The sequence below is a fragment of the Bradyrhizobium sp. 154 genome, from assembly GCF_023073875.1.
GTDB lineage: Bacteria > Pseudomonadota > Alphaproteobacteria > Rhizobiales > Xanthobacteraceae > Bradyrhizobium.
This window is the reverse complement of sequence record NZ_JADPKG010000020.1, coordinates 56,350-97,058: the sequence shown is the minus strand read 5'-3', so window position 1 is coordinate 97,058 and position 40,709 is coordinate 56,350. Positions and strand designations below refer to the sequence as shown.

The 40,709-nt window shown below is 64.2% G+C and carries 42 protein-coding genes and 2 tRNA genes (1 of these 44 running past the window's edge); 18 read left to right on the top strand and 26 right to left on the bottom strand.

What is annotated here, in order from left to right; translation table 11 throughout:
• Window positions 1-292: 292 nt before the first annotated feature.
• From IVA92_RS02025 to IVA92_RS02010, 4 genes are all read right to left on the bottom strand, one after another.
• Window positions 293-787 carry a hypothetical protein gene (locus IVA92_RS02025; protein ID WP_247280037.1) on the bottom strand — a complete coding sequence of 165 codons (495 nt, stop codon included), beginning with the start codon at window positions 785-787 and terminating at the stop codon, window positions 293-295.
• 163 nt (window positions 788-950) lie between these two features.
• A complete protein-coding gene (gene rlmN / locus IVA92_RS02020) occupies window positions 951-2,153 on the bottom strand; it encodes a 23S rRNA (adenine(2503)-C(2))-methyltransferase RlmN (protein ID WP_247280036.1) in 1,203 nt (400 codons plus the stop codon).
• A gap of 184 nt (window positions 2,154-2,337) precedes the next feature.
• Window positions 2,338-2,985, bottom strand: a complete 648-nt coding sequence (locus tag IVA92_RS02015; protein WP_247280035.1) for an invasion associated locus B family protein — start codon at window positions 2,983-2,985, stop codon at window positions 2,338-2,340.
• Between the two features lie 114 nt (window positions 2,986-3,099).
• Window positions 3,100-3,939, bottom strand: coding sequence for an SDR family oxidoreductase (locus tag IVA92_RS02010; RefSeq protein ID WP_247280034.1), 840 nt, complete (start codon window positions 3,937-3,939; stop codon window positions 3,100-3,102).
• Between the two features lie 261 nt (window positions 3,940-4,200).
• Between IVA92_RS02010 and IVA92_RS02005 the strand changes: the two genes are divergently transcribed.
• The 3 genes from IVA92_RS02005 to IVA92_RS01995 all read left to right on the top strand — a co-directional run bounded on the left by IVA92_RS02005 (window position 4,201) and on the right by IVA92_RS01995 (window position 7,500).
• On the top strand, window positions 4,201-5,175 hold the full coding sequence (locus IVA92_RS02005; RefSeq protein ID WP_091882886.1) for an NADPH:quinone oxidoreductase family protein: 975 nt from the start codon (window positions 4,201-4,203) through the stop codon (window positions 5,173-5,175).
• Window positions 5,176-5,468: 293 nt separating this feature from the next.
• The gene (locus tag IVA92_RS02000; RefSeq protein ID WP_247280033.1) at window positions 5,469-6,323 is read left to right on the top strand and encodes a hypothetical protein; all 855 of its coding nucleotides are present in this window, start codon (window positions 5,469-5,471) and stop codon (window positions 6,321-6,323) included.
• Window positions 6,324-6,342: 19 nt separating this feature from the next.
• Window positions 6,343-7,500, top strand: a complete 1,158-nt coding sequence (locus tag IVA92_RS01995) for a TAXI family TRAP transporter solute-binding subunit (protein ID WP_247280032.1) — start codon at window positions 6,343-6,345, stop codon at window positions 7,498-7,500.
• 8 nt (window positions 7,501-7,508) lie between these two features.
• Here the strand turns inward: IVA92_RS01995 and IVA92_RS01990 are convergent, their stop codons facing one another.
• On the bottom strand, window positions 7,509-7,886 hold the full coding sequence (locus IVA92_RS01990) for a YkvA family protein (RefSeq protein WP_247280031.1): 378 nt from the start codon (window positions 7,884-7,886) through the stop codon (window positions 7,509-7,511).
• 98 nt (window positions 7,887-7,984) lie between these two features.
• The gene (locus tag IVA92_RS01985) at window positions 7,985-8,275 is read right to left on the bottom strand and encodes a 4a-hydroxytetrahydrobiopterin dehydratase (protein ID WP_247280030.1); all 291 of its coding nucleotides are present in this window, start codon (window positions 8,273-8,275) and stop codon (window positions 7,985-7,987) included.
• A gap of 153 nt (window positions 8,276-8,428) precedes the next feature.
• On the opposite strand from IVA92_RS01985, the gene IVA92_RS01980 reads away from it, so the two are divergent.
• Both IVA92_RS01980 and IVA92_RS01975 read left to right on the top strand, forming a co-directional pair.
• Entirely contained in the window at window positions 8,429-9,874 is a 1,446-nt protein-coding gene (locus tag IVA92_RS01980; protein ID WP_247280029.1) for a TAXI family TRAP transporter solute-binding subunit, read from the top strand.
• A gap of 102 nt (window positions 9,875-9,976) precedes the next feature.
• The gene (locus IVA92_RS01975; protein WP_247280028.1) at window positions 9,977-11,518 is read left to right on the top strand and encodes an alkaline phosphatase D family protein; all 1,542 of its coding nucleotides are present in this window, start codon (window positions 9,977-9,979) and stop codon (window positions 11,516-11,518) included.
• A gap of 3 nt (window positions 11,519-11,521) precedes the next feature.
• Here IVA92_RS01975 and IVA92_RS01970 read toward each other — a convergent pair whose 3' ends face one another.
• Window positions 11,522-11,902, bottom strand: coding sequence for a response regulator (locus tag IVA92_RS01970; RefSeq protein ID WP_247280027.1), 381 nt, complete (start codon window positions 11,900-11,902; stop codon window positions 11,522-11,524).
• Window positions 11,903-12,096: 194 nt separating this feature from the next.
• Between IVA92_RS01970 and IVA92_RS01965 the strand changes: the two genes are divergently transcribed.
• The 6 genes from IVA92_RS01965 to IVA92_RS01940 all read left to right on the top strand — a co-directional run bounded on the left by IVA92_RS01965 (window position 12,097) and on the right by IVA92_RS01940 (window position 18,878).
• Window positions 12,097-12,861: a Crp/Fnr family transcriptional regulator gene (locus tag IVA92_RS01965; protein ID WP_247280026.1), complete on the top strand. Its 765-nt coding sequence runs from the start codon at window positions 12,097-12,099 to the stop codon at window positions 12,859-12,861.
• 100 nt (window positions 12,862-12,961) lie between these two features.
• Window positions 12,962-13,678, top strand: a complete 717-nt coding sequence (locus tag IVA92_RS01960; RefSeq protein WP_247280025.1) for a prolipoprotein diacylglyceryl transferase family protein — start codon at window positions 12,962-12,964, stop codon at window positions 13,676-13,678.
• On the top strand, window positions 13,659-15,089 hold the full coding sequence (locus IVA92_RS01955) for a radical SAM protein (RefSeq protein WP_247280024.1): 1,431 nt from the start codon (window positions 13,659-13,661) through the stop codon (window positions 15,087-15,089). Before IVA92_RS01960 ends, IVA92_RS01955 begins: the two co-directional genes overlap by 20 nt.
• Window positions 15,086-15,346: a hypothetical protein gene (locus IVA92_RS01950; protein ID WP_247280023.1), complete on the top strand. Its 261-nt coding sequence runs from the start codon at window positions 15,086-15,088 to the stop codon at window positions 15,344-15,346. The genes IVA92_RS01955 and IVA92_RS01950 overlap by 4 nt, the downstream gene beginning before the upstream one ends.
• A 255-nt stretch (window positions 15,347-15,601) precedes the next feature.
• Complete coding sequence (typA, locus tag IVA92_RS01945) at window positions 15,602-17,428, top strand: translational GTPase TypA (protein ID WP_247280022.1); 1,827 nt, start codon at window positions 15,602-15,604, stop codon at window positions 17,426-17,428.
• 202 nt (window positions 17,429-17,630) lie between these two features.
• Complete coding sequence (locus tag IVA92_RS01940; RefSeq protein ID WP_247280021.1) at window positions 17,631-18,878, top strand: NAD(P)/FAD-dependent oxidoreductase; 1,248 nt, start codon at window positions 17,631-17,633, stop codon at window positions 18,876-18,878.
• Window positions 18,879-18,987: 109 nt separating this feature from the next.
• Here IVA92_RS01940 and IVA92_RS01935 read toward each other — a convergent pair whose 3' ends face one another.
• Together IVA92_RS01935 and IVA92_RS01930 are read right to left on the bottom strand one after the other, a co-directional pair.
• Window positions 18,988-19,386, bottom strand: coding sequence for a DCC1-like thiol-disulfide oxidoreductase family protein (locus IVA92_RS01935; protein WP_247280020.1), 399 nt, complete (start codon window positions 19,384-19,386; stop codon window positions 18,988-18,990).
• Window positions 19,386-20,297 carry an alpha/beta fold hydrolase gene (locus IVA92_RS01930; RefSeq protein WP_247280019.1) on the bottom strand — a complete coding sequence of 304 codons (912 nt, stop codon included), beginning with the start codon at window positions 20,295-20,297 and terminating at the stop codon, window positions 19,386-19,388. Before IVA92_RS01930 ends, IVA92_RS01935 begins: the two co-directional genes overlap by 1 nt.
• A 3-nt stretch (window positions 20,298-20,300) precedes the next feature.
• Between IVA92_RS01930 and IVA92_RS01925 the strand changes: the two genes are divergently transcribed.
• From IVA92_RS01925 to ppa, 3 genes are all read left to right on the top strand, one after another.
• Window positions 20,301-20,615, top strand: a complete 315-nt coding sequence (locus IVA92_RS01925) for a hypothetical protein (RefSeq protein WP_247280018.1) — start codon at window positions 20,301-20,303, stop codon at window positions 20,613-20,615.
• A gap of 49 nt (window positions 20,616-20,664) precedes the next feature.
• Window positions 20,665-21,174 (top strand): GNAT family N-acetyltransferase, encoded by a 510-nt coding sequence (locus tag IVA92_RS01920; RefSeq protein ID WP_008136728.1) that lies wholly within the window; start codon window positions 20,665-20,667, stop codon window positions 21,172-21,174.
• Between the two features lie 177 nt (window positions 21,175-21,351).
• On the top strand, window positions 21,352-21,888 hold the full coding sequence (gene ppa / locus IVA92_RS01915; RefSeq protein ID WP_158668697.1) for an inorganic diphosphatase: 537 nt from the start codon (window positions 21,352-21,354) through the stop codon (window positions 21,886-21,888).
• A gap of 105 nt (window positions 21,889-21,993) precedes the next feature.
• Here ppa and folD read toward each other — a convergent pair whose 3' ends face one another.
• Genes folD through IVA92_RS01900 form a run of 3 tightly spaced genes read right to left on the bottom strand, consistent with a single transcriptional unit; the run spans window position 21,994 to window position 23,527 of the window.
• Window positions 21,994-22,878 carry a bifunctional methylenetetrahydrofolate dehydrogenase/methenyltetrahydrofolate cyclohydrolase FolD gene (gene folD, locus IVA92_RS01910; RefSeq protein ID WP_247280017.1) on the bottom strand — a complete coding sequence of 295 codons (885 nt, stop codon included), beginning with the start codon at window positions 22,876-22,878 and terminating at the stop codon, window positions 21,994-21,996.
• Window position 22,879: 1 nt separating this feature from the next.
• Entirely contained in the window at window positions 22,880-23,221 is a 342-nt protein-coding gene (locus IVA92_RS01905) for a DUF167 domain-containing protein (RefSeq protein ID WP_247280016.1), read from the bottom strand.
• A 15-nt stretch (window positions 23,222-23,236) separates the two neighbouring features.
• Window positions 23,237-23,527, bottom strand: a complete 291-nt coding sequence (locus IVA92_RS01900) for a YggT family protein (protein ID WP_008539240.1) — start codon at window positions 23,525-23,527, stop codon at window positions 23,237-23,239.
• 187 nt (window positions 23,528-23,714) lie between these two features.
• Between IVA92_RS01900 and IVA92_RS01895 the strand changes: the two genes are divergently transcribed.
• Window positions 23,715-23,790: transfer RNA gene (locus IVA92_RS01895), tRNA-Ala, on the top strand.
• 111 nt (window positions 23,791-23,901) lie between these two features.
• Here IVA92_RS01895 and IVA92_RS01890 read toward each other — a convergent pair.
• The 7 genes from IVA92_RS01890 to IVA92_RS01860 all read right to left on the bottom strand — a co-directional run bounded on the left by IVA92_RS01890 (window position 23,902) and on the right by IVA92_RS01860 (window position 31,678).
• On the bottom strand, window positions 23,902-24,714 hold the full coding sequence (locus tag IVA92_RS01890; RefSeq protein WP_247280015.1) for an enoyl-CoA hydratase: 813 nt from the start codon (window positions 24,712-24,714) through the stop codon (window positions 23,902-23,904).
• A gap of 94 nt (window positions 24,715-24,808) precedes the next feature.
• The gene (locus tag IVA92_RS01885; protein WP_247280014.1) at window positions 24,809-25,609 is read right to left on the bottom strand and encodes a glutamine amidotransferase; all 801 of its coding nucleotides are present in this window, start codon (window positions 25,607-25,609) and stop codon (window positions 24,809-24,811) included.
• A 125-nt stretch (window positions 25,610-25,734) separates the two neighbouring features.
• Complete coding sequence (locus tag IVA92_RS01880) at window positions 25,735-26,514, bottom strand: SDR family oxidoreductase (RefSeq protein WP_247280013.1); 780 nt, start codon at window positions 26,512-26,514, stop codon at window positions 25,735-25,737.
• A gap of 202 nt (window positions 26,515-26,716) precedes the next feature.
• The gene (locus tag IVA92_RS01875; RefSeq protein ID WP_247280012.1) at window positions 26,717-27,223 is read right to left on the bottom strand and encodes a TerB family tellurite resistance protein; all 507 of its coding nucleotides are present in this window, start codon (window positions 27,221-27,223) and stop codon (window positions 26,717-26,719) included.
• Window positions 27,224-27,442: 219 nt separating this feature from the next.
• Entirely contained in the window at window positions 27,443-28,852 is a 1,410-nt protein-coding gene (locus tag IVA92_RS01870) for an adenylate/guanylate cyclase domain-containing protein (RefSeq protein ID WP_247280011.1), read from the bottom strand.
• Between the two features lie 50 nt (window positions 28,853-28,902).
• Window positions 28,903-30,270 (bottom strand): cytochrome P450, encoded by a 1,368-nt coding sequence (locus IVA92_RS01865; protein WP_247280010.1) that lies wholly within the window; start codon window positions 30,268-30,270, stop codon window positions 28,903-28,905.
• A 34-nt stretch (window positions 30,271-30,304) separates the two neighbouring features.
• Window positions 30,305-31,678 (bottom strand): hydrolase, encoded by a 1,374-nt coding sequence (locus tag IVA92_RS01860; RefSeq protein WP_247280009.1) that lies wholly within the window; start codon window positions 31,676-31,678, stop codon window positions 30,305-30,307.
• A 134-nt stretch (window positions 31,679-31,812) separates the two neighbouring features.
• Between IVA92_RS01860 and IVA92_RS01855 the strand changes: the two genes are divergently transcribed.
• Window positions 31,813-33,501 carry an MFS transporter gene (locus tag IVA92_RS01855; RefSeq protein WP_247280008.1) on the top strand — a complete coding sequence of 563 codons (1,689 nt, stop codon included), beginning with the start codon at window positions 31,813-31,815 and terminating at the stop codon, window positions 33,499-33,501.
• A 55-nt stretch (window positions 33,502-33,556) separates the two neighbouring features.
• Here IVA92_RS01855 and IVA92_RS01850 read toward each other — a convergent pair whose 3' ends face one another.
• Window positions 33,557-33,772: a cysteine rich repeat-containing protein gene (locus IVA92_RS01850; RefSeq protein ID WP_247280007.1), complete on the bottom strand. Its 216-nt coding sequence runs from the start codon at window positions 33,770-33,772 to the stop codon at window positions 33,557-33,559.
• Between the two features lie 165 nt (window positions 33,773-33,937).
• Window positions 33,938-34,231, bottom strand: a complete 294-nt coding sequence (locus IVA92_RS01845; RefSeq protein ID WP_247280006.1) for a hypothetical protein — start codon at window positions 34,229-34,231, stop codon at window positions 33,938-33,940.
• A gap of 254 nt (window positions 34,232-34,485) precedes the next feature.
• On the opposite strand from IVA92_RS01845, the gene IVA92_RS01840 reads away from it, so the two are divergent.
• Window positions 34,486-35,529, top strand: coding sequence for a polysaccharide deacetylase family protein (locus IVA92_RS01840; protein ID WP_247280005.1), 1,044 nt, complete (start codon window positions 34,486-34,488; stop codon window positions 35,527-35,529).
• A gap of 70 nt (window positions 35,530-35,599) precedes the next feature.
• On the opposite strand, the gene IVA92_RS01835 is transcribed toward IVA92_RS01840, so the two are convergent.
• The 5 genes from IVA92_RS01835 to IVA92_RS01815 all read right to left on the bottom strand — a co-directional run bounded on the left by IVA92_RS01835 (window position 35,600) and on the right by IVA92_RS01815 (window position 40,304).
• Window positions 35,600-35,995, bottom strand: coding sequence for a hypothetical protein (locus tag IVA92_RS01835; RefSeq protein WP_247280004.1), 396 nt, complete (start codon window positions 35,993-35,995; stop codon window positions 35,600-35,602).
• Between the two features lie 248 nt (window positions 35,996-36,243).
• Window positions 36,244-36,319: transfer RNA gene (locus IVA92_RS01830), tRNA-Thr, on the bottom strand.
• A gap of 100 nt (window positions 36,320-36,419) precedes the next feature.
• Window positions 36,420-38,207 carry a heme biosynthesis HemY N-terminal domain-containing protein gene (locus IVA92_RS01825; RefSeq protein WP_247280003.1) on the bottom strand — a complete coding sequence of 596 codons (1,788 nt, stop codon included), beginning with the start codon at window positions 38,205-38,207 and terminating at the stop codon, window positions 36,420-36,422.
• A gap of 36 nt (window positions 38,208-38,243) precedes the next feature.
• Window positions 38,244-39,485 (bottom strand): hypothetical protein, encoded by a 1,242-nt coding sequence (locus tag IVA92_RS01820; protein ID WP_247280002.1) that lies wholly within the window; start codon window positions 39,483-39,485, stop codon window positions 38,244-38,246.
• A 72-nt stretch (window positions 39,486-39,557) separates the two neighbouring features.
• Entirely contained in the window at window positions 39,558-40,304 is a 747-nt protein-coding gene (locus IVA92_RS01815; RefSeq protein ID WP_247280001.1) for a uroporphyrinogen-III synthase, read from the bottom strand.
• 151 nt (window positions 40,305-40,455) lie between these two features.
• Between IVA92_RS01815 and tsaD the strand changes: the two genes are divergently transcribed.
• Window positions 40,456-40,709 carry the 5' portion of a tRNA (adenosine(37)-N6)-threonylcarbamoyltransferase complex transferase subunit TsaD gene (tsaD, locus tag IVA92_RS01810; RefSeq protein WP_247280000.1) on the top strand. 820 nt of this gene lie beyond the right edge of the window, so only the first 254 of its 1,074 coding nucleotides appear in the window; it begins with the start codon at window positions 40,456-40,458; its stop codon lies off the right edge, out of view.

The window sequence follows — 40,709 nt, the reverse complement described above, 5'->3', positions numbered from 1 at the left end:
TCTCCTTCCAAGCCATCGGCAAGCCCTCCTTGCCGAATAGTTGACCTGTTACCCATGTCGCCGGTCTAGTCTGTTACCCATGTAGCCGGTTTGGACCGGTCCCCATCCTCCCCTGGAGGGGGAGGATCGATCGCGCGAAGCGCGAGCGAGGTGGGGTGAAGCCGCACAAATGGTCTCTCGCCTGTCCGCAAGCTCGAATCCTCAACACCGCCGTCGCCGATAGTCTGTCACCCCACCCCGGATCGCATCGATGATGAGATCCGACCCTCGCCCTTCAGAGGAGGGTAAGAAGTCACCGCGCATCGGGCCTGGAATTCGACGGCAGCGGAGGTGGGGACCGGTGCGAAGGCGGCGGATCGCGCCAGGCGCCTGCATTGCGGCCAGCGATCAGCCAGTAGACCACGCCGGCGACGATGCCCGCGCCCGTCATGATCTCCAGGTGGCGCCGCACGATACCCTCGAATTGGAACGTATCGCCGTGGAAGGGGACGAGACCGAGATAGCAGGCGAGCCCGACAAGGCCGCCGCCGACGGCGTAAGCCAGCGCGCTGCGGATATAGAGCGCCTCGGTGATCGCGACGATCACCGCCGCCGGCACCAGCGCGAAGCCCGAGACGAAGATGAAGCCGAAGCCGAGCAGGATGTCGATCGTGCCCTGATCGACGGGACCTGCGCCGAGATCGGCGAATTCCGGAAACAGCAGCGCGACGACGACGATCATGCCGCCGACGAAACAGGCGACGAGAAAGCCGATGAAGATGACGACGAGGCGGCCGATCAGGGACATGACGTCAGCCTCACCGTCATTGCGAGGAGCAAGCCGGTCCCGCCTTCGGCGGGCCGGATGACAGGCTCCGCGACGAAGCAATCCAGACTGCCTCCGCGGAAAGATTCTGGATTGCTTCGCTGCGCTCGCAATGACGCGGATGCGAAGGCGCAGGGATTACCTGTCAATCCGTCATCGCCATCGCACGCAGCGCCTGGCGTTCACGCGCCGAGAGCTTCTCCGTCTCTGACTTGAGCTGGCCGCAGGCCGCGAGGATGTCGCGGCCGCGCGGGGTGCGAACCGGGGATGAATAGCCGGCATTGAAGATGTATTCGGAGAACTTCTCGATCTGATCCCAGTCCGAGCATTCATAGGCGGTGCCGGGCCAGGGATTGAACGGGATGAGGTTGATCTTGGCCGGAATGCCCTTTAGCAGCTTCACCAGAAGTTTTGCATCGTCGAGCGAATCGTTGACGCCCTTGAGCATCACATATTCGAAGGTGATGCGGCGCGCGTTCGAGGCGCCGGGATAGTCGCGGCAGGCCTGCAGCAGTTCCTTGATCGGATATTTGCGATTGAGCGGCACGAGCTCATTGCGCAATTCGTCGCGCACCGCATGCAGCGAGATCGCGAGCATCACGCCGATCTCCTCGCCCGCACGCACGATATTCGGCACCACGCCCGAGGTCGACAGCGTGATGCGGCGGCGGGAGATGCCGACGCCTTCATTGTCGCCGACGATCAGCAGCGCATCGCGCACCGCATCGAAATTGTAGAGCGGCTCGCCCATGCCCATCATCACGATGTTGGTGACGCGGCGCGTGCCGTCTTCGCGATCGGCCCAATCGTTGAGGCGATCGCGCGCCACCATCACCTGTCCCACGATCTCGCCGGCGGTGAGGTTGCGCACTAGGCGCTGGGTGCCGGTGTGGCAGAAGGAGCAGTTCAGGGTGCAGCCGACCTGCGAGGAGACGCAGAGCGTGCCGCGATCGGTCTCGGGGATGTAGACGCACTCGACTTCATGCGCCTTCTGGATGTTGTCACCGCTCGGCAGACGCAGCAGCCATTTGCGGGTGCCATCGTTGGAGATCTGCTCGGCCACGACCTCGGGCCGGTCGACGGTGAAATGCTGCGCGAGCTCGGCGCGAATGCCCTTGGAAACCGAGGTCATCTCGTCAAAGCTCTGGGCGCCGCGGAAATAGAGCCAGTGCCACAGCTGCTGCACCCGCATCTTGCGTTGCGCCGGTGCGACGCCGATCTCGCCGAGTCGATCGGCGAGTTCGGCACGCGACAGGCCGATCAGCGAGGGCCTCGCCGGCGGCACATAAGTTTCGAGCGGAGTCTTCTCCACCAGGATTGCGTTGTGCGGCTCGGTCGTCGGTTGCATTGAGTGGACCTGATGGGTTTTGTCGTTCCGGGATGGTCCGGAGGACCAGACCCGGAACCTCGAGATTCCGGGTTCGATGCTGCGCATCGCCCCGGAATGACGGGAAATCTGGAACAGCCCCTATATAGCAACCGGATCTGCCGATTGCGACCGCGGCTATGACTTAGCCTTACCGCCTGCAATCCTATCTTTTGCAGTCCTGGGCGATCTTATCGAGCGCCTGGGCGAGGCCCTTCAGCGAGAAGGTGTCGGTCGTCTCGGTGCCCTTGGCCGAGACCCCCTTGACCACGAGATCGGCGGATTTGCGCATGGCTTCGACCATCCGCTCCTCCTCGGCCGCGTTCTTGATCCAGAGACCATCGCCCTGCGTATACATTGCGAAAGCAGCGCCGCCGACCTCGGCCGTCGATTCCGAGCCCGGTTTCAGCGCATAGCCGATCATGACCGAGACTTCGTTGTTGACCTTCTCGGCCGGCCGGGTCGACACGAACGCATAAGCAGGATCGCGCGGCCGGTTCGGCGGGTTGGTCTTCGACGACGAGGGCTTGGCCAGCGCGAAACAGACCTTCTTGCCGTTCGGCGTGGCTGAATAGGCGCCCCAGGTGCCGAACTGGCCGATCAGGGTCGGCTCCGCGCCGCCCGCAACCGCCGCGGGCGCCGCCGCCGGTTTGCTCTCTGGCTTTGCAGCCGTCTTGGCAGTCGGATGGGCCGCCGGCGGCGCCGGCTTTGGTGCCGCCTTCGGCGCCGGTTGCGGCGTCTGCGCCCGCGCGAGATCGGCGATCCCGCACGTCATCATGCCGATCATCAAAACGAAAGATAGCACCCGCCACATGCTGGAGTGGTTCCCTCAATATTGTGACTGGAAGATGGCCCGGCCGTGTTTTGTCCCCCGGCAGGGATAGCCGGGAAAGTCCAATTTGGGAAGGCAGTTAGCGGGTTGTCAGCACTAGGCTCGGGATCGCGCGGCGCGCTGCTCGGCCCATTGCGCCTCGGTCCAGCCGAGCAGGTCCTCGGCCCCGGAACTGCGCAAATGCGCGCCCCCGTCGATCACCACCATCTCGCCATTGATATAGCCGGCGCGGTCCGAGACCAGGAAGCTGGCGAGGTCGGCAAGTTCGCCGTGCTCGCCGGTGCGGCCCAGCGGGTTGCGGGCGGTCCAGCCTTCGTCACGCCCCTCGGGGCGGAGCTGCCCCGACGCGCCCGCGGTCGGGAACGGTCCCGGCGCGATGGCAACGGTTCGGATGCCCTTCGGACCCCATTCCACGGCGAGACTTTTGGTCATCGCCAGCAGCGCCGACTTCGCCATCGCCGAAGGCACGGTGAAGGCGCGGCCGGTGATGGTCGAGGTCGAGAGGATCGAGAGCACGACGCCGCCATGCTTACCCTCGATCCACCGCTTGCCGGCGGCGAGCGTGCAATACATCGCGCCATGCAGGGTCGGCGCGAGGATCGCGTCCGCGGCGCGGAACGAGAGATGCTCGCTCTGCGCGATGAAGGTCGCGGCAGCATTGTTGACGAGGATATCGAGCGGGGCCTCGCGCCAGATCTGATCCATCATGTTGTCGACGGCCGCACCGGCGCGAACGTCGCAGGCGATCGTCGTGACCTTGCCACCGGTCTCTTTGCGCATCTCGCTCGCCGTTGCCTCGAGCCGGTCGAGCTTGCGGCCACAGATCACGAGCTCGGCGCCGAGTGCGAGGAAGCGACGGCCCACCGCAGCGCCGAGGCCCGAGCCGCCGCCGGTGACGAGGATGCGCTTGCCGTTAAGCAGGTTTGTTTCAAACATCGTTTGAATCCTTATCTCCGCGGATTTCGTTATTGCGAGGAGCGAAGCGGCGAAGCAATCCAGACTATTTCCGCAGGGCGGACTCTGGATTGCGTCGCGGAGCCTGTCATCGGGCCGCGCTTGGCGCGGACCCGTTGGCTCGCAATGACGTGATGATAGGCCGAACAGAACGATCAACAAAGAATCCGGATTGTCCGGCTGCTCTAAATCCGGCAAAACCGGGCCAATCATAATTCCACTCGAAACGCTCCAGGTGCCGCCATGAAAGCCATCCTCTGCTCGCAATATTGCCAGCCCGACGATCTCGTTCTGGCTGACGTGCCGGATCCGGTAGCAGGACCGGGCGAGGCCGTGATCGCGATCAAGGCGGCGGCGCTGAACTTCTTCGACATCCTGATGATTCAGGGCAAGTATCAGATCAAGCCGCCGTTCCCGTTCTCGCCGGCCGCTGAAGTCGCGGGTGTGATCGAGAGCATCGGCGCTGGCGTCACTGATCTGAAGGTCGGCGATCGCGTTGTCGCCTCCTGCGGCCACAACGGCGCGCGCGAGAAGATCGCGCTGCCGGCGGCATCGATCGTCAAGATCCCTGACAATCTCGACTATGATCGCGCGGCCGGCATCATCATCATCTACGGCACCGCGCTGCATGCGCTCGAGGATCGCGCCAGTCCGAAGCCGGGCGAGACGCTCGCGGTACTGGGCGCAGCCGGCGGCACGGGCCTTGCTGCCTGCGAGCTCGGCAAGCTGATGGGCCTGAAGGTGATCGCCTGCGCCTCGTCGGACGAGAAGCTCGAATTCGCCAGGGCGCACGGCGCCGAACTGACGCTCAACTACGCCAAGGAGGATCTGAAGGAAGGTTTGCGCAAGCTCACCGACGGCAAGGGCGTCGACATCATCTTCGATCCCGTGGGCGGTGCTTACGCCGAGCAGGCGCTGCGCTCGATCGCCTGGGAGGGTCGTTTCCTCGTGATCGGCTTCGCCGCCGGCGACATTCCGAAGATGCCGCTGAACCTCGCACTGCTGAAGGGCTGCGACATCCGCGGCGTGTTCTGGGGCGCCTGGACCCGGCTCAACCCGGCCAAGAATCGCGCCAATCTGGAGAAGCTCGTGAAGTGGACGGCGGAAGGCAAGATCTCCTCGCATGTCGACCGCACCTTCCCGCTGGCCCAGACCGCGGACGCGTTGAAGGTGCTCGCGGGACGTCAGGCGATGGGCAAGGTGATCTTGCATCCGTGATGGCGACTGCGCTGTCGCGATTACCCGCGCCATGACAGCTGAGTTCATGGCCTCCCATTCGCACACGGCCACCTGGTAAGGTCTCCTCAACCAGCGCGGGCAAAATTGAGGTGCATTCCACAACCTCGCCCGAATCAAACCCAAATATTTCCCGATTCGCCCCAACCGTCGTCGCTTTTTGGGCTGATTCAGGTTGCGATTTACCGGCTCCAGTTTGCTGGGCGCTCCTGGACAACAACAAAAAAACTGAAACCGGTATGCCCCGCGTCGTGTCAGTCTTGGGGAGCATCACCATGGAGACGACGGCGTTCCGTCCGTCCAGGGAATCGAGGGTATTCGATTCCGATCAAGCCGCATCACATCCGTCCACCGCATCGTACATCCGTGCGCGCGCCGCACGGATCGATCTGTCACCCGACGACCCAATTCCACTATTCCTGTCCGATCCGCGCGGTGCCCCGAACCCGGACGAATATACCTCGCTGGAGTTGCGTCCCCGGGTCAGAATTGTGCCGCGCGTTCTTGCGGTCGGTCTCGCAGCCGTTCTCGTGGCGTCCATCCTGGCAATTCTGGCCGCGCTGTTTCAGTCCGATCTTCGCGGCATCTTCGATGCCGGTGGCTCGGCAGTCGTCGCGCTGGAGCAGGCGGTCGCCTCCGCCAACCCGTCGGCCGTACCGCAGAGCCCGCGCAAGGATTCGGCGCGCGTGACCGAGCCGCGCCTGGCGAGCGCTGACGCGCAGGATCTTCCTGCACCGCCGAGCCGCGAGGAGATCGCGACCGCCTATCAGAGCGCGCTGCAAGCCCACACGCCTGTGCCTCAGCCCGCGCCGGTGGCGGCACCGCCTGCGCCCCCTCCGCCCGCCAGGACGCTCGACGCCGACACGCTGGCCGGGCTGATGACGCGCGCGAAGAGCCTGTTGGGAATCGGCGACATTGTTGCGGCCCGCCTGTTGCTCGAACGCGCCGCCAATGCACAGGATGCGGCAGCGGCGTTCCTGCTGGCGCAGACCTATGACCCGGCCGTGCTGGGCACTAGCGACGCGCGGCGCATCGCCGCTGACGCGACCGCCGCGCGCGACTGGTACCAAAAGGCCGCGGCACTCGGATCGGCGGAGGCGCGGCAGCGCCTCGCCCAGCTTCAGAACTAGACCGCTTCAAGGGAACATCATGCGTAACGCTTTGGGAATGGCGCTTGCCGCCATCATGACGATCTGTGCCTTCGCGGCGCGCGCCGATCAGACCGAATACGATCCCGCCAAGGTCTCTGACGGCCTGAAGGCCATCTTCCAGTTCGGCTCGACCTCGACCAAGCAGGCGCTGAACGCCAACACGGTCACGCTGATCACCGGCACGATCGGCGGCACCTATGTGCAATTCGGCGCCGACCTCGCTTCCGTGCTCGACGACGGCAACAAGATCCGCGTGCTGCCGATCGTCGGCCGCGGCTCGGTGCAAAGCGTCGCCGATATCCTGTTCCTGCAAGGTGTCGATCTCGGAATCGTGCGTGCCGACACGCTCGACTATCTCGAGCGCAAGGGTTTTGCCAAGGACATCAAGAAGCAGTTCACCTATGTCACCAAGCTCTACAATGAGGAGATGCAGGTGATCGCGCCAAGATCGGTCGCGACGCTCAAAGACCTCGAAGACAAGACGGTGAGCGTGGACCTACCGAACGGCGGCACCTTCGTCACGGCGCTCACCGTGTTCGAGCGGCTCGGGATCAAGGCGAAATTCGTCTATGTCGAGCAGCGCATCGCGATGGAGAAACTGAAGGCCGGCGAGATCGACGCCGTCATCGTGGTCGGCGGCAAGCCGTACAAGTCGGTCTCGACCTTCGGCAATGACGGCCGCTTCCATCTTGCGAAGGTCGACTATGCAAAGCCGCTGCAGAGCGACTATCTGCCAGCAACGCTGTCCGCCAAGGACTATCCGAACCTGATCAAGGAGGGCGAGAGCGTGGACACGATCGCGGTGCCTGCGGTGCTCGCGGCCTACAACTGGGCGCCCAACACCGAGCGCTATCGCAAGCTCGCGCTGTTCGTTGACGCGTTCTTCACCAAATTCCCCGCGCTCCAGAACCCGCCCTTCCATCCCAAGTGGAAGGAGGTCTCGCTCGCGGCGCCTTTGTCGGGCTGGAGCAGATTGCCGGTGGCGCAGCAATGGCTCGACCGGCACGGCGTCGAGCCGGTGACGCGCCAGCGCTTCGAAGCGTTCCTGAAGCAGAGCCCGGCGGCCGCGCAGGTGTCCGATGCGGACAAGGAGACGCTATTCAAGCAATTCCAGGCATGGGACGCGGAGAAGACGCGTGCGGGGGAAAAGAAGTAGTGGCGCCGTCACTCCTCCGCCTTATCCACCCCGCGCTTCAGCGCGGCACGGGCGGCCTCGCGGTGCTCGTTCGTGATGTGGCCGGCCACCATGCGGATCGCGGTGGCGAGCACGGCGGCGTCATCGGCGAAACCGAGGATCGGCATCACATCAGCGACGAAGTCGAATGGCAGGATGAAATAGGCGATCGCCCCCAGCAGCGAGGCCTGAACATGGCGCGGCGTCTGCCGGTCGAAGGCGCAGTAATAGGCCGCGAGCAGGTCTTCGGCGAACGGCAGTTGCGCGGCAACGCGCTTCAGCTTGCGCCAGAAGCGGCGGCGAACGCCCTCCCGGTCTTCCGCGAGCCGATCGGCGGGCTCAAAGCCGACGCTGTGTTCCGCAGCCATGCTCAAACTCCCCTTTCAGCCGGAGCGGCGGATCGCCGCGTCGCCTGCTGATCACAAGATGGGGATAATGCCAAGCGCTGCAAGACGTCAGCCAGGTGTCAGCCGGCGATGGCGTTCATCGCCTTGGCCAGCTCGATATCGAGCGCAGTAACGCCGCCCGCGTCATGGGTCGACAGCACCACCTCGACCGTCTTGTAGACGTTGCGCCATTCGGGGTGGTGATCCATCTTCTCGGCGACCAGCGCCGCGCGAGTCATGAAGCCGAAGGCCTGGTTGAAATCCTTGAAGACGAAGGTCTTCCCGATGGCGTCGCGGTCGGACACCTCGCCCCAGCCTGGTAGTCCGCCGAGCGCCTGCTTGCGCGCCTCCGCCGATAGCCGCTCTACCATGATCGCCTCCGTCGTTCAGGGGAACTTTACCCTAACACCGTGTCGATGCCCGGGTTCATACGGGATTTCGTCCATTCCCGCTAACCATGAAGGAGATGTAACCCCGCCGGACAAGAAATTTGCTACAATTGCGGGCGTAAATCGCCGGCGAAGATGAAACTGAGCCTCAAGCGCCTGTTTGGGAGATCGATGACCGGGGGACTGAACCTGGCCGAAACGCCCTCTCCGCCTTCGCCGCGATCCGCGGCGCGGAAGACCGCGCTCGTGTCTCTGGCGCTCGTGCTTGCGATCGTCGGTGCGCTCGCCGGCGGTTACTACTTCGCGATGCGGCCGGTGACGCTGAAGATCGCGGTTGGTCCCGCCAGCAGCGATGACGTCAAGGTCGTGCAGGCGCTGACCCAGGCTTTCACGCAGAACAAGAGCCAGGTGCGGCTGCGCCCGATCCAGACGGACGGCGCCACCGCCAGCGCCAATGCCCTCGCGGAAGGCAAGGTCGATCTTGCCATCGTGCGCGGCGACCTCGATGTGCCGAAGAACGCGCAGGCGGTCGCGACGCTGCGCAAGAATGTCGTGGTGCTGTGGGCCGTAGCGGGCAAGGGCAAGAAGAAGGGCGCCAAGATCACCAAGGTGGCACAACTCGCCGGGCATCGCATCGGTGTCGTCGGCCGCACCCAGGCCAACGTCAACCTGCTCAAGGTGATCCTTCAGCAATACGGCGTCGATCCCGCCAAGGTCGAGATCGTGCAATTCCCGGCCAACGAGGTTGCCGAGGCGATCAAGGCCCAGAAGGCCGACGTCTACCTCGCGGCCGGCCCGGTCAACAGCAAGATCACGGCGGACGCGATCTCTGCATCGGTCAAAGAGGGCGGCACGCCGACTTTCCTCGCCATCGATTCCGCCGACGCGATCGCGCAGAACCACCCGGTCTACGAATCCGCGGAGATTCCAGCCGGCGCCTATGGCGGTTCACCCGACCGTCCGGACGACGAGGTCAAAACCATCAGCTTTGCGCACCACATCGTGGCGCGCAAAGCTGTGTCCGAAACCACCATCGCGGCATTCACGCGGCAGCTGTTCGCCGTGCGCCAGCAACTGGTGACGGAATTCCCGCTGGCGGCGAAGATCGAGACGCCCGACACCGACAAGGATGCGGTGATCCCCGTGCATCCCGGCGCCGCCGCCTTCGTTGACGGCGAGGAAAAGACGTTTCTCGACAAATACAGCGACTACATCTGGTGGAGCCTGATGGCGCTCTCCGCCATGGGCTCGATCGGCGCCTGGTTTGCCGGCTATCTGAAGAAGGACGAGCGCGACAACAACAGCCATTTGCGCGAACGCCTGCTCGACATGATCACGGCGGCCCGCAAGAGCGAGACGACCGAAGAGCTTGACCAGATGCAGGCCGAAGCCGATGTGATTTTGCGCGACACGCTGCGCTGCTTCGATCACGGTGCGATCGAGGAGGCCGCGCTCACCGCCTTCAACATCGCACTCGACCAATTCCATGCCGCCGTCGCCGACCGTAAGGCGGTGCTGTTCAGCCTGCCGCAGACCCCGCCACGCACGGGCACGCAATTCAGAGCCGCCGGCAACGCGTAGCGCCTGCGCGTTATTGCTGCGTCACATTGTCTCAATATAGGGTCTGATTTCATCGTGGCGGCTGCCGCAAGGCACCCGTCCCTGGCGAAATCGGGACCGTCCATGAACATCACATTCTCACGCCGCCGTTTCCTCACTACCAGCGCCGGCGCGCTTGGCACGATCGCGATGCCTTATCTGTCGCGAGCGGCTGACCGGCCTGCGGTCACCCATGGCGTACAATCAGGCGACGTCACGGTCGACGGCGGCGTGGTATGGGCACGCACCGACCGGCCGGCTCAGATGCTGGTCGAGGTGGCGACGACGGAGTCGTTCAGGGACGCTCGCGCGCTGCCGCCGATCGCGGCGCTGCCCGAGAGCGACTTCACGGCCAAAATGCTGATCGAGAACCTGCCGAGCGGACAGGACATCTTCTATCGCGTGCGCTTCCGTGATCTCTCGCATAGCGCGGTCGAGGGCGAGCCGGTGACCGGCCGCTTCCGCACCGCGCCGGCCGACCGCCGCGATGTCAGCTTCGTCTGGGGTGGCGACGTCGCCGGCCAGGGCTGGGGCATCAACCCCGACGACGGCGGCATGTTCACCTTCGCCGCGATGCGCAAGCATCGTCCGGACTTCTTCCTGCACTCGGGCGATACGATCTACGCCGACAGCCTCGTCCAATCCGAGGTGAAGCTCGCCGACGGCAAGATCTGGAAGAACGTCACGATCCCCGAGAAGGCCAAGGTCGCGGAGACGCTCGACGAGTACCGCGCCGCGCACAAATACAATCTGACCGACGACAACCTCCGCGGCTTCAATGCCGACGTGCCGATCTTCGTGCAGTGGGATGACCACGAGGTCACCAACAACTGGTCGCTGTCGAAGGAGTTGCCGGCGTCATACAAAGTCCGCGACATCACGCTGCTCGCCGCGCGCGCCTCGCGCGCCTTCCACGAGATGTATCCGATGCGCGAGAGCATCACTGAGCCGGGCCGGATCTATCGCCAGATCTCCTACGGCCCGCATCTCGACGTGTTCGTGCTCGACGAGCGCAGCTATCGCGGCGCGAACGGCGCCAATCTGGAAACGGAATACGGACCGGCCAGCCACTTCCTCGGACCCGACCAGATCGCCTGGCTCAAGCGCGGCCTGTTGAATTCGCGCGCGACCTGGAAGGTGATCGCCTCAGACATGCCGCTCAGTCTCATCGTCGCGGACACGCCGAAAGGCGGATCGGAAGCGATTGCGCAAGGCGACGGCCCGGTACGCGGCCGCGAGTTCGAGATCGCGGACATCCTTCGCTTCATCAAGATGGCGCCGATCAGCAACACGGTGTGGCTGACCGCGGACGTACACTACGCCGCCGCGCATTATTACGATCCGAACAAGGCGCAATTCCAGGATTTCGAGCCGTTCTGGGAGTTCGTCTCGGGTCCGCTGCATGCGGGCACTTTCGGTCCGAACGCGCTCGACAACACCTTTGGGCCGGAGGTGCGCTTCGTCAAGGCACCCGGCAAGGACAGCCAGAACCTGCCGCCGTCTGCCGGGATGCAGTTCTTCGGCCACGTCAAGATCGACGGCGCCTCCGGCCAGATGACGGTGACCTTGCGCGACCGGGCCGACGTGGCGCTGTGGTCGACCACGCTCGACCCGAAATCTGCCTGAACCTCAGCGATCGCGCGTCCGCAGCGCAGCCTCCAGCGCCTCGCTCGAGCACGGCTTTTGCAGCCGCGGCCGCGCCGCAAATTCGGGCGGAATCCGCGTTTCGGCACCATAGCCGGTGACGAAGACGAATGGGACGTTCAGCGCCACCAGTCGCTCGGCGATCGCAAAGCTCTTCTCGCGGTTCAGCTCGACGTCGAGCAGGGCGAAATCGGGAGCACCTTTCGCGATCGCGTCCAGCGCCTGCGTCACCGACCCGGCGGTGCGCACGTGCCTCACGCCAAACCCGAGCAGACGGTCCTCGAAATCGATTGCAATGATCGGATCGTCCTCGACGACCAGGACGTCGGCAGGATATGGGAAGCCATCGGGAAGTGCGGGTGCCATGATCGCATCTTGGAGCGAGAGGTTTTTCTGATCAGGACAGCCGCGCCACAACGCCTGCGCCCAGCGCATCGGAGGGTTCCCGGAACGAAACCACCACATCACAGTTCTTCCGTCTGTCCACTTGTGCACACAGGAAACGGACGGAACCCGGTATTGTGGAAAGGTATTGTGGAAAAGAGCACGGGGGGTTCACGATGGATGCGCGTATCGGCAGTACAAGCGAGGTCGACAGCCGGCCGATCAACAATCTGTTGCGGCGCCTGAGCCCGGCGGATTACGCCCTGCTCGCGCCGCACGTCACCATCGAGGACTGCGCGGCCGGCGAACTGCTCTACAATCCCGGCGATGACGTGCAGGTCGTCCACTTCCCCTGCGGACCTTCGCTTGCGACCTTTCTCGTCCCTAACGAGGATGGCCGCGACGTCGAGACCATCCTGGTCGGTCGTGAAGGCGCGGTGGGCGGCATCGTCAGCGAGGGATTTCTGCCGGCCTATACCCGCATCTGCGTGAAGTTCGGCGGCCCATTTTCGCGCATTCACGTCGGCAAACTGGAAGCAGCCAAGACGCGTTCGCCGTCGCTGCGCAACATCTTCGCCCGCTATGCCGATTGCATGCTGGCGCAGATCTTCCAGTCGACCGCCTGCAACGCCATCCACTCGATCGAGCAGCGCACGGCCAAATGGATCTTGGCGGCGATGGAGCGAACCGGCGGCGAAAGCAGCGTGCCGCTGACGCATGAGCAGCTTGCGACATTGCTCGGAGTGGGACGCAGCTATGCGAGCCGCGTGCTCCAATCGTTCAAAGCCGAAGGCGTGCTCGACACGAGGCGCGGCTCAATTCTCGTCCGCAGCCGCGACGGCCTGCGCCTGCGCGCCTGCCTCTGCAACGATGCAGTGAAGCTGCACTTCGAGGAAGTGTTGCGAGGCGTCTATCCAACGGAGGAGCGGGAGGCCGGATAGCGGACCTAATCTCGCCTCTTCCTTCTCCCTTGTGAAGGCAGTGCACATGGGAGAGGACATGCGCGCTCCTCTGGCGTGATCGTGCTATACTCTCCGCCGCATGAGTGGGGCTTTCCTTCATACGGTCTTCGATATTGCAGCATGGCTGGCGGCGGCAGCTGCCGTCTACTGGCTGTCGCGACAGGGCTTGCGGTTTCCTGCGCAATCCTTCGAAATGTCCTACATCGCCGCCCTGGTGTTCGGCGCAGGCGTCGGCGCCTACCTGTTCGGGTCGGCCAATCTGTGGCTGTCGGGCCAGAGCGGCGTTGCGCGCTCGGTCGAGGGTGCGCTCGCCGGCGGCATCGTGGCGATCGAGCTCTACAAATGGTCCGCAGGCATCACGGTGCGAACCGGCGCCCGTTTTGCCCTGCCGCTGGCGCTCGGCATCGCAATCGGCCGGATCGGCTGCTACTTCGCGGGCCTCGACGATTTCACCTACGGCACGCCCACGGCGCTGCCCTTCGGCCATGATTTCGGCGACGGCCTCCTTCGCCACCCGGTGCAGCTCTATGAGAGCACCGCCATGGGCGTGTTCGCGCTTCTCTATGTGCTGGCAGTCTTGAACCGAAACCGGTTTGTGGTCACCAATGGTTTCTACCTGGTGCTCGTCTACTATGGAGCGCAGCGCTTCCTGTGGGAATTCCTCAAGCCCTATGGCACGCTGATCGGCCCCTTCACGCTGTTTCACCTGCTGTCGCTGTCCATCCTGCTCTACGCCGCATTCATGCTGACGACGGCGCCCAAAGCGAGATCCCTGCATGAACGCGCCGTTGCGTAGGTCGCGTCCCTATATCTTCTGGGGCCAGACCCAGTCCCTTTGCGAGACCTGCCTGAAGCTGGTGCCGACCAAGATCCAGATTCTCGGCAACGAGGTCTGGTACGAAAAACGCTGCAAGCAGCATGGCGTCCAATCAACGCTGGTGTCGACGGACGCGGCCTATTGGCGTCTGTGCAAGGATTTCATCAAGCCTGGTGATCGGCCGCTGCAATTCCAGCAGCGTACGGAATTCGGCTGCCCCTATGATTGCGGCCTGTGCGCCGACCACGAGCAGCATTCCTGCCTGGCGCTGATCGAGATCACCGAGCACTGCAATCTCACCTGCCCAGTGTGCTTTGCCGAATCCTCGCCGGCGCGGACGCGGTTCACACCGCTCGCAACGGTCGAGAGGATGCTGGATGCGCTGGTCGCGAGCGAGGGCGAGCCCGACCTGGTGCAGATTTCCGGCGGCGAGCCGACGCTGCATCCGGATTTCTTCGAGATCCTTGACGCCGTGCGCGCCCGCCCGATCCGCCACGTCATGATCAACACCAACGGCCTGCGCATCGCCCGCGAGAAGAATTTCGTGGCGCGGCTCGCCGAGAACAAGCGCGGGCTGGAGGTCTATCTCCAGTTCGATTCGCTGCAGCGCGAGCCGCTGATCAATCTGCGCGGCGCGGACCTTCGAAAAATCCGCCAGCAGGCGCTGGAGAATCTCGAGCATTATGGCGTATCGACCACGCTGGTCGCAACCATCAAGCGCGGCGTCAACGATGCGGAGATCGGCGACATCGTTCGCCACGCGCTCACCTGGAAATGCGTGCGCGGGGTCACGCTGCAGCCGGTGCAAGACGCCGGCCGTAACGAGAATTTCGACAAGAACACCGACCGCATCATGCTGTCGGAAATCCGCAAGCGCGTGATCGAGACCGACGTGTTCGGCGACAAGGACATGATCCCGCTGCCCTGCAATCCCGAAAGCATCTCGATCGGCTATGGCCTGCGCAACGGCGAGAAGGTGCTGCCGCTGACCTCGCTGATCCCGCAGGAGCAGCTCGTCGCGGTCATGCCCAACACGATCAGCCCGGAGAAATATCCGGTGCTGAAGGAGAAGTTTATTGACCTCTTCTCGCTGTCGTCGGGCCCGCTCAACACCCCCGAACGCGTCTGCGAACTGCTATGTTGCCTGCCGAGCTTTCAGGTGCCGGAAGGGCTCACTTACGAGAACGTGTTCCGCGTCACCATCGTGCAGTTTCTCGATCGCTTCAATTTCTGCGTCGGCAACGTCAAGCGCAGCTGCATCCATTTCGTGACGGAGCAAGGCTCGATCATTCCGTTTGACACCTACAATCTGTTCTACCGCAACGGAAAGATCGACGGCATTCGCGCGGCTCTCGCTGCACAGGCGACCGAAGGAGCCTTGCAAGCATGAGCATCAGCGACATACCGCCGCCGGGACTGCCTCCTGCCCCGGCGAACAAACGCGGCGGCTGCCTGACCGCCCTCATGGCGATCTTCGGGCTGGTCATGCTGCTGCCGGGTGTCTGCGCCCTGCTCTTTGGCGGAATGTCGGTGGTCGAGGACGGCCGGATCGCCTCCGACATCGCGCCACTGGTCTTCCTGGGACTGGTCGTGGGGATCGGCGGCGTTGCCCTGATCTGGGCGGCGATCAAGGGGCGGCGCGCTTAAGGCCGCTATTCGCCTAACCCCCGGAGATTCCCGGACAAAATTCAGTCAACCAACGGCCAAAGTACACATTGTTTTTTGGCTGTTTTTGCATATATTGCGCCGCAACGCGTAGGGCGCCCGGTCTGATATGGCCGGGCTTCCCTTTTGGGCGGCGAGCGCCCGTTTCCAGTCTTTCAGCGTTGTTTCGAGAAGAGGTCCCGGTCCGACCGGCGAGATCGCGCTTAACCCATTGTTCGAACGCAAAGAAGCTCACTCATGAACCTCCGCAACGTTGCCATTATCGCCCACGTCGACCACGGCAAGACGACCCTGGTCGACCGCCTCCTCCAGCAGTCCGGCACGTTCCGCGAGAACCAGAAGGTGACCGAACGCGCCATGGACTCCAACGATCTGGAGCGCGAGCGCGGCATCACCATTCTGGCCAAGGCGGCCTCGGTGCAGTGGAAAGACACCCGCGTCAACATCGTCGATACCCCCGGCCACGCCGATTTCGGCGGCGAGGTCGAGCGCATCCTGAACATGGTAGACGGCGCGCTGGTGCTGGTGGACGCCGCCGAAGGCCCGCTGCCGCAGACCAAGTTCGTGGTGTCCAAGGCACTCAAGGTCGGCCTGAAGCCGATCGTCGTCATCAACAAGGTCGACCGTCCCGACGCGCGCCCGACCGAGGTCATCAACGAGGTGTTCGACCTGTTCGCAGCACTCGATGCCAGCGAGGAGCAGCTCGACTTCCCGATCCTCTACGGGTCGGCCAAGCAGGGCTGGATGGCCGAAAGCCCGGAGGGTCCGAAGGACAAGGGCATGGAGCCGTTGTTCGACCTGATCCTGCGCCACGTCGCGCCGCCGAAGGTCGAGGAAGGTCCGTTCAAGATGATCGGCACCATCCTGGAAGCCAACCCCTATCTCGGCCGTATCATCACCGGCCGCATCTCCTCCGGCGTGCTCAAGCCGAACCAGCAGGTCAAGGTGCTCAATGCCGACGGCAAGCTGGTCGAGTCCGGGCGCATCACCAAGATCCTGGCGTTCCGCGGCCTCGAGCGCACGCCGCTCGATGAAGCCGAAGCCGGCGACATCGTTGCGATTGCGGGCCTGACCAAGGGCACCGTCGCCGACACGTTCTGCGATCCGACCGTGGAAGTGCCGCTGCCGGCCCAGCCGATCGACCCGCCGACCGTGTCGATGTCATTCATCGTCAATAACTCCCCGCTCGCCGGCACCGAAGGCGACAAGGTGACGAGCCGCATGATCCGCGACCGTCTCTTGCGCGAGGCCGAAGGCAACGTTGCGCTGCGCGTCGTCGAAGCCGCCGACAAGGACGCGATGGAAGTCTCGGGCCGCGGCGAATTGCAGCTCGCCATCCTGATCGAGACCATGCGCCGCGAGGGCTTTGAGCTCTCGGTGTCGCGCCCGCGCGTCGTGTTCCAGAAGGACGAAGCCACCGGTGCCACCATGGAGCCGATCGAGGAGGTCGTGATTGACGTCGACGAAGAGCATTCCGGCGTCGTCGTGCAGAAGATGAGCGAGCGCAAGGCCGAGCTGATCGAGATGAAGCCCTCCGGCGGCAACCGCCTGCGTCTGGTGTTCTACGCGCCGACCCGTGGCCTGATCGGCTACCAGGGCGAACTTCTGACCGACACCCGCGGCACCGCGATCATGAACCGCCTGTTCCACGGCTATGCCCCTTACAAGGGCGAGATCCAGGGCCGCCGCAACGGCGTCCTGATCTCTAACGACCAGGGCGAGGCGGTCGCCTACGCCATGTTCAAGCTGGAAGACCGCGGGCCGATGATGATCGAGCCGGGCTGGAAGGTCTATCGCGGCATGATCGTCGGCGAGCATACCCGCGACAACGATCTCGAGATCAACGTGCTCAAGGGCAAGCAGCTCACCAACATCCGCACGACCTCCAAGGACGAAGCGGTGCGCCTGACCCCGCCGATCCGCATGACCCTGGAAAAGGCGCTCGCTTATATCGAGGACGACGAGCTCGTCGAGGTCACCCCGAAGTCGATCCGCCTGCGTAAGAAGCATCTCGACCCGAACGAGCGCAAGCGTGCGGAAAAGGCCAAGGAAGCGGTGGCGTAAAGCCCACTCTCGCGTGCCCCGGACGCAGCGCAGCGCACCAGCGATGCGGTGCAGAGCCGGGGCCCAGCACTCTCGTTTCGTTTACCCGTCGACTTGGGTCCCGGTTCTGCGCAGCAGCGCAGGCGCTGCAGCGCGTCCGGGACACGAGAGCTGCATACCTGGCCGGCTTCAGGACAATTGGCGAACGTGCTAGAGCCTGCCCATGACCTCCCTTCCCTCCTCCGCCGACGTCGCGATCATCGGCGCGGGTGCCGCCGGCCTTGGCGCCGCGCATGCGCTGCATGGCTCCGCCCTCTCCGTGATCGTGCTGGAGGCGCGTAACCGGCTCGGCGGCCGCGCCTGGACCGTGCAGGCCTCGCCTGACGTGACCTTCGACGTCGGCTGCGGCTGGCTGCACTCGGCCGACAAGAATTCCTTCGTTGCGATTGCCCGCCAGCTCGGCTTCGAGATCAACACGGATCTGCCGCCTTGGGGCGATCGCGCTTATGGCGACGCCTTTCCGGAAGCCGAGCGCATCGCCTTCGCAGACGCGATCGACGAATTCTACGAACGCGCCTGGGAGGCCGCGGAAAGCGGCGAGGACGCGCCGGCCTCCTGCTATCTCGAGCCTGGCAACCGCTGGAATCCGATGATCGACGCGGTCTCGACTTATGTGAACGGGTGCGAACTCGATCAAGTCTCGATCCTCGACATGGAGCGCTACGAGGACACGTATTTCAATTGGCGCGTGCGAGCCGGATATGGAACGCTGATCGCGGCCTATGGCGCGCCGTGTCCGGTCGCGCTCAGCTGCAACGTCACGCTGGTCGATCACTCCGGTCAGCGCATCCGGCTCCAGACCTCGCAGGGCACGATGACCGTGAACAAGGTGATCGTCACCGTCCCGACCAATCTGATTGCCGATGAGGCGATCCGCTTTTCCCCGCCGCTTCCCGCCAAGCTCCATGCCGCACGGGGCCTGCCGCTCGGTGTCAACGACAAGGTGACACTGGCGCTCGCGGATGCTGAAGCCTTTCCGACCGAGGGAAACCTGCGCGGCGCCACCATGCGCACCGCGATGGGCACCTATCACATCCGCCCATTCGGGCAGCCCTGCATCGATGGCTTCTTCGGCGGCAGCTTTGCGCGTCAATTGGAAGATGCCGGCGAGGGCGCCTTCGCCGCCCATAGCATCGACGAGATTGCAGGCTTTCTCGGCAACGACATCCGCCGCAAGCTAAAATCCCTGCGCGAGTCGCGCTGGGCGCACGATCCTTTCGCCCGCGGCTCCTATTCGCACGCGCTGCCGGGTCACGCCGGCGATCGCGCCGTGCTGGCCGCGCCGGTTGATGGCCGGCTGTTCTTCGCGGGCGAGGCAACCTCGCCAAATTTCTTCTCGACAGCGCATGGCGCGCGCGACAGCGGCGAGCGAGCGGCCAGGGAAGTGTTGGCGGCCCTTGGCAGGCCATGACCGCAAGCTCCGTCGTTGCGAGCGCGGCGAAGCATCCAGGGTCTTTCTGCGGAGAGATTCTGGATCGCTTCGTGACTTCGCTCCTCGCAATGACGAGGATACTAGTCGATCACCCGCGCCCGTAATCGGCATCGGGCACAAAACAGGCATCGTCCTTGCCGAAGATGCGATAGCGGCTGCGTGCGACGAGGCTGTACACGGGATCCCGCAGCGGCCTCGGCACGGCGAACAGCCGGCGCACCCATTCCCAGCCGGGGAGCTGAGACCGCACCGTCAGCGCGGCATCGGACTTCATGAACACCTCGCCGCCGTGGATCACTGCATTGGTATCGGGATCGTGCGGATCGATCCCGAACGTGCGCGCGAGCCGCGCCCCATAATCCGACTGGACCGGCGTGAAGCGAAACCGCTTCGCCGTATCGCGGGCGGCGACGAAGCGGACCCAGCGCGAGCAGAAAATGCACACGCCATCGAACAGGATCACATCGTCGTCGGGCCATTCAGGCATCAGCGATTGTCCCATGGCTTCTTGGCCGCCACCGGCCTGCCCTGGTTCAGCGCGCGCGCGAGCTCGCCGGTTGCGGCTTTGACGCCGGCCTCGGTTTCGATCATCCAATGACCCTCGCTGCCGACGGCCGGCAGGATACGAAAGTCGAGCTTGTCGCCACCGCCGCCAAACGCCTCAGCCAGTCTTTGAGAAAATGCCGGAGCGAAGTAACTGTCGTTGGCGGCAACGAGCCACGTGACGGGGATGCGCGCGGTCTTGCCGAATTCGGCGGCGGCCGCAAGGAGCGTATGCGGCGCGCAGATCCTGTTCGGCTCATCATTGGCATGGCCGCCGCGCCCTGGCGCGAATGCAATGATGACGGAAACCGCCTTCGGCTCGGCGCTGGCGAGTGCCAGCGCGCCCCAGCCGCCGGCGGAATGGCCGATCACCGTTGCAGCGTCCTTGCGAATGAATTCCTGCTTTCGCAAATAGTCCAGCGCGAGCCGGATTTCGTCGGCCGTTGCGCGGGCCGATCGCGCGTAGTCCGCTTCGTCGCAGCCGCCCTGGTCTTCGACATAGTGGCCGCCGGTCGCGCCGTGACCGAGCCGTTCCGGCACCAGCACGGCAAAGCCGTGCGCGACGAGATACGCCGTGAGCGCGCGATATTCCGGTCGCGGCATTTGCGCGCGACGCAAGCCATTCTGCGTCGAGGCGTGGGCCATGACCGCGAGCCGGAACGGGCCGGCGCCGACAGGGCGAAACAGCAGCGCATGCGCGGCAATGCTGGTATCCGGCGACGGCACGCGCCACTGTTGCCGGCGAAACGGTTCGCCCTCCTCTCCGGAGGGGCCAAACGTGGTCTGAGCGCACAGAGGTGACGCAGTCAGCACGGCCAGCAAACACAGAAGCGCAGGGGTGATGAGGAGCCGCATGAATTGCCAGAGGAGGCGGACACCGACAGCGATGTCACACGAAAGCGCGATGAGATGAAGACGAATGATCATCGCGCTTTAGACTATTGTTTGAGCATAATCTTTTCGGAAAACCGCTCCACACTTTTCCGGATCATGCTCCAGGAGGAACGAATCACTCCGGCCAGACTTTTTGCGCAGCCATCGCATTCATTAGGCGCCGCAGGCGAGTTTTGCACCGGCGCATGGCAGGCCGATCCCGTTCTGAACGGCGGCTTGTCCTCTTTCGGTACAACATGGTTAAAAACTGATGCAGAAAGTCCACAGGTTAACCGATAATTAACGATAGGTCTTGCCGCCGGCGCGGCGACTTGGTTTGATCGCGTCCATGAGCACAACCCTGATCGAAGTCCGGCCGGCCAAAGCCGCAGATGCAACTGCGGTGGCGTCGACCCATGACGAAGCCTGGCGCTCGGCCTATCAGGGCATCATTCCCGGCGCCGAGTTGGAGAAGCTGATCAACCGCCGCGGTCCGCAATGGTGGGACAGTGCGATCCGCAAGGGCAGCCGCGTCAGCGTGCTGGTGTTCGGCGACAAGATCGCAGGCTACGCCAATTATGGCCGCAACCGTGCCCGCAGCTTGCATTTCGACGGCGAGATCTACGAACTCTATCTGCGTCCTGAATTCCAGGGCCTCGGCTTCGGCCGCCGCCTGTTCGCCGCCGCCCGCCGCGACCTGATGCAGAGCGGCCTGAAAAGCATGGTGGTGTGGGCGCTGTCGGACAACGATCCGGCCACCGAGTTCTACCGTGCCCTAGGCGGCCGCATGGTGGCACGCTCCTCGGAGCGGTTCGGGCCGAAGTCGCTCGACAAGGTTGCCTTCGCCTGGACCAATTGAGCTGCTGAAACCTGAATCGGCAGCGTTTCCATCCGTCGATACCGTTGCCACTTGGGCCGGTGATCGCCGGATTCATTATTTCACAAAAACGCGATGGATCAGCGGGCCAAGCCCGCGTATGACAGCGCCAAAATCGCTGCCGGGCGCGATGTCACCTCGGCAACAACGGAGCCTTGAATGCGTATCGATGCGGTCTCGATCGGGAAAAACGTACCACATGACGTCAATGTCATCATCGAGGTCCCCGTGGGCGGCGAACCGATCAAATACGAGATGGACAAGGAGGCCGGCACGCTCGTGGTCGACCGCTTCCTCTACACGCCGATGCGTTACCCCGGGAACTACGGCTTCATCCCGCACACCTTGTCGGATGATGGCGATCCCTGTGACGTCCTGATCATCAACACCCGCGCCATCATTCCCGGCGCCGTCATGAGCGTGCGGCCGGTCGGCGTGCTGTTCATGGAAGACGAAGCCGGCGGCGACGAAAAGATCTTGGCGGTGCCGTCGTCGAAGCTGACGCAGCGCTACGATAAGGTGAAGAGCTACTCTGACCTGCCTGACATCACGCTCCAGCAGATCCAGCACTTCTTCGAGCACTACAAGGATCTTGAGAAGGGCAAGTGGGTGAAAATCCTGCGCTGGGGCGGCCCCGAGGACGCGCACAAGCTGATTCTCGAAGGCATTGAGCGCGAGAAGAAAAAGAAGAAGTAACGAAATAACCGTCGTTCCGGGGCGCGCGAAGAGCGAACCCGGAATCCAGAAGTGTGTGGCCCGAAATTCCGGGTTCGCTCTTCGAGCCGCCCCGGAGACGACAACCTACACCGCCGGCTTCGGCAGCCCTGTGATCGCGCAGGCGGCACGGAGCGTATTCACCAGCAGACAGGCGACCGTCATCTGGCCGACGCCGCCCGGCACCGGCGTAATCGCGCCGGCAACCCCAAGCGCTTCCTGATAGGCAACGTCGCCGACGAGGCGGGTCTTGCCGTCTTGTTTGGGGATGCGGTTGATGCCGACGTCGATCACGGTCGCGCCCGGCTTTAGCCAGTCGCCGCGCACCATCTCCGGCTTGCCGACAGCGGCATAGACGAGGTCGGCGCGCTTCACGAGGGCAGGCAGATCGCGCGAGCGCGAATGCGCGATCGTGACCGTGGCGTTCTCGTTCAGCAGCAACTGCACCAGCGGACGGCCGACCAGGTTGGAGCGGCCGATGACGATAGCGTTCATGCCTTCGAGCGAAGCGTGCACGCTTTTGGTCAGGATGATGCAGCCCAGCGGCGTGCAGGGCGACAGCGCCTCAAAACCGCCGGCGAGCCGGCCGGCATTGCTCGGATTCAGGCCATCGACATCCTTGGCGGGATCGATGGCGTTGATCACGGCCTCGGTGTTCAGCCCCTTCGGCAGCGGCAGTTGCACCAGAATGCCGTGCACGGCCGGATCGCGGTTGAGCTTTGCGACGAGCGCCAAGAGGTCTGCTTGCGAAACGTCGGCCGGCAGCTTGTGCTCGAACGAGGCCATGCCGGCGCCTTGCGTCTGGGTGTGCTTGGAGCGGACATAGACCTCGCTGGCAGGGTCGTTGCCGACCAGCACCACCGCAAGGCCCGGCACCAGATTGTGCTCGCGCTTGACGCGGGCGACCTCCTCGGCGACGCGGCCGCGAAGTTCCGCGGCAATGACTTTTCCATCGATGATTTTAGCGGTCATGTCAGTTCCCATGGTCTATCGATTTGACGAAAGCGAGCTGACGCAAGGCTTCGCCGAGCCCTGCCGAATCGCCCTCGATCGCGATCTGCTTCAGCCGCGAGCTCGCCCCGGATAAAAGCCTGACGTTGGCCTTGGGCACACCAAGCGATTTCGCCAGCAGGACCAAGACCGACTTGTTGGCCTCGCCACCATCGGCAATGGCGCGTACCCGCACCTTGAGCACGCTGCGGCCGTCGGAGAGCTGCTCGATCCCGTCGATGTCGTCGCGGCCGCCGCGCGGCGTCACCCGCACCGCGATGCTGATTCCTGTGCCGGAGGGACGCCAGGGTTCTTTGGCAACCAAGGCGCTCCAGCCTGCCTAGATCACGTTCGGGTAGATGTAATACAGGATCACCCGCTCGATAAACATGATCAGCAGGATCAGGATGATCGGCGAGATGTCGAGGCCGCCGAGACTGGGCAGGAAATTGCGAATAGGTGCCAGCAAGGGCTCGGTGATGCGGTACAGGAACTCCGCCACCGCCGAGACGAACTGGTTGCGGGTGTTCACCACGTTGAAGGCGATCAGCCAGGACAGGATCGCGGACGCGATCAGCAGCCAGACGTAGAGATCGAGCACGATGATGACGATGTCGAGAACGGCACGCATGGTTTTTGAAAACTCTGGCTCCGGTCGGGATTGACGCCGTTGGCTTGATATCGGTTCCCCCCGACCCAAACAAGGGAAGTCGGCGCCCGGATGGCTAAAACCGGGTTATAGCCGTCCTTGACTTGACCTTGGCGGGGACTTAAATGGCGCCCGGTTGTCGGCCGCATTCACCAGAGCGGCCAGCAAAGGGGCCATAGCTCAGCTGGGAGAGCGCGTCGTTCGCAATGACGAGGTCGGCGGTTCGATCCCGCCTGGCTCCACCACGCTTCGCCCTTCGGGCTCCGCGTGGCGCAGCCACGTCGGGGCCGCAAGGGCGAAGCGTGGTGTCCGGCGAAGCCCAAAGGGCGAAGATGGACTGCTCGAAGCTCCTGCCCCTATTTCCCCGTAAACCGCGGTGGCCGCTTCTCGATGAAGCTTGCGACTCCTTCCCGGAAATCGCTGCCGTTCAGCGCCACCATCATCTCTCGGTTGGCTTCGATCGTCGCCTCGGCCAGCGTGTGGAACGGCACCTCGTATAGCTGCCGCTTGATCACCGCCATCGCGCTCGGTGAGACGAAATCGGCGAGGTCTCGGGCATAGGCATAGGTCTCCTCGCGCAGTTTCTCCGGCGAGCAGATCCGGTTCACCAGCCCGATCCGCAGCGCTTCCGCGCTCGGCACGCGCCGGGCCGAAAGCAACAGGTCCAGCGCGTTGGCATGACCGACGATGCGCGGCAGCATCCAGCTGATGCCGTGCTCGGCGATCAGACCGCGCCGCGCGAAGGCGGTCGTGAACACCGTGTTGTCGGCGGCAAAGCGCAGATCGCAATAGAGCGCGTGGACGAGGCCAATGCCCGCGGTCGCGCCGTTGAGCATGGCAATGATCGGCTTCTTGATCGATGGGTAATAGCCGTAGCGCGTCTGCCAATCCGGCCGGCGGTTCATGTCAAAGGGCGGCAGGTTCGAGGCGCGTCTGACGTCATCGGGGTCGAGCCCTTTCAGCGCATCCATGTCGGCGCCGGCGCAGAAGGCGCGGCCCGCACCAGTGAGCACGATGACGCGGACCTTGTCGTCGATGCTTGACGCTTCCATCGCGTGACGCACGTCGCGCTCCATGATCGGCGTCCAAGCGTTCATGCGATCCGGGCGATTGAGCGTGATGGTTGCGATCTTGTCGCTCACTTCATAGAGAATGTGCTCGTAGGCCATGGCGCTCTCCCTTTGCCGGCGCGTTCGTGTGCGCTCGTTGACAGAGAGCCTAGCATATTCAGGGGAGAGGCAAGGGCTTCGGGCGAAGGCGCGATCACTCGGCGGCTTGCGCAAGCGCCGGCCGGCGCGCCAGCCAGCCATCGATGAAGTGATCGAGCCAGGCGCGTTCCGCGGCGTCGTAGACGGCACGATCTGCAAAATGATGATGCCGCTGCCGCGCACCCGGCGCGCTGAAGCCATCATAGCCGCGCGTGGTCCAGCGACACATCATCGCGTAGGTCACGTCTGGATGAAACTGCACACCGAAGGCATTGCCCGTACGGAACGCCTGCACCGGAAAATCATCGCCCTCGGCGAGCAGCTCGGCGCTGACCGGAAGATCAAATCCTTCGCGATGCCAGTGGTAGACTTGCCCCGGCCAGTGCGGGCAGAGCGCATGTCCCGCGGCAGTGGGCCTGATCGGGTAGTACCCGATCTGGGCCAGCGCCTCCGCATGAGGCGCGACGTGGGCCCCGAGCTGCATCGCCAGCATCTGTGCACCTAAGCAGACGCCGAGGAACGGCCGCTGCTCGCGGAGCGGAATTTCGATCCAGTCGATCTCGCGGCGGATGTAGTCATCGGGATCGTTGACGCTCATGGGGCCGCCGAAGATCACGACGCCGGCATGCTGATCGAGCGTCTCGGGCAGGGCATCGCCGAAGCGCGGTCGCCGGATGTCGAGACGATGGCCGAGCGCGCGCAGGGCATTGCCGATTCGGCCGGGGGTCGAGGATTCCTGATGCAGGACGATCAGAACCGGGAGCCGGGCTTCGGAGACGAAGGCGGCCGCGCCAGGCGTCCTCGTTCGGAGGGGCACCAATTCTGCGCGACGAAACCTGTCCGTCCGGAACGACATGGCCTCTGCGAGTGCTATCGGTTCAGACCGCCAGCATAGCTAAGCGATGGTTAACATCGTGTGAGTTCGCGCACACACCGAGATCAAAGCAAGCTCCGGGCCACTACGGACGCCTCAGGCCTTCTCTAGGATCTGCGCCTCTGGAATCGGCTGGTCGCGGCCAAGATGAAGCCGCGCGGGAAGAAACGCAGCGCCAACGGCACAATCTTGATGCCCAGACCAGGCAGCACTGCCCGTTTGTTGGCCATCAGACCGCGATACGCATCGCGGGCCACCTCGGCGGCAGAGACGTTGAGAACCGCCGTATCATGTTGGGATCCGACTCCGGCGCGAGCCTGGAATTCGGTTGGCACCGGGCCCGGGCAAAGCACGGTGACGCGGACGCCGCGCGGTGCAAGCTCCGCCCGCAGCGCTTCGGTGAAGGAGATGACATAGGCCTTTGAGGCGTAGTAGACGGCCATGCCGGGGCCAGGCAGAAAGCCGGCGACAGATCCGACATTGAGAAGACCGCCCCTGTTCTTGATGAGCTGATCGGCAAAGCGCAGCGACAGATCCGTCAGGGCCCGGACATTGACATCGACGATGCCGAGCTGCTCGACGCGATCGCGCTCGATCGCATCACCGAACACGCCGAAACCGGCATTGTTGACGAGATGATCGAGTTCGACACCTTCGGCGGCAAGCGCTGCCGCGATCTTGTCGCCGGCATCCGCTTCCTCGAGATCGCAGGCGATCACGATCGGTTTCTTGCCGCCCTTGGCGGCCAGCTCCGCGGCAAGCGCTTCCAACCGGCCCGCCCGTCGCCCGGTCAATGCGAGGCGATGCCCGTTGGCGGCAAACACGCGCGCCAGCTCCATGCCGATACCCGCCGAGGCACCGGTAATCAGCGTCACCCGCTCAGTCACGATCGAAGTCTCTTGAATTCAAGTTTTTGGCCCCGCAATGGTGGAACGAGAGCATAGGCCACGCGCGACATGCAAGCTGCGCTGCCAGCATGGCCGCTTGAGCAGAACGACAAGCCGCCTTGAAAAACCTTTGATTTGCAGGCGAATTCGGCGCAGGCGGCGGATAAATTAAAGTTTCGTCATGTCTCCGCGCAGGCCGCCATCAGTCGAGGCCAGAGCCGTCAGCCGCGACCGCGCTGTCCTTGACCTGACCACCGGCTCGGTCCGCGACCGCGTGCTTCAGGTCGATCCGGTCGCGCTGCGAAATCCCGAGCAGATCAGAGGCGCGCCAGACGACGTTGTCCTCGAACTCGCTGACCTGGCCGTCTGCATAGACCAGTTCCCACATCATCCGCACAATGCGCTTGCGACCCTCTTCGTCGAGCGAGCGCATGATCACGCTGGTGAAATGATAGAGATCGACCGCCTCGCCCTCGACCTCGGTGGCGTCGGCGATCAGCCGGTCCGCAGTGCCGCGATCCAGCCCAAAGTGGCTTTCGATCAGGCTATGCAGTTTACGTTGCTCGGCTGCGCTCGGCTGACCGTCCAGCGAGACCACGTGAATCAGCAGCGCCGTGGCCGCCAGCCGATAGTCGCTGTCGCCGAATGCGCGAGTCTGGTCGTGGGGAGCAACAATGTCGGCGATGAATTGGCGCAGGCCGTCGAGCATAAAGTCCTACCGAGATCGATGAAGCCGCGAGAGGCGGATGCTACCAGCATTATATGAGGCGCAAATTCAACCGGCGCAATGTGCGTCAGTTCCGCGCGCCGCATTACGTTTCGGCAATCTGCCGGTTGGCGTTATGTCCGGTCCGATCGACGCTGGAGGATGTAGCGCGCATCCGCCGCCACGCCGTCAATGCGACGGAGCGCATGTCGGACGCATCCCTTACGGTATCTCGTACACCACCATCTTGTCGGCAATGCCGCGCAGAGCCGCCTGCTTCTGGATTGGCTTGATCTCGCGCTGCTGAAGGATTTCGGCAACCGCCGGCACATCGAGGACTGGGCCGGTGATGTGGATCTCTTGCGCGGTCGACAGGCTCTGCACGCGCGCGGCGATGTTGACGGTCTGACCGAAATAATCCTGGCGCTCGTTGAGCATCACCGCGAGGCAAGGCCCCTCATGAATACCGATCTTGAGAATGAGATCGTTGGCGCCGCGCTCCTTGTTCAATTCATCCATGGCTGCGCGCATGCGCAGCCCCGCGGTAATTGCGTGCTCAGGTCTGACGAAGGTCGCCATGACAGCGTCGCCGATTGTCTTCACAACCGCCCCCTTCTCGGCGGCAATGATCTCCAGCAGCGCACGAAAATGCGCGCGCACGAGGTCAAAAGCACTGAGATCACCGACTCGCTCGTACAGCGCCGTCGACCCCTTCAGGTCAGTGAACAGGAAGGTCAGCGACGTGATCTTCAATCGCTGGTCGACATTGAGGTTGTCGGCCTTGAAGACGTCGCGGAACGTCTGATTGGACAGCATCCGCTTGGCCGTCAGAATGGGCTTGCGCTTGCCGATCATCTCATGCAACGCGTCGGCGGCAATCCACACCGAGGGCAACACGCGATTGCCTGATTGATTCTCGAGCGTGAGGCGCAACGGTCCAGGGCGCATCACAGTGGTCCCCGTAGGCGCCTCTAATTTGTTGAACATAATCGAAAGCTGCTGACGTTCGCTCGTCGGCTCACCCTGAACATCCAGGAAATGGGCGGAATGCGTGACCGGCTCGAAGACGATGACGAACTGGTTGGGAAGCTTCAGCGAGAGGATCGCCTTTTCGCCGGCAGGCAATTCGAGCGCTTCCAGCGTCACTTCGTTGATCAGGCGCGAGAACGATTCATCGTTGATGTCGACGCCGGAGCTCCAGAACATCTGCCGCACATATTCCCAGATCGGCAACGTGTCGGGATCGTGAGCACCGATCCGGCGGACACGCGGACTGACGGTAAAAGCCACCTCGACCATCTCATCGACTGACGCCTCGTACCCAGCTGCACAGAGCGCGCAGTTGTAGTCTTCATGCTTCAGGGATTTCAACGTCGTATGCGCACCCAGAACTCCTCCGCAGCCGGGACACAGCACGTTCCAGCTCATGTCGAACAGGCCTAGCCGCGATGCGTGCAGAAATCCGGAAATGACCTTCTCCTGATCGAGCCCGGCACGATCAGCAAAATCCAGCACGTTGATGCGGTTGAGGTCTCGGTCCTGACCATTGGCGATCAGTTGCGCAATCGCGTCGACCACCTTGGCGTCGGCGGTCTGCTTCAGAACGGAAAACTGGGCCTGGATGTCGCTCATGGCGGGGCTCTGTCTAAGGTGGATCACGCCATCGGCCAGACGAGCATCCGTTACCGACGCGTGATGCGGAACATGGGTGAGTGGTCCGGCTGCGTCGTGACGACGCCATGCGGAATCACGGGAACGGTATCGGCAAGCTCGACGCGGAACGCGCCGATCAGCCGGGCCAGCGCCAGCACCGATTCGGCTTGCGCAAACGGCGCGCCGATGCAGACGCGGGGGCCGGCGCCGAACGGCAGATATGCGAAGCGATCAGGCGGCTCTTTCGCCATGAAGCGCTTTGGAATGAACGCGTTCGGCTGATCCCACAGTTTCTCGTGCCGGTGCAAAAGCCACGGCGCGATCATGATGATGTCGCCCTTGCCGATCTCGATGCCGGCCGCGTTGTCCTTCTCGCGCGCGGCACGCGCGACCAGGAAGGCGGGCGGATAGAGCCGCATGGTCTCCTCGATCACGGCACGGGTGAATTTCTGCCGCTCGATGTCGGCCATGCTGTCGAGATGTTCGCCGCAGGTCTCGGAGGCGACCTCCTCCTGCGTGTCAGGGTCGAGCGACAGCAGATAGAGCGCCCAGAACAGCGCCGTCGCCGTAGTCTCGTGACCCGCCAGGATCATGGTTGCGACCTCGTCGACGAGCTGTTCGTCGGAAAAGCCCTTGCCCGTTTCAGGATCGCGGGCCTCGTCCATGAGGTCGAACAGGTCACGCGGCGGCGCGCCGTCCTTCTTGCCCGCCGCGCGCCGTTCGGCGACCAGCATGGCAACGAATTCGGTCCAGCGCTTGCGAAAGCGCGCCCGTGCAAGATCCATCGGACTCGGCCAGGACACCGGCAGCACCATGTCGAGGAAATAGGGCCGTCCCAGCCGCGCGGCATATTCCATGATGAAATTGCGCAAGGTCGCGCCATGGCGGTCCATGCCGAACGAGAACATCGTGCGCCCGGCGATCTCGAGCGTCATGCGCTGCATGACCTCGCGCAGATCGACGGGCTCGCCGGTTCGCGCGTCGAGCTTCGCAATCGCTTCGTCGAGCACCGCGGTCATGTGCGGGACGAGATTTGCGGTAGCGCGCGGCGTGAAGGCCGGGGCCAGCGTGCGGCGCTGAAAGGTCCAGGAATGACCTTCCGCAATCAGGAGGCCGTCACCGAGCACCGGGCGCAGCATGCGGATGCCCGCCGGCGTGCGCGTATAGTTCTCGTAATTGCTGAGCAGGACGTGCCGGATCGCGTCCGGCTGGTTCAGGATGAAACTGTTGCGGAAAAAAAAGCGGCCCGGGATGACGTCTTCCTCATAGGCGCGCTGCCCCCAGGTCGCGATCATGTTCTGGCGGATCACCGCGAGCTTGCCAAAGAACGACATGTCGTCCGGCGCACGCGGCGGGGTCGGAGGGATGATGGGCCGATGCACGCTGGCGATGTTCATGGCTCTCTCCGGCGGAAGTGACGCAAGCAAACAGCTAATAAGTCAGCTCGGCAATCGCAATCCTGCTCTCAGAGGCGGGCCAGGCGCGTGCCACAATCCGTTCTTCGCCAAACTGGGCCACGATGTTACGCCCGACCTCGCTGGCCGGAAGCCGCAGGGTTGCTGCCGCATCCGTGGGCACGCCCGGTTTGACGTCGGCCGGCTCCTTGCCGTCGAGCAGCACCACGTCCCGCGGCAGGCCGAAATAGCCGCGCGGCCGAGACATGATCACGACAGCTCCTGCGTCCTTGTCAGCCGGCCCGAGCGGGCGCGCAGGCCGCAGGTGCACGACGTCCGACGAGCGCGGGAATGGCGAGCGGTAGATGTGCGTCGTCGGCGTGTCGGGAGATACCAGGACGAATTCGAGCGACCAGGTAGGATCGATCTGCACCGGTCCCCAGCGGCCATCGGCACCGGTCTTTGAGCTGTGCAGCGCAACGCCCTTGCGCTCTCCCGTTTCGGGATCGACGCGGAAGACGTCGACGGTTGCGCCGGCCGCCGGACGGTTGGTCGGCACGCCGCCCGGCGTGCCCGTGATCAAACCGCTCAACTTCACGCTTGGCTCCGGCACAATCGCGATGCGCATCGGCTCGCGCCCGGCGACGAACTTGTAGATCTCGCGAAATGCGCGCGGATGAAACGCCACCTCGCGATGATCGAGCGCACCGAGTACGAGGTTGGTGGCCCCCTTCAGCTCCGGCCCCTCCGCGGTAATACCGGTCGGGACGCCGGGCTTTCCGATGAAACGGCCGTCGGCTTGTGCATATTTGTCCAGGCCGTCACTGCGCAAGGTGAGAAAAGCTGTGCCCGCCGTCACCTCGCTCTCGCCGTCGTTCAAGCCGCGCAGGAATGCACCGCGGCCATTGAACTCGTTGTTGGGCTGGTCGTCGGTCGCGAACACGCCGTGATTGGGCGTGCCGCACAACACGGCGTGGCTGACATCGCCGGCACCGCCATTTTTGATGACGTTACGGATCGCATAGCCACCTCGGGAGCTGCCGACCAGCGCCAAGCGCGACGCGCCGGTACGGCGCTTCAGGTCAGCGATGGCGGCGGTGAGCTCGCGGCGCTGGTCTTCTGTCGATGACCGGTTCGCCTGCTCGACCTTGTCGTCGCTGCGCGCAAGCGGATCGGTGAAATTGATCGCCGCCATGCGATCGCGTGCGACGCCGTTCGATTCCATCCGCCACAAGGTCGTCATCCAGAGCGCGTCGTAGTCGCCGTTGCCGTGGACGAACAGGATCGGCGGCAGCTCAGTGCTTGGCGTGGCGGCCGGTGCGGTTTGGGCCATCGCGCCTGCCGGCAAGCTCGCAACTGCGAAAGGCAAGCTGCTGACCCCTTGCAGGATCGTCCGTCGCGACAGCTTCATCTGTTCCTCCCCGGCAAACGCCTCTTTGCACCGCTTATACTGGCCTAATCACTGGACAGCGAAGGACTTTCGCAGGCATCACTGAATTTGCCGGAATCGCCAGGACCATTTCTGCCAGACCGTTTGGAAGGGATATGACCGAGCAGAGGAACCGCCAGAAAATTGTCGCCGACGGCATCACCGCGCCGCTGCGGTACACCGTATTCCGGCGCATCTGGCTTGCCAGCCTGCTCTCCAATCTCGGCCTCCTGATCCAAGGCGTTGGTGCCGCCTGGGCGATGACGCAGATGGCGGCCTCGGCCGATAAGGTGGCGCTGGTGCAAACCGCGCTGATGTTGCCGATCATGCTGATCTCGATGCCGGCGGGCGCCATCGCAGACATGTATGATCGACGCATCGTCACCCTGGTCTCGCTGTCGATCGCGCTGGTCGGCGCGAGCGCGCTCACCGTGCTGGCCGGCCTTAATCTGATCACTCCCGAATTGCTGCTCGCTTTTTGCTTCGTCGTCGGCAGCGGCAATGCGCTGTTCGGCCCCGCCTGGCAGTCCTCGGTGAGCGAACAGGTGCCGCCCGACGCACTGCCCTCGGCCGTCGCGCTCAACGGCATCAGCTACAACATCGCGCGCAGCTTCGGTCCCGCGGTTGGCGGCGTGATCGTCGCTGCGCTCGGCGCGGTGGCGGCGTTCGCTTGCAACGCGATTCTCTATCTGCCGCTGCTGGTGGTCCTGCTGCTCTGGCGCCGCAACACCGAACCCTCGCGCCTGCCACGAGAGAAGCTCAACCGCGCGATGGTCTCGGGCTTCCGGTACATCACCAATTCGCCGCCGATCAAGATCGTGCTGTTGCGCACGCTGGTGATGGGCCTGATCGGCGGGGCCGTGATGGCGCTGATGCCGCTGGTCGCGCGCGACCTCTTGCATGGCGGCGCGCAGACCTACGGCATCATGCTCGGCGCCTTCGGCATGGGGGCCGTGATCGGCGCGCTCAACATCCATGAATTGCGCAAGCGCATGAGCGGCGAAGCCGCGATCCGCGCCTGCACCATCTCGATGGCGTTTGCGATGGCCGCGGTCGGCTTGAGCACGGAGCCGGTGCTGACGGCAACTGCGCTGGTGCTGGCCGGCGCGGTCTGGATGGCCGCGATCGCGCTGTTCAATATCGGCGTGCAGCTCTCGGCGCCGCGCTGGGTCGCGGGCCGCTCGCTCGCGGCGTTCCAGGCCTCGATCTCGGGTGGCATCGCGATCGGCGCCTGGGGCTGGGGCCATCTCACCGACTATGCCGGGGTCGAGGTCGCACTCCTGGTCGCGGCCGGCCTGATGCTGATCTCGCCGCTGCTCGGCGTCTGGCTAGCGATGCCGCGCGTCGGCGCGCGCAATGAGGATGCCGAGGTGTTGGCCGATCCTGAGGTGAAGCTGTCGCTGACCGGCCGCAGCGGGCCTCTGGTGGTTGAGATCGAATACCGCGTAAGCCAAGAGAATGCCCGCGCCTTCCACAATGTGATGCAGGACGTACAGCTCTCCCGGCAGCGGAACGGCGCCTATGGCTGGTCGATCGCACGCGACATCGCCGATCCGGAATTGTGGACCGAGCGCTATCATTGTCCGACGTGGCTTGACTATTTACGCCAGCGCAACCGTTCGACTCAGTCCGAACGCGCTCTGCATCAGGAAGCCATGGCCTTCCACATCGGCCCCGAGCCGGTGCGGATCCGGCGCATGCTGGAGCGTCCGTTCGGCTCGGTGCGCTGGAAGGAGGACACGCCGGACCGCGCCAATAGCGAAGTGCTGCCGGTGGTCGCGACCGCGGCGGGGAGCAGCACGTAAGCCTCACGTTCGTCATTCCGCAGCGCGCCGTCAGGCGCGAGGCCGGAATGACAGGTTACTGCCCGTGATCCGTCAGCACCTTGTCGCAGCCTTTGCTCAGCCGGGTGCGGTTCTGCTTCAGGCAGGCGAGCACAGCGCCGTCGCCATTGTTCATCACGGCGCGGCAGAAGCGACTGACATCACGCGCGCAGGCATCGTGGCCGGGCTGCTGCTGCGCGGACGCGGCCGATGCGCACAGGAGCAAAGAAATAACGAAAAGAAATCTAGCCATCGCGTAATGCCTTCTACCGCAAAGAATGTGCGGGCGAAGCTAGTGCGATGGTCCTAAGGCCGCAACGGCTTTGTTGACTGGCTGCAACGTGCCACCGCATGGCGCCGGCTTGACCCCGGGGTACATCGCGAGGGGAGCTATCCGACGCAACGATCGCCGTGTTGCTTACTGCTTGTCCTGCGCGTCAGCGACCTTGCGCGACGCGCCCTTGGCGAGGTCCTTGTCCATCACCGCGCGGCAGCCGGCGGTTAAGTCAGAACGATGCTTGATCATGCACGCCGTGATCTTCGGGATGTTGGGAATGTCCGCGGAGCAGAGTCGGAAGGCATCGCCGGTGCACATCTGCTGCGCTTCGGCCGAGAAGGCGAAGCCCGAGGTCGTCGAGACGGTCGACACGATGGCGGCAAAGCCCAGGGCCAGACTGGTGTCGCGGATCTTGCTGGAAAACGACTTGGTCATTTGAAGCTCCCCATTGGCACCGTCGGAACGGCGCCGGTTGTTGATGGGAACTACGATGCTCCGGCCAAACCGTTTCCACTGTGATGATGGTCACGGGAGGCACAGCCTCTGTGACCTCAGTCACTTTGGCGCACTTCGCTGAAATTCCTACGCGACCGGCGTCGCGTTGGTGTCACGTTAACTGTTCCTTCGCATTAATGGCTCGTCGCGCGGGAAATTCCGCCGGTTTGGTTGCGTAATTGGAAAGAATAGCGATGCGTAATGCGTTGGGCCTGATGCTGGCCAGTGTAGTTGCGGCGGTCGTGATCGCCGCCGGCGGTTGGTTTTATTATTCCGCGCGCGCCGATCAGGGCGCCCCCAAGACAGTTGCCGCCCGTGCCGCCGATCCATTGCCGGCACCGGCGAAGCTCGCCGCCAAGGATGACGTCGAGACCACCGCGGCGATCGCGGCCAAGCCGGCGGCAGCTGCCGCGGCGCCCGCCCCGGCCATGCCGGTGCAGCAGAAACAGGCCTGCGCCAATCCGAACGCGCTGGGCGTTGCCCGCGTGGTCGAGATCGACACCACAGGCGGTCCCGGCTTCGGCTTCGAGCACTTCAAGCAGTTCGACTTTCTCACCGAGAAGGAGGTCGTGCTGACCTTCGACGATGGTCCGTGGCCGGTCAATACGCCCGCCGTACTCAAGGCGCTCGCGGATGAATGCACCAAGGGCCTGTTTTTCTCGGTCGGCAAGCACGCAACCTATCATCCGGAGATCCTGCGCCAGGTGCTGGCCCAGGGCCACACGGTCGGCACGCACACCTGGTCGCATGTCAACCTCAACAGCAAGAAGATGACGGAGCAGCAGGTCAAGGACGAGGTCGAGAAGGGCTTCAGCGCCGTGAGATTCGCGCTCGGCACCAATCCGGCGCCGTTCTTCCGCTTCCCGCAGCTTCAGCACAATCCCGCGATGGTGACCTATTTCGGCACCCGCAACGTCGCGATGTTCTCGACCGACATCGACTCCTTCGACTTCAGGAAGGGCGCCACGCCGGAGAAGATCGTCGAGACCGTGATGACCAGGCTGGACAAGCTCGGCAAGGGCATCATCCTGATGCACGATTTCCAGAAGCACACCGGCGAAGCCATGCCGGCGCTGCTCGCGCGGCTCAAGGCCGGCGGCTACAAGATCGTGCAAATGAAGGCCAAGACGACCATTCAGACGCTGCCGGAATATGACGAGGCATTGCTGAAGGACTTGAAGGTGCCGACCTCGAGCGCCCGTCCGATCGCAAGTGTGGTGCAGACGGTTTCGCAGTAAGCGCGATCACCGCTTCAATATGCGCATGGCCGGGCCCTTCCCCCGGCCATTTGCTTTGGGCAAGCGGCTGTTACCAGTAGATGCCGTGGCGGTGCAGCTCGCCGATGATGCGACGTTCGGTCCAGCTGCGCTTGTGCTTCGGCTTGTCCGCCGTTGCCGTGGTCTTGCTGGCGGGCTTGATCGTCGTGACCTGCGCGGAGCTCGTCGTGGGCGTCGTCACGGCCGGAGCGGTCGGCGCAGCCGGCGCAGAAAGCGACACTGCCGGCGGACGATCGGAATATTTCGGAGCCTCATTGGCTGGCACGACGTCGCTCACCTGCGTCGGAGCGGCCGTCGCCGAAGTGGTCGTGATTTGCGGCGCGGAGGTCTGCTCGCCTGCCGCGGCCAGTGACAGGCTGCGGGATCCGCCTGCCTGGGCAGACGCAGAGGCCAGGAGCATGGCGGCAACCAGAATGATCTTGCGCATGTGAAATCTCCCCGTGTTGGCGTAACCGGGACGTTACGGGAAGCCCGCCTGAGGTTACGTGATCACGATCACTCAGGCTGCGCCCTTCGCGCGCGCAGTGAACGTGCGGGCCGAGCTATAATGGCCGTGCCAAGAAATGCGTGGAGTGAGTGACCCTGCAACCCTCGACAGCCCGTTCGGCACGAGGTTGTCACCCATGTCTCAGGTACGACCTGTTACCTATGTCTCCGGGCTGGACAGCTAAGTGGTGGTGCCGCAAGAGGGATTCGAACCCCCGACCCCGTCATTACGAATGACGTGCTCTACCGACTGAGCTATTGCGGCGAACCCTGCCGGAGCCAGGACAATGCCGGCCCCGATACGCGCGCCCCTGATATCGGGCATGGCCCGAATTGGCAAGGACAAGCGGCGTTCGAAATGGGCCTCACGCGCCCCAGCGAGACCAGAATCCGCGCCACCCGCCGGCCTGGGCCTTTGGCGTGCCGATTTGTTCCGTAAATTCGTCGCTCGGTCCCTCGTCGTCGACCCCGGGATCATCCGGCGCGCGGACGATCGGGATCACGGCAGGGATGGGGGCCGGTCCGGGTTTGCTAATGTCGGCGCGGCTCCGGAATACCGGCGTTGCCGCCGGCGGCGATGATTCGGCAGGCGCGGGAGCCGGATCAACCGGCTCGGAAGCCACGATCGTTGGTTCTTCCTTGGCAGCCTCCTTGGGAGCTTCCATGGGAGCTTCCTCGGAACCTTCCTTGGAACCTTCCTTGGCCTGAGGAGGGGAATTGTCCTGGGCAGCCGGCGCTGGCGCCGTCTCCACCGGTTCCACCGGCGCTTTGCTGGCCGCCGTCACTCGCTTCGGCGGCGGTGCCGCCAGCATGGCCTCCTCGAAGGCCGAGGATTCGATCGTGGTGCCCTTGTCGGAAGGCAGGCTCGCGACCGGCGTCTGCCACTGGAAGGCGTCGAGACGGCCGGTGACCGGAGAGACCGGACGCCAGCGGTCGCTGACATAGCCGTCCGCAGTCCAGGCCGGATCGAGGCGGGCCCGCACCGCACGCAAGGTCCAGGCGCGCGCACGGCCGCCATCGCCGTGCTCGGTACGCTCGATCTCGGCCATCAGCAGCGCAACGCGCTGGGTCGGATCGTCGAGGTACGGTGCGAGCACCTCGCGCGCGCGGGCGAACTCGGAGGCATCGATCGCAGCGCGCGCGATCGCGAGCTGGCCCTCGACATGGCCGGGCTTGTCGGCAGGCGTCTTGGCCGCGAGCGTCTCGACCCGCTGCAAGCGCTGCCGGGCGGAATCGCCGAGCTTCACATGGGCATAGGCATCCGCAAGATCGGGATGCGGATTGGCGAGCCAGGCGGCCTCGAGCAGCTTCATGGCGCGGCGCACCTGATGCGCTTCGCTCTCGAATTTTGCGGCGAGCACCGCGGCCGGCACCAGGGTCGGCGCGAGCTTGATCGCCTCCATCACGCTCTCGCGCGCGACGTCGCGGTCCATGGTTTCCAATTCCAGCGCGCGCGCGGTGAGCAGGACGCCGCGCTGCCGGCGATAGGTCCCCTTGTCGATCAGACCCGCGGACAGATTCGAATCGAGGATCGCGAGCGCGCCGCCCCAGTCGCCGCGCGCGCAGCGGAAGCCAAGCACGGCATGGGAGGCCCAGGTCGAGGATGGCGACAGCTTGATCGCTTCCTCCGCGATCGTCACGGCGCCGAGCGCATCGTCGGCGCGCTGCGCCTCGATGAAGAGGCCGCGCAGGCCGAGCAGCCGCGTGTCCTCACGCTCGGTCATGGCGCGGAAGACGCGCTGCGCTTCGTCGCGATTGCCTTCGAGCTGCGCCGACTGCGCGTGCAAGAGCAGCGCGAGCGGATCATTCGGCGCATGCCGTCGGGCCGCTGCCGCATGTCGACGGGCAAGCGCGGTGTCGCCATGACCGATCGCGAGCAGGCCGTGAGTGATCGCGTGGCGACCGCGGGCATGGCGCTTCTCATGACGACGGCGGCGCAGACGCCCCGGCATGCGCCAGATCATGGTCAAGACGCTCCAGACCAGCACGATCGCGGCTGCGAAGATGCCAAGCCCGAGCACGAACCCGGGAAAGGTCGTCGTGGCACGGAGACCGCCCCAGGTCAGGACCAGATCGCCGGGCTGATCGGCAACCCAGGCTCCGCCGGCCGCCGCCAATGCGATCAGAATGAGAAAGAGGACGATGCGAAGCATGGCGATCCCTATAAGCGCCGATCGTTGCGCGAATCTTTATTGAGCAGGCTTGGCTGGATCAGATTTGGCGAGATCCGCCATGGCATCGTCGGCGAATTTGCGGGAGGCGGCGAGCGCGGCGTCGCGAGCATCGGCCTTGTCGAGCCAGGCTTGCGCGGCGGTGCGATCAGTTTCCGGAAGCGACTTCAGCTCGCGACGTGCCTCCGCCACATCGTTGCGCAGCGCCGCCGAGGTGATGCGCGCCACGATGGCACCGCGGTCATTGCCGATCCCGTCGGTGCGTTCGATGCGGACGAGCTTCGACGCGCCCGCCTGGAGACGCTCGACGATACCGGTGCCGCCGGTCTGGGTTTCCGCCGGCGGCGACAGTTTCGGCACGATATTGAGAAGCTCGCGGCTCAGCGCGACCGGCGTCGGGATGCCGGACGATGCAAAGGCGTCGAGCGGCTTCAGCATATCCGGCTTTGCCGTCAGCGACCGCGCCGCGGCCAGTTGCTGTTGATAGGGATCGCCATGGCGAACGGCTACGTCGAGCAGGGCCGCCGCCACCACATGGCGCAGCGGCTTGTCGTCCATCGTTTTGGCCTCGGCGATCTTCTCGCCTTGCTGCGCGAGCTCGGCTCGTTCGGTCCTGCTGGCGCGCTCGAGCTGCGCAATGCGGTCGTTGAGCGTGGCAAGATCGGGCGCGGCAGCATCTGGAGCGGATTTCACGTCGTTCAGTGCGCTCGCAGTCTTGTCGGATTGTTCGCGCAGATTGGCGATGTCGCTGCGCAGACTGCTGACGGACTTCTCCAGCGCGTCGATCCGCGCCGCCATCGCTGGATCGGCGACGGGCTTGCCGGCCTTGGCTTCGACTGCGCTCACCCGCCCGCTGAGCGCATCGACCGTCGCGCTCGTGACTTGCGGTGCGGCAGGCGGCGCCTGCACCGCGGGCCAGCCCAGCATCCAACCGACCGCAATCACGACTGCGGCTGCGACAGCGCCGGAGAGCGGGGCAACGACCCAGGGCGAAATCGGCTGCGATACAGGCGCGGATGCCACAGCGGCCGGCGCCTCGTCACGTTCCGGCTCAGCGTCGGCAAGTTCGGACTTGGCCGGCTCGGATTGTGCCGGCTCGGTCTCGGCGTGCTCCGGCGTCGGCTGAGCCTCGGGCTCGCCCGCCGCCTGCTGCGGCTGGGTCGAGACTTCGCTCGCCTCGAGGTCGATGGTGGGAGGGGCGCGCTTGGCACGACCGCTGTCGGGGGCCAATCCTGCGTCTTCAGGCTTGTCGTCGACCATCGTGACGGTTCCTCACATCCATACCTTGCACAGATCCTTCGGATCCGATTGCGTCGGATTCGGCTCGACCTCTTACGCCAAACGGGTGCGCAAAGCACGCTCCAAGGTGTCGAATAAGGCATTTTCGTCCGGCGTCGCCGCAACCAGAACCTGCGACGCGCCGGCCTCTCGCAGCACGCCGGCAACCGTCTCGGACAGGCAGCATTGCGGTATAGCCAGCGCCGAGATTTCGACACCTTCGTCCCGCGCCGCCTCCAGGAACGCCCGCGCGCTGCGCCGGGAATAGTGCAGCACCGCCTCGATCCCATGGCTGGCAAAGCCCTCGCAAACTTCTCGCGGCAGCAACTTGACCGGAGCCATGCGATAAGTGGTCTGCGTGACCACATTGAATCCTTCGGCGCTGAGCTCGGCGCCGAGATCACGCGACAGATCCGCACCCGCCAGATAAAGCAGCGTGCTCCTTTTCTTCAGCACCTTGTCACGTGCACTCTGCACCACCTTGTCACGCAAGGCCGCGGCGTCGCCACCGGCGACGATCACCTCGGCAAAGCCGGCGTCGCGCGCCGCAATAGCCGTGTGCTCGCCGACCGCAAACAGCGGCAAGTGCAACAGACCAAGACCCGGCAATTGCGGCGCGACGGCACGGATCGCATTGGCCGATGTAACGATGATGCCGTCATAGCTCGTCTCACTCTCGTCATGAAAGGCGACCGGCTCGAACTTGAGCACCGGCGCAAGCAGCACCACATGCCCTCGCGCGCGCAAACTCGCCGCCGACGCCTCATTGTCGGGATGTGGTCGTGTGACGAGAATGGACATCGCTTGGTGTTCCCGAACCATTTGACGGTGGCCATTTGCGAGGGCGGCCGCGCGTGACGATTGCGCAAGCCGTGCCCGGAATGCTACCGGACGTACCAGAACTCTGCTTTACGGATGAGCGCAAGGGCGCAAGTTGGATAACAATTCGCCAATGCTGGTATTGGGCATCGAAACCACGTGCGACGAAACCGCCGCGGCCGTGGTCGAGCGCGCGCCTGACGGTGGCGGGACGATCCTGTCCAACATCGTACGGTCGCAGGTCGAGGAGCACGCCCGCTTCGGCGGCGTGGTACCGGAGATCGCTGCCCGCGCCCATGTCGATCTGCTCGATGACATCATCGACCGCGCCATGAGTGAGGCCGGCGTCGGCTTCGCCCAGCTGGGCGGTGTCGCGGCGGCCGCGGG

Coding starts and splice junctions, on each gene's coding strand:
- IVA92_RS01840 (WP_247280005.1), top strand. CDS start 34,486: ATGCGTAATGCGTTGGGCCTGATGCTGGCCAGTGTAGTTGCGGCGGTC.
- IVA92_RS01850 (WP_247280007.1), bottom strand. CDS start 33,772: ATGGCTAGATTTCTTTTCGTTATTTCTTTGCTCCTGTGCGCATCGGCC.
- ppa (WP_158668697.1), top strand. CDS start 21,352: ATGCGTATCGATGCGGTCTCGATCGGGAAAAACGTACCACATGACGTC.
- IVA92_RS01835 (WP_247280004.1), bottom strand. CDS start 35,995: ATGCGCAAGATCATTCTGGTTGCCGCCATGCTCCTGGCCTCTGCGTCT.
- IVA92_RS01950 (WP_247280023.1), top strand. CDS start 15,086: ATGAGCATCAGCGACATACCGCCGCCGGGACTGCCTCCTGCCCCGGCG.
- IVA92_RS01885 (WP_247280014.1), bottom strand. CDS start 25,609: ATGTCGTTCCGGACGGACAGGTTTCGTCGCGCAGAATTGGTGCCCCTC.
- IVA92_RS02010 (WP_247280034.1), bottom strand. CDS start 3,939: ATGTTTGAAACAAACCTGCTTAACGGCAAGCGCATCCTCGTCACCGGC.
- IVA92_RS01995 (WP_247280032.1), top strand. CDS start 6,343: ATGCGTAACGCTTTGGGAATGGCGCTTGCCGCCATCATGACGATCTGT.
- IVA92_RS01890 (WP_247280015.1), bottom strand. CDS start 24,714: ATGGCCTACGAGCACATTCTCTATGAAGTGAGCGACAAGATCGCAACC.
- IVA92_RS01935 (WP_247280020.1), bottom strand. CDS start 19,386: ATGCCTGAATGGCCCGACGACGATGTGATCCTGTTCGATGGCGTGTGC.
- IVA92_RS01865 (WP_247280010.1), bottom strand. CDS start 30,270: ATGAACATCGCCAGCGTGCATCGGCCCATCATCCCTCCGACCCCGCCG.
- IVA92_RS01975 (WP_247280028.1), top strand. CDS start 9,977: ATGAACATCACATTCTCACGCCGCCGTTTCCTCACTACCAGCGCCGGC.
- rlmN (WP_247280036.1), bottom strand. CDS start 2,153: ATGCAACCGACGACCGAGCCGCACAACGCAATCCTGGTGGAGAAGACT.
- IVA92_RS01875 (WP_247280012.1), bottom strand. CDS start 27,223: ATGCTCGACGGCCTGCGCCAATTCATCGCCGACATTGTTGCTCCCCAC.
- IVA92_RS01900 (WP_008539240.1), bottom strand. CDS start 23,527: ATGCGTGCCGTTCTCGACATCGTCATCATCGTGCTCGATCTCTACGTC.
- IVA92_RS01860 (WP_247280009.1), bottom strand. CDS start 31,678: ATGAAGCTGTCGCGACGGACGATCCTGCAAGGGGTCAGCAGCTTGCCT.
- IVA92_RS01825 (WP_247280003.1), bottom strand. CDS start 38,207: ATGCTTCGCATCGTCCTCTTTCTCATTCTGATCGCATTGGCGGCGGCC.
- IVA92_RS01980 (WP_247280029.1), top strand. CDS start 8,429: ATGAAACTGAGCCTCAAGCGCCTGTTTGGGAGATCGATGACCGGGGGA.
- IVA92_RS01970 (WP_247280027.1), bottom strand. CDS start 11,902: ATGGCACCCGCACTTCCCGATGGCTTCCCATATCCTGCCGACGTCCTG.
- IVA92_RS01855 (WP_247280008.1), top strand. CDS start 31,813: ATGACCGAGCAGAGGAACCGCCAGAAAATTGTCGCCGACGGCATCACC.
- IVA92_RS01815 (WP_247280001.1), bottom strand. CDS start 40,304: ATGTCCATTCTCGTCACACGACCACATCCCGACAATGAGGCGTCGGCG.
- typA (WP_247280022.1), top strand. CDS start 15,602: ATGAACCTCCGCAACGTTGCCATTATCGCCCACGTCGACCACGGCAAG.
- IVA92_RS01960 (WP_247280025.1), top strand. CDS start 12,962: ATGAGTGGGGCTTTCCTTCATACGGTCTTCGATATTGCAGCATGGCTG.
- folD (WP_247280017.1), bottom strand. CDS start 22,878: ATGACCGCTAAAATCATCGATGGAAAAGTCATTGCCGCGGAACTTCGC.
- IVA92_RS02015 (WP_247280035.1), bottom strand. CDS start 2,985: ATGTGGCGGGTGCTATCTTTCGTTTTGATGATCGGCATGATGACGTGC.
- IVA92_RS01965 (WP_247280026.1), top strand. CDS start 12,097: ATGGATGCGCGTATCGGCAGTACAAGCGAGGTCGACAGCCGGCCGATC.
- IVA92_RS02000 (WP_247280033.1), top strand. CDS start 5,469: ATGGAGACGACGGCGTTCCGTCCGTCCAGGGAATCGAGGGTATTCGAT.
- IVA92_RS01955 (WP_247280024.1), top strand. CDS start 13,659: ATGAACGCGCCGTTGCGTAGGTCGCGTCCCTATATCTTCTGGGGCCAG.
- IVA92_RS02005 (WP_091882886.1), top strand. CDS start 4,201: ATGAAAGCCATCCTCTGCTCGCAATATTGCCAGCCCGACGATCTCGTT.
- IVA92_RS01870 (WP_247280011.1), bottom strand. CDS start 28,852: ATGAGCGACATCCAGGCCCAGTTTTCCGTTCTGAAGCAGACCGCCGAC.
- IVA92_RS01820 (WP_247280002.1), bottom strand. CDS start 39,485: ATGGTCGACGACAAGCCTGAAGACGCAGGATTGGCCCCCGACAGCGGT.
- IVA92_RS01985 (WP_247280030.1), bottom strand. CDS start 8,275: ATGGTAGAGCGGCTATCGGCGGAGGCGCGCAAGCAGGCGCTCGGCGGA.
- IVA92_RS01920 (WP_008136728.1), top strand. CDS start 20,665: ATGAGCACAACCCTGATCGAAGTCCGGCCGGCCAAAGCCGCAGATGCA.
- IVA92_RS01940 (WP_247280021.1), top strand. CDS start 17,631: ATGACCTCCCTTCCCTCCTCCGCCGACGTCGCGATCATCGGCGCGGGT.
- IVA92_RS01845 (WP_247280006.1), bottom strand. CDS start 34,231: ATGACCAAGTCGTTTTCCAGCAAGATCCGCGACACCAGTCTGGCCCTG.
- IVA92_RS01930 (WP_247280019.1), bottom strand. CDS start 20,297: ATGCGGCTCCTCATCACCCCTGCGCTTCTGTGTTTGCTGGCCGTGCTG.
- IVA92_RS01990 (WP_247280031.1), bottom strand. CDS start 7,886: ATGGCTGCGGAACACAGCGTCGGCTTTGAGCCCGCCGATCGGCTCGCG.
- IVA92_RS02025 (WP_247280037.1), bottom strand. CDS start 787: ATGTCCCTGATCGGCCGCCTCGTCGTCATCTTCATCGGCTTTCTCGTC.